This is a genomic window from Neorhizobium sp. USDA 3394, from assembly GCF_056280385.1.
This window is the reverse complement of sequence record NZ_JBWCDU010000001.1, coordinates 1,689,023-1,745,112: the sequence shown is the minus strand read 5'-3', so window position 1 is coordinate 1,745,112 and position 56,090 is coordinate 1,689,023. Positions and strand designations below refer to the sequence as shown.

52 protein-coding genes, 1 tRNA gene and 1 pseudogene (2 of these 54 running past the window's edge) are annotated in these 56,090 nt (G+C 62.0%); 36 read left to right on the top strand and 18 right to left on the bottom strand.

The genetic code is table 11. From position 1 onward, the window contains the following. Window positions 1-405, top strand: the 3' portion of a protein-coding gene (locus ACZ9EJ_RS08260) for a cytochrome c biogenesis CcdA family protein (protein ID WP_046640382.1). Its footprint begins 354 nt before the window's first position; the window shows 405 of its 759 coding nt (coding positions 355-759); its start codon lies off the left edge, out of view; it ends in the stop codon at window positions 403-405. A 46-nt stretch (window positions 406-451) separates the two neighbouring features. After that, complete coding sequence (locus tag ACZ9EJ_RS08255; protein WP_046640326.1) at window positions 452-1,414, top strand: AEC family transporter; 963 nt, start codon at window positions 452-454, stop codon at window positions 1,412-1,414. Here ACZ9EJ_RS08255 and ACZ9EJ_RS08250 read toward each other — a convergent pair. After that, complete coding sequence (locus ACZ9EJ_RS08250; RefSeq protein ID WP_046640325.1) at window positions 1,391-2,593, bottom strand: UbiH/UbiF family hydroxylase; 1,203 nt, start codon at window positions 2,591-2,593, stop codon at window positions 1,391-1,393. The two genes, ACZ9EJ_RS08255 and ACZ9EJ_RS08250, sit on opposite strands and share 24 nt — an antisense overlap. Before the next feature lie 187 nt (window positions 2,594-2,780). Here ACZ9EJ_RS08250 and pcsA point away from each other — a divergent pair, with 187 nt between their 5' ends. From pcsA to ACZ9EJ_RS08225, 5 genes are all read left to right on the top strand, one after another. Further along, complete coding sequence (pcsA, locus tag ACZ9EJ_RS08245) at window positions 2,781-3,509, top strand: phosphatidylcholine synthase (RefSeq protein ID WP_046626519.1); 729 nt, start codon at window positions 2,781-2,783, stop codon at window positions 3,507-3,509. Between the two features lie 167 nt (window positions 3,510-3,676). After that, the gene (locus ACZ9EJ_RS08240; protein ID WP_046640324.1) at window positions 3,677-5,251 is read left to right on the top strand and encodes an ABC transporter ATP-binding protein; all 1,575 of its coding nucleotides are present in this window, start codon (window positions 3,677-3,679) and stop codon (window positions 5,249-5,251) included. Next, window positions 5,241-6,329, top strand: coding sequence for an ABC transporter permease (locus ACZ9EJ_RS08235; protein ID WP_046640323.1), 1,089 nt, complete (start codon window positions 5,241-5,243; stop codon window positions 6,327-6,329). The genes ACZ9EJ_RS08240 and ACZ9EJ_RS08235 overlap by 11 nt, the downstream gene beginning before the upstream one ends. Beyond that, window positions 6,329-7,255 carry an ABC transporter permease gene (locus ACZ9EJ_RS08230; protein WP_046626513.1) on the top strand — a complete coding sequence of 309 codons (927 nt, stop codon included), beginning with the start codon at window positions 6,329-6,331 and terminating at the stop codon, window positions 7,253-7,255. Before ACZ9EJ_RS08235 ends, ACZ9EJ_RS08230 begins: the two co-directional genes overlap by 1 nt. Before the next feature lie 46 nt (window positions 7,256-7,301). Further along, window positions 7,302-8,375: a BMP family ABC transporter substrate-binding protein gene (locus ACZ9EJ_RS08225; protein ID WP_046640322.1), complete on the top strand. Its 1,074-nt coding sequence runs from the start codon at window positions 7,302-7,304 to the stop codon at window positions 8,373-8,375. Window positions 8,376-8,503: 128 nt separating this feature from the next. Here the strand turns inward: ACZ9EJ_RS08225 and ACZ9EJ_RS08220 are convergent, their stop codons facing one another. Further along, window positions 8,504-9,550, bottom strand: a complete 1,047-nt coding sequence (locus tag ACZ9EJ_RS08220) for an NAD(P)-dependent alcohol dehydrogenase (RefSeq protein WP_046640321.1) — start codon at window positions 9,548-9,550, stop codon at window positions 8,504-8,506. A 186-nt stretch (window positions 9,551-9,736) separates the two neighbouring features. On the opposite strand from ACZ9EJ_RS08220, the gene ACZ9EJ_RS08215 reads away from it, so the two are divergent. After that, window positions 9,737-10,639 (top strand): AraC family transcriptional regulator, encoded by a 903-nt coding sequence (locus tag ACZ9EJ_RS08215; RefSeq protein WP_046640320.1) that lies wholly within the window; start codon window positions 9,737-9,739, stop codon window positions 10,637-10,639. Window positions 10,640-10,657: 18 nt separating this feature from the next. Here the strand turns inward: ACZ9EJ_RS08215 and ACZ9EJ_RS08210 are convergent, their stop codons facing one another. Then, window positions 10,658-11,020, bottom strand: a complete 363-nt coding sequence (locus tag ACZ9EJ_RS08210) for a DUF4087 domain-containing protein (RefSeq protein WP_046640319.1) — start codon at window positions 11,018-11,020, stop codon at window positions 10,658-10,660. Between the two features lie 186 nt (window positions 11,021-11,206). Between ACZ9EJ_RS08210 and ACZ9EJ_RS08205 the strand changes: the two genes are divergently transcribed. Beyond that, window positions 11,207-11,845 (top strand): TetR/AcrR family transcriptional regulator, encoded by a 639-nt coding sequence (locus tag ACZ9EJ_RS08205; protein ID WP_046640318.1) that lies wholly within the window; start codon window positions 11,207-11,209, stop codon window positions 11,843-11,845. A 41-nt stretch (window positions 11,846-11,886) separates the two neighbouring features. Beyond that, the gene (ilvC, locus tag ACZ9EJ_RS08200) at window positions 11,887-12,906 is read left to right on the top strand and encodes a ketol-acid reductoisomerase (RefSeq protein WP_046626501.1); all 1,020 of its coding nucleotides are present in this window, start codon (window positions 11,887-11,889) and stop codon (window positions 12,904-12,906) included. 23 nt (window positions 12,907-12,929) lie between these two features. On the opposite strand, the gene ACZ9EJ_RS08195 is transcribed toward ilvC, so the two are convergent. Further along, window positions 12,930-13,319 carry a type II toxin-antitoxin system VapC family toxin gene (locus ACZ9EJ_RS08195; RefSeq protein WP_007761852.1) on the bottom strand — a complete coding sequence of 130 codons (390 nt, stop codon included), beginning with the start codon at window positions 13,317-13,319 and terminating at the stop codon, window positions 12,930-12,932. Continuing rightward, window positions 13,319-13,528: an AbrB/MazE/SpoVT family DNA-binding domain-containing protein gene (locus ACZ9EJ_RS08190; RefSeq protein WP_046640381.1), complete on the bottom strand. Its 210-nt coding sequence runs from the start codon at window positions 13,526-13,528 to the stop codon at window positions 13,319-13,321. The genes ACZ9EJ_RS08195 and ACZ9EJ_RS08190 overlap by 1 nt, the downstream gene beginning before the upstream one ends. A 163-nt stretch (window positions 13,529-13,691) precedes the next feature. Here ACZ9EJ_RS08190 and ACZ9EJ_RS08185 point away from each other — a divergent pair, with 163 nt between their 5' ends. After that, window positions 13,692-14,918 (top strand): aminotransferase-like domain-containing protein, encoded by a 1,227-nt coding sequence (locus ACZ9EJ_RS08185; protein WP_046626497.1) that lies wholly within the window; start codon window positions 13,692-13,694, stop codon window positions 14,916-14,918. 76 nt (window positions 14,919-14,994) lie between these two features. Here ACZ9EJ_RS08185 and ACZ9EJ_RS08180 read toward each other — a convergent pair whose 3' ends face one another. Further along, window positions 14,995-16,896 (bottom strand): CASTOR/POLLUX-related putative ion channel, encoded by a 1,902-nt coding sequence (locus ACZ9EJ_RS08180; protein WP_046640317.1) that lies wholly within the window; start codon window positions 16,894-16,896, stop codon window positions 14,995-14,997. A gap of 243 nt (window positions 16,897-17,139) precedes the next feature. Between ACZ9EJ_RS08180 and ACZ9EJ_RS08175 the strand changes: the two genes are divergently transcribed. From ACZ9EJ_RS08175 to ACZ9EJ_RS08140, 8 genes are all read left to right on the top strand, one after another. Beyond that, complete coding sequence (locus tag ACZ9EJ_RS08175) at window positions 17,140-18,123, top strand: ABC transporter substrate-binding protein (protein ID WP_046640316.1); 984 nt, start codon at window positions 17,140-17,142, stop codon at window positions 18,121-18,123. 12 nt (window positions 18,124-18,135) lie between these two features. Beyond that, complete coding sequence (locus ACZ9EJ_RS08170) at window positions 18,136-19,830, top strand: ABC transporter permease (RefSeq protein ID WP_046626490.1); 1,695 nt, start codon at window positions 18,136-18,138, stop codon at window positions 19,828-19,830. Further along, on the top strand, window positions 19,818-20,846 hold the full coding sequence (locus ACZ9EJ_RS08165; protein WP_046640315.1) for an ABC transporter ATP-binding protein: 1,029 nt from the start codon (window positions 19,818-19,820) through the stop codon (window positions 20,844-20,846). The genes ACZ9EJ_RS08170 and ACZ9EJ_RS08165 overlap by 13 nt, the downstream gene beginning before the upstream one ends. Before the next feature lie 49 nt (window positions 20,847-20,895). Then, a complete protein-coding gene (locus ACZ9EJ_RS08160) occupies window positions 20,896-22,005 on the top strand; it encodes an endonuclease/exonuclease/phosphatase family protein (protein ID WP_046640314.1) in 1,110 nt (369 codons plus the stop codon). Further along, the gene (locus tag ACZ9EJ_RS08155) at window positions 22,002-22,736 is read left to right on the top strand and encodes a DNA mismatch repair protein MutT (protein ID WP_046640313.1); all 735 of its coding nucleotides are present in this window, start codon (window positions 22,002-22,004) and stop codon (window positions 22,734-22,736) included. The genes ACZ9EJ_RS08160 and ACZ9EJ_RS08155 overlap by 4 nt, the downstream gene beginning before the upstream one ends. A gap of 64 nt (window positions 22,737-22,800) precedes the next feature. Then, the gene (locus ACZ9EJ_RS08150; protein WP_046640312.1) at window positions 22,801-23,718 is read left to right on the top strand and encodes a PhzF family phenazine biosynthesis protein; all 918 of its coding nucleotides are present in this window, start codon (window positions 22,801-22,803) and stop codon (window positions 23,716-23,718) included. Between the two features lie 233 nt (window positions 23,719-23,951). Then, window positions 23,952-24,027, top strand: a tRNA-Lys gene (locus ACZ9EJ_RS08145). Window positions 24,028-24,173: 146 nt separating this feature from the next. Beyond that, complete coding sequence (locus ACZ9EJ_RS08140; RefSeq protein ID WP_251089722.1) at window positions 24,174-24,929, top strand: BA14K family protein; 756 nt, start codon at window positions 24,174-24,176, stop codon at window positions 24,927-24,929. Window positions 24,930-24,937: 8 nt separating this feature from the next. On the opposite strand, the gene ACZ9EJ_RS08135 is transcribed toward ACZ9EJ_RS08140, so the two are convergent. From ACZ9EJ_RS08135 to ACZ9EJ_RS08125, 3 genes are all read right to left on the bottom strand, one after another. Next, window positions 24,938-25,879 (bottom strand): acetamidase/formamidase family protein, encoded by a 942-nt coding sequence (locus ACZ9EJ_RS08135; protein ID WP_046640310.1) that lies wholly within the window; start codon window positions 25,877-25,879, stop codon window positions 24,938-24,940. 124 nt (window positions 25,880-26,003) lie between these two features. Then, complete coding sequence (locus ACZ9EJ_RS08130; protein ID WP_251089723.1) at window positions 26,004-27,209, bottom strand: MFS transporter; 1,206 nt, start codon at window positions 27,207-27,209, stop codon at window positions 26,004-26,006. A gap of 215 nt (window positions 27,210-27,424) precedes the next feature. Continuing rightward, window positions 27,425-28,360 carry a LysR family transcriptional regulator gene (locus ACZ9EJ_RS08125; RefSeq protein ID WP_046640309.1) on the bottom strand — a complete coding sequence of 312 codons (936 nt, stop codon included), beginning with the start codon at window positions 28,358-28,360 and terminating at the stop codon, window positions 27,425-27,427. A 157-nt stretch (window positions 28,361-28,517) separates the two neighbouring features. Between ACZ9EJ_RS08125 and ACZ9EJ_RS08120 the strand changes: the two genes are divergently transcribed. From ACZ9EJ_RS08120 to ACZ9EJ_RS08110, 3 genes and pseudogenes are all read left to right on the top strand, one after another. After that, complete coding sequence (locus ACZ9EJ_RS08120; protein ID WP_046626475.1) at window positions 28,518-29,339, top strand: alpha/beta hydrolase fold domain-containing protein; 822 nt, start codon at window positions 28,518-28,520, stop codon at window positions 29,337-29,339. Between the two features lie 33 nt (window positions 29,340-29,372). Next, window positions 29,373-30,558: pseudogene (locus ACZ9EJ_RS08115) on the top strand (efflux RND transporter periplasmic adaptor subunit). A 130-nt stretch (window positions 30,559-30,688) separates the two neighbouring features. Next, window positions 30,689-33,874: an efflux RND transporter permease subunit gene (locus ACZ9EJ_RS08110; protein ID WP_046626471.1), complete on the top strand. Its 3,186-nt coding sequence runs from the start codon at window positions 30,689-30,691 to the stop codon at window positions 33,872-33,874. Window positions 33,875-33,934: 60 nt separating this feature from the next. Here the strand turns inward: ACZ9EJ_RS08110 and ACZ9EJ_RS08105 are convergent, their stop codons facing one another. Beyond that, the gene (locus ACZ9EJ_RS08105) at window positions 33,935-34,705 is read right to left on the bottom strand and encodes an SDR family NAD(P)-dependent oxidoreductase (protein WP_046640307.1); all 771 of its coding nucleotides are present in this window, start codon (window positions 34,703-34,705) and stop codon (window positions 33,935-33,937) included. 104 nt (window positions 34,706-34,809) lie between these two features. On the opposite strand from ACZ9EJ_RS08105, the gene ACZ9EJ_RS08100 reads away from it, so the two are divergent. Together ACZ9EJ_RS08100 and ACZ9EJ_RS08095 are read left to right on the top strand one after the other, a co-directional pair. Next, a complete protein-coding gene (locus ACZ9EJ_RS08100; protein WP_251089724.1) occupies window positions 34,810-34,956 on the top strand; it encodes a glycine zipper domain-containing protein in 147 nt (48 codons plus the stop codon). Between the two features lie 118 nt (window positions 34,957-35,074). Next, window positions 35,075-35,755 carry an HAD-IA family hydrolase gene (locus tag ACZ9EJ_RS08095; RefSeq protein WP_046640379.1) on the top strand — a complete coding sequence of 227 codons (681 nt, stop codon included), beginning with the start codon at window positions 35,075-35,077 and terminating at the stop codon, window positions 35,753-35,755. Window positions 35,756-35,758: 3 nt separating this feature from the next. Here ACZ9EJ_RS08095 and ACZ9EJ_RS08090 read toward each other — a convergent pair whose 3' ends face one another. Then, window positions 35,759-37,120 carry an APC family permease gene (locus tag ACZ9EJ_RS08090; RefSeq protein WP_046640306.1) on the bottom strand — a complete coding sequence of 454 codons (1,362 nt, stop codon included), beginning with the start codon at window positions 37,118-37,120 and terminating at the stop codon, window positions 35,759-35,761. A 310-nt stretch (window positions 37,121-37,430) separates the two neighbouring features. On the opposite strand from ACZ9EJ_RS08090, the gene ACZ9EJ_RS08085 reads away from it, so the two are divergent. Continuing rightward, entirely contained in the window at window positions 37,431-38,096 is a 666-nt protein-coding gene (locus tag ACZ9EJ_RS08085) for a class I SAM-dependent methyltransferase (RefSeq protein WP_046626831.1), read from the top strand. A 15-nt stretch (window positions 38,097-38,111) separates the two neighbouring features. Beyond that, complete coding sequence (locus ACZ9EJ_RS08080; RefSeq protein WP_046640305.1) at window positions 38,112-38,738, top strand: TetR family transcriptional regulator; 627 nt, start codon at window positions 38,112-38,114, stop codon at window positions 38,736-38,738. Here ACZ9EJ_RS08080 and ACZ9EJ_RS08075 read toward each other — a convergent pair whose 3' ends face one another. The 5 genes from ACZ9EJ_RS08075 to ACZ9EJ_RS08055 form a co-directional block, all read right to left on the bottom strand. Continuing rightward, window positions 38,739-39,176: a YqaA family protein gene (locus ACZ9EJ_RS08075; protein ID WP_046640304.1), complete on the bottom strand. Its 438-nt coding sequence runs from the start codon at window positions 39,174-39,176 to the stop codon at window positions 38,739-38,741. 75 nt (window positions 39,177-39,251) lie between these two features. Continuing rightward, entirely contained in the window at window positions 39,252-41,789 is a 2,538-nt protein-coding gene (gene secD / locus ACZ9EJ_RS08070) for a protein translocase subunit SecD (protein ID WP_046640303.1), read from the bottom strand. An 88-nt stretch (window positions 41,790-41,877) separates the two neighbouring features. Continuing rightward, window positions 41,878-42,285, bottom strand: coding sequence for a hypothetical protein (locus ACZ9EJ_RS08065; protein ID WP_251089725.1), 408 nt, complete (start codon window positions 42,283-42,285; stop codon window positions 41,878-41,880). A 207-nt stretch (window positions 42,286-42,492) separates the two neighbouring features. Further along, complete coding sequence (locus ACZ9EJ_RS08060; RefSeq protein WP_046626459.1) at window positions 42,493-43,002, bottom strand: cupin domain-containing protein; 510 nt, start codon at window positions 43,000-43,002, stop codon at window positions 42,493-42,495. Window positions 43,003-43,308: 306 nt separating this feature from the next. After that, on the bottom strand, window positions 43,309-43,929 hold the full coding sequence (locus ACZ9EJ_RS08055) for a YjbE family putative metal transport protein (RefSeq protein ID WP_046640378.1): 621 nt from the start codon (window positions 43,927-43,929) through the stop codon (window positions 43,309-43,311). A 347-nt stretch (window positions 43,930-44,276) separates the two neighbouring features. Between ACZ9EJ_RS08055 and ACZ9EJ_RS08050 the strand changes: the two genes are divergently transcribed. From ACZ9EJ_RS08050 to ACZ9EJ_RS08025, 6 genes are all read left to right on the top strand, one after another. Beyond that, complete coding sequence (locus tag ACZ9EJ_RS08050) at window positions 44,277-44,642, top strand: response regulator (RefSeq protein ID WP_046640301.1); 366 nt, start codon at window positions 44,277-44,279, stop codon at window positions 44,640-44,642. Window positions 44,643-44,726: 84 nt separating this feature from the next. Beyond that, window positions 44,727-45,020 (top strand): hypothetical protein, encoded by a 294-nt coding sequence (locus ACZ9EJ_RS08045; RefSeq protein ID WP_046640300.1) that lies wholly within the window; start codon window positions 44,727-44,729, stop codon window positions 45,018-45,020. 148 nt (window positions 45,021-45,168) lie between these two features. Then, the gene (locus tag ACZ9EJ_RS08040) at window positions 45,169-46,554 is read left to right on the top strand and encodes an FAD/NAD(P)-binding protein (RefSeq protein WP_046640299.1); all 1,386 of its coding nucleotides are present in this window, start codon (window positions 45,169-45,171) and stop codon (window positions 46,552-46,554) included. A 117-nt stretch (window positions 46,555-46,671) separates the two neighbouring features. Beyond that, complete coding sequence (gene msuE, locus ACZ9EJ_RS08035; RefSeq protein WP_046640298.1) at window positions 46,672-47,223, top strand: FMN reductase; 552 nt, start codon at window positions 46,672-46,674, stop codon at window positions 47,221-47,223. A gap of 60 nt (window positions 47,224-47,283) precedes the next feature. After that, window positions 47,284-47,775, top strand: a complete 492-nt coding sequence (locus ACZ9EJ_RS08030) for a heme-degrading domain-containing protein (RefSeq protein ID WP_046640297.1) — start codon at window positions 47,284-47,286, stop codon at window positions 47,773-47,775. A gap of 11 nt (window positions 47,776-47,786) precedes the next feature. Then, entirely contained in the window at window positions 47,787-48,344 is a 558-nt protein-coding gene (locus ACZ9EJ_RS08025; protein WP_046640296.1) for a DUF924 family protein, read from the top strand. Between the two features lie 12 nt (window positions 48,345-48,356). Here ACZ9EJ_RS08025 and ACZ9EJ_RS08020 read toward each other — a convergent pair whose 3' ends face one another. Next, on the bottom strand, window positions 48,357-48,608 hold the full coding sequence (locus ACZ9EJ_RS08020; protein WP_037082159.1) for a GlsB/YeaQ/YmgE family stress response membrane protein: 252 nt from the start codon (window positions 48,606-48,608) through the stop codon (window positions 48,357-48,359). A 163-nt stretch (window positions 48,609-48,771) separates the two neighbouring features. On the opposite strand from ACZ9EJ_RS08020, the gene ACZ9EJ_RS08015 reads away from it, so the two are divergent. From ACZ9EJ_RS08015 to ACZ9EJ_RS08000, 4 genes are all read left to right on the top strand, one after another. Beyond that, window positions 48,772-51,252, top strand: coding sequence for a mechanosensitive ion channel domain-containing protein (locus ACZ9EJ_RS08015; protein ID WP_251089726.1), 2,481 nt, complete (start codon window positions 48,772-48,774; stop codon window positions 51,250-51,252). 152 nt (window positions 51,253-51,404) lie between these two features. Beyond that, entirely contained in the window at window positions 51,405-53,918 is a 2,514-nt protein-coding gene (locus tag ACZ9EJ_RS08010; protein WP_046640295.1) for a GcvT family protein, read from the top strand. Between the two features lie 159 nt (window positions 53,919-54,077). Continuing rightward, window positions 54,078-54,926, top strand: a complete 849-nt coding sequence (locus tag ACZ9EJ_RS08005; RefSeq protein WP_046626443.1) for a response regulator — start codon at window positions 54,078-54,080, stop codon at window positions 54,924-54,926. A 17-nt stretch (window positions 54,927-54,943) separates the two neighbouring features. Further along, window positions 54,944-55,552, top strand: a complete 609-nt coding sequence (locus ACZ9EJ_RS08000; RefSeq protein ID WP_052764582.1) for a GGDEF domain-containing protein — start codon at window positions 54,944-54,946, stop codon at window positions 55,550-55,552. A 19-nt stretch (window positions 55,553-55,571) separates the two neighbouring features. On the opposite strand, the gene ACZ9EJ_RS07995 is transcribed toward ACZ9EJ_RS08000, so the two are convergent. Next, a protein-coding gene (locus ACZ9EJ_RS07995) for a GlxA family transcriptional regulator (RefSeq protein WP_046640375.1) crosses the window boundary here: on the bottom strand, window positions 55,572-56,090 show its 3' portion. 501 nt of this gene lie beyond the right edge of the window; the window shows 519 of its 1,020 coding nt (coding positions 502-1,020); its start codon lies off the right edge, out of view; its stop codon occupies window positions 55,572-55,574.

Sequence of the window (56,090 nt, the reverse complement as noted above, 5' to 3'; positions counted from 1 at the left end):
ATAGGCCTTCTCGCCCGCGAGGCACGCTTCCAGGGCGGCGGCCAGCCGGCGACGCTCTCCGGCGCCTATGTCATGGGACTTGCCTTCGCTTTCGGCTGGACACCCTGCATCGGCCCGGTGCTGGGCGCCATCCTCGGCGTCGCCGCATCCCGTGATACGGTCGGCGAGGGAGCGGCGCTGCTCGCCATCTATTCGCTGGGCCTGGCCGTGCCGTTCTGGATCGCCGCAGGCTTTTCCGGTGCCTTCATGAAGTTCCTCACCCGCTTCCGCCGCCATCTCGGCATGGTCGAGAAGGTCATGGGGGTCTTCCTGATCCTGACCGGGCTCGCTTTCATCTTCGGTTTCGTCACTTCGGCCGCAATCTGGTTCCAGCAGACCTTTCCAATCCTGATGCAAATCGGCTAACGGAAAAGCGTCTTCCAATACGGCCCGGTCAGCGGGCAGGGTACCGATGGCCGATATCATTGCATTGCTGCTGCCCTTCTTCGGGCTGATCCTCATCGGTTATCTGGCCGCGAAGGTGACGAGACAGCCGGCTGAAGCGCTCGGCTGGATGAATACGTTCATCATCTACGCGGCCCTGCCGGCGCTGTTCTTCAAGCTCGTTTCCCGCACCCCCGTCGAGCAGCTGACCCGGGCGGACTTCATCTTCGGCGAGATCGGCGCGACCTACCTGGTCTTCTTCGTTCTCTTCCTGATCGGCTTCTTCTTGCGTCGTAATTCGTTTGCCGATTGCACCATCCAGTCGTTTGCCGGCGCTTACGGCAATATCGGCTATATGGGGCCGGGCCTGGCGCTGCTGGCTTTCGGTGAGGCGGCAGCGGTGCCGGTGGCGCTGATCGTCTGCTTCGAGAACGCCGCGCATTTTATCGTCGCGCCTGCGATGATGGCGGTGGCCGGCGGCGACAGACGTCCGGCCAGCCAAGTGGTCGCCGATATCGTCCGGAAAGTCGTGCTGCACCCGTTCATCATCTCGACGGCGCTCGGATTCTGCTTCGCGGCATTTGCCGTGCAGCCGCCCGCTGCCTTCCAGCGGCTCATCGACTACCTCGCCCAGGCGGCGGCTCCTTGCGCGCTGTTTGCCATGGGGGTGACGCTGGCGCTCCGGCCGATCAAGCGCGTGCCTGTGGAGATCAGCTATATCGCGGCCTTCAAGCTGATCGTGCTGCCGATGACCACCTATGCGGTCCTGTCGCTGATCGGCAATTTCGATCCCGTGTGGATCTATTCCGCGACTTTGCTTTCGGCGCTGCCGACGGCGACCAACGTTTTTGTCATCAGCCAGCAATACGGCGTCTGGCAGGAGAGGGCTTCGGCGAGCATCCTGATCATTACGGCCGCATCGGTGGCAACACTGCCGGTGCTGCTTTACCTCATCAACTCCGGTACCTTACCGCCGGATCTCTTTCCGTAAGGCGTCGACGACGGCGCGCAGCCCACGGCCGGGCTCGATGCCTTCCCGCATCAGCAGGTTTCGCAGCGGCGGCGCGTTGGTGAGGATGTGCAGGCCCGCCGCGCGCAGCATCTGGACGGGCAGGAAATCCGACAGCAGCGAACGGTTGAGGAGATCGACGCCGACTGTGCGGCTGACGATGTCCGGGCCGCGGCGCCGGTTGAAGCGATCGCCGGCATCGGCTGCAATCGGGCGGTCGCTGGTGGCGACAAGCAATTCCGAAAGTGCGATGATGTCGCGCAGCGACAGGTTGAGGCCCTGCGCTCCGATCGGCGGAAAGGCATGTGCGGCCTCGCCGATCAGCGCCAGCCGACCCTTGCCGAACCGTTCCGCCATCAGGCTGGAAAGCGGCCATGCCTGTGCCGTGCCTTCAACGGTCACCTTGCCGAGCATCGATTGCATGCGGTCTTCGACCAGCCGCGACAGCTCCTCGACGGGAAGCTCGACGAGACGGCCGGCTTCATCCGGCTTCACGACCCAGACGAGGCTGGAGCGAAGGCCGGGCAGGGGAACCTGGGTGAACGGTCCGTTTTCCGTATGGACTTCGGTCGAGACATTGCCGTGCGGCAGGGTATGGGCGAAGTTCAATACCACCGCCGACTGGGGATAGGACCAGCGCCGCACGCCGATGCCGGCCGTTTCCCGCGCTTTCGACTGACGCCCGTCCGCACCCACGACGAAATCGACGCTGGCGATCGTGCCGTCCGACAGTGTCAGCATCACTCTCTCGGCCGAGAAATCGAAGGTTTCGACGGTTTGAGCGACGTTGGTAACGTTGGGTTCTGCTGCCACCGCCGCATCCAGCGTTTCCGACAGCGCCCGGTTCGGTATGTTGTAGCCGAAGGCGTAGAGGCCGACATCCTGCGCCCGGAACTGCGCCGTCGGCGCGCGGAGCAGTCGCTTGGTGCCATCGATGATCTGCATGACCGAGAGCGGCGCGGCGGAAGGCGCTATGGCCTCCCAGACGCCAAGCCGTTCGAGAAAGCGAATGGAGTGGTCCATCAGTGCGGTCGTACGCTCGTCGGTTTTCGCGGCGGAGGGCGCGATCATAGCCACCTTGCGGCCGGCGCGCGCGAGCGCCAATGCGGCAACCGATCCGGCCAGTCCCCCGCCCACCACGGCGATCTCGAAATGCTGCATGTCCGTCGTCCTGCTCTGCAAAAATCTGCTCTCGATTATCTAGAGCTTCGGGGCGGGCATATCCATGGGGCACGGCAGCGCAGCATGGAAAAAGCAATGCTCTATCTCTTGCGGCGGGGCCAAGCCGGTTGCAATGCGCGGTGATTGGCCGCATACCTCGCCGGATGAGGGAAGGCGGGACTGACGCGTGATTAGACGAATCTTCAATTACAGAAAAGTTCCGTATGCCGAAATCCGTGCCTTCTCGGTTCACCTCCTGACGGCATCAGGTTCGTTCCTCGCTTTCCTCGGGGTCGTCGCGGCAGCCGAGCATCGCTTTGTCGACATGTTCTGGTGGCTGGGGCTGGCGCTCCTGGTCGACGGCATCGATGGACCGATCGCCCGCAAGGTGCGGGTCAAGGAAGTCCTGCCCAACTGGTCGGGCGACACGCTCGACAACATCATCGACTATGTGACCTACGTGCTGTTGCCGGCGTTTGCGCTTTACCAGAGCGGCATGATCGGGGAGCCATGGTCCTTCGTCGCCGCAGGCGCCATCGTCGTCTCCAGCGCGGTCTATTATGCCGACATGGGCATGAAGACGGACGAGTACTTTTTTTCCGGCTTTCCGGTTGTCTGGAACATGGTCGTGTTCACGTTATTCGTCATCGATGCAAGCGCCACGGCGGCCCTGGTCCTGGTCTCCGTATCGGTTTTTCTCACCTTCCTGCCGATCAATTTCCTGCATCCGGTGCGCGTCAAGCGGCTCCGCCCGCTCAATCTGGCCGTCTGCCTCATATGGTGCGCGCTCGGCGGCTATTCGTTGCTCCTGCATTTCGAAACACCCGACTGGGTCGTCTATGGTGTCGTACTGAGCGGCATCTACCTCTATTGCATCGGCGGCGTGCTACAGCTTTTCCCCAGCCTCGGAAAATAGTTGGACCTTGCTTCAACCCCCTTTCTTTAGTGTTGTGCGAAGCAACAAATACGGTATCAATATCAGTCGAATGTCCGGAATGATCGCCGGATGTCGTCAAAGTCAATACGCCGCGTCGCCCTGAAAAACCTCGAAGAAGGTAGGCCCGTGGTGAACGAGGGGGTTCAGTGACGTTATCCGAGGGTCCGGCGACCGTTCCGCTTCTGTCGGTTCGAGGTTTGACCAAGCTTTTCGGCAGCTTCGCGGCTTGCAACGCGATCGATTTGGATATCGCGCCCGGTGAAATTCATGCATTGCTCGGAGAAAACGGCGCCGGCAAGTCGACGCTCGTGAAAATGCTCTTCGGCGTCCTGCAGCCGAGCGCCGGCCAGATCCTCTGGCAAGACGCGCCTGTGACGATCGCTTCGCCGGGCGAGGCCCGCCGGCTCGGCGTCGGCATGGTCTTCCAGCATTTCTCGCTGTTCGAGGCGCTGACGGTCGCGGAAAACATTGCGCTGTCGCTCGACCCCAAGATTTCGCTTGCCAGGATCTCGGAGGAAGCGGCCTCGCTTTCCAAGGCATATGGCCTGCCGCTCGATCCGCAGGCGCATGTGGCGGACCTTTCCGTCGGCGAGCGCCAGCGCATCGAGATCGTCCGGGCGCTGCTTCAAAATCCCAAGCTGATCATCCTCGACGAGCCGACTTCGGTCTTGACCCCGCAGGAGGCCGACCGGCTGTTCGAGACGCTGTTCAAGCTGAAGGCCGAGGGCCGATCGGTTCTCTATATCAGCCACAGGCTGGAGGAAGTACGCCGCATCTGCGATCGCGCCACGGTCCTGCGCCATGGCAAGGTCACCGGCGCCTGCGATCCGAGCCAGGAAACACCGGCGTCGCTCGCCCGGATGATGGTCGGCTCCGATGTCGCCGAAGTCCATCGAGACAATACGGCAGCACTCGGCGATATCCGCATCGAGGTCAGCAATCTTTCGGTTCCGGCGCGCACGCCCTTTGCCGTGTCGCTCAAGAACATCGCCATGAAGGTCCGGGCCGGAGAGGTGCTGGCGATCGCCGGCGTTGCGGGCAACGGCCAGGGTGAACTCTTCGACGCGCTTTCGGGCGAATATCCGGTTGCCGAAGACGAGGCGATCCGCATCCGGGGCAAGGCGGTCGGCCGCACCGGCATCAACGGCCGCCGCCTGCTTGGCGCCGGGTTCGTGCCGGAAGAGCGCCACGGCCATGCCGCGGTCTCCGCCATGGCCCTTTCGGACAATCTCCTGCTCGCCCGCAGCCAGTCGGACAAGAAGGCCTTTCTGTCCGGCGGCGCCTTTTCCGTCATTCGCTTCGACGCGATCCGCTCCGCCACCCGCCGCATCTGCGAGGCGATGGATGTCCGCAAGAGCGGCGAGGATCCGCAGGCAGGCTCGCTCTCCGGCGGCAACCTCCAGAAATTCATCGTCGGGCGCGAGCTCGACCGGCAACCTTCCGTGCTCGTCGTCAACCAGCCGACCTGGGGTGTCGATGCCGGTGCCGCAAGCCGCATCCGCCAGGCGCTGATCGATCTCGCCAGGTCCGGCTCGGCGGTCGTGGTGATCAGCCAGGATCTCGACGAGATTTTCGAGGTGGCGACCAATATCGCTGTCATCTCCGAAGGCCGTCTCTCCGAGGCCTATCCGGCCGGCATGCTGACGCTCGAACGCATCGGTCTGCTGATGGGCGGTATCCACGAAAGCCATTCCATTCCGGAGACGGCGCATGCGCATTGAGCTCCAGAAGCGCGCCCGCGTCTCGACGCTGTTCTCGATCCTCTCGCCGCTGCTGGCGCTCGCGCTGACGCTGCTTTTCGGCGCCATCATGTTTTGGCTGCTCGGCAAGAACCCGGTCAGTGCGCTCTACAGCTTCTTCATCGAGCCGCTGCTGGAAGTCTGGTCGCTGCACGAGCTGGCGATCAAGGCAGCGCCGCTGATCCTGATCGCGGTCGGCCTGTCGGTTTGCTACCGGTCCAACAACTGGAATATCGGGGCCGAAGGCCAGTTCACCATCGGCGCCATCACCGGCTCGATCCTGCCGGTCATGTATCCGGCCTGGCACTCGCCGCTGATCCTCCCTCTGATGCTGATCCTCGGCATGATCGGCGGCGCGCTTTATGCCGGCATACCGGCGTTGCTGAAAACCCGCTTCAACACCAACGAAATCCTGACCAGCCTGATGCTGGTCTATATCGCCCAGCTCTATCTCGACTGGCTGGTGCGCGGACCATGGCGCGATCCGCAAGGCTACAATTTCCCGCAGACCAAGGGCTTTCAGATCGAAGCGGTACTGCCGGAGATCCTGTCGTCCGGCCGCGCCCACTGGGCCTTCATCTTCGCGATCGTCGCGGCCGTGGCGCTGTGGTTCATGATGCGCTTCATGCTGAAGGGCTTTGAGGTCTCGGTGCTCGGTCAGTCGGAACGGGCAGGGCGCTTTGCCGGCTTCTCCGCCCGCCGCATGGTGTGGTTCTCGATGCTGCTGTCGGGCGCGCTTGCCGGGCTTGCCGGCATTTCGGAGGTGTCCGGCTCGATCGGTCACGTTCAGCCGGTCATCTCACCGGGTTACGGTTTCACCGCGATCATCGTCGCCTTCCTCGGGCGGCTCAACCCGCTCGGGATCATCGCTTCAGGCCTCGTGCTGGCGCTGACCTATCTCGGCGGCGAGGCGGCGCAGCTGTCGATCGGCATTTCGGACAAGGTCAGCCGCGTCTTTCAAGGGTTGCTGCTCTTCTTCGTGCTCTCCTGCGATACCCTGATCCACTACAGGGTCCGGCTGATCTTTGCGGGCACAAAAACGGCGGAGGTGAAGGGCTGATGTTCGAGGCGATCCTTCTCACCGTCATCACCGCATCCACCCCGCTGGTTCTCGCAGCCCTCGGCGAACTGGTGACCGAGCGCTCCGGCGTGCTGAACCTCGGCGTCGAAGGCATGATGATCATGGGGGCTGCCTGCGCCTTCGTGGCCGCGCAACTGACGGGCTCTCCTTATATCGGCATCCTCGCCGGCATTCTGGGCGGCGGCATCTTCTCGCTGCTCTTCGGTTTCCTGACGCTGACGCTGGTGGCCAACCAGGTGGCGACCGGCCTTGCGCTCACCATCCTCGGTCTCGGGCTTTCCGGGCAGATCGGCGAGGCCTTCGTCGGCCAGCCGGGCATAAAACTGCAGCCGATCGTCTTTCCGTTGCTTTCGGACATCCCCTTTTTCGGTCGCGTCCTCTTTCGCCAGGACCTGATCTTCTACGTATCGATCGCGCTTGTCGTCGGCATCAACTGGTTCCTGTTCAGGAGCCGGACCGGATTGAAGCTGCGGGCGATCGGCGACAGCCATGCCTCGGCCCATGCGCTCGGCATCAACGTCATCCGTACCCGCTACCTGGCGGTCATGTTCGGGGGCGCCTGTGCCGGACTTGCCGGCGCTCAGCTTTCGCTCGTCTACACGCCGCAATGGGTGGAGAACATGTCGGCCGGCCGTGGCTGGATTGCGCTCGCGCTCGTCGTTTTCGCCTCCTGGCGGCCATGGCGGATTCTGGCGGGCGGATACCTTTTCGGCGCTGTCGGGATCGGCCAGCTGCACGCGCAGATCGTGGCGCAGAACCTCGGCATCGTCATCCCGTCGCAGTTCCTGTCCGCACTTCCTTATGCGGCGACTATTGTCGTGCTGATCATCATTTCGCATAATCGTCGCACGACGCTCATCAATACGCCGGCCTCGCTCGGGAAACCCTTTGTCCCCGACCGGTGACCGCGGAACCAAAACAAAACGTCTTCAAGCCAATAGAGGTTAGGAAATGAAGAAACTGATTATCGCCCTTGCCGCATCGGCCGCCCTGATGGGCGGTTTTTCGACCGGCGCCGTGGCTCAGGAAAAGAAGAAGGTCTGCTTCATCTACGTCGGTTCGAAGACCGATGGCGGCTGGACCCAGGCCCATGACCTCGGTCGCCAGCAGCTCGACAAGGCACTCGGCGCCAAGGTCGAAACGCCCTTCCTCGAAAACGTGCCGGAAGGCCCGGATGCAGAACGTGCCATCGAGCGCATGGCCCGTTCCGGCTGCGCGCTAGTCTTCACGACGTCCTTCGGCTTCATGGATGCCACCGTCAAGGTCGCCGCGAAATTCCCGGAGATCAAGTTCGAGCATGCGACCGGCTTCAAGGCCGGCCCGAACCTCGCGACCTACAATTCGCGCTTCTACGAAGGCCGCTATATCCAGGGCCAGATCGCCGCGAAAATGTCGAAGAAGGGCGTCGCCGGCTACATCGCCTCCTTCCCGATCCCGGAAGTGGTGATGGGCATCAACGCCTTCGAACTGGGCGCAAAGTCGATCAACCCGAACTTCAAGCTGAAGGTCGTCTGGGCCAATACCTGGTTCGACCCGGGCAAGGAAGCCGACGCCGCCAAGGCGCTGATCGACCAGGGTGTCGACATCCTGACCCAGCACACCGATACGACCGCTCCGATGCAGGTCGCCGCCGAGCGCGGCATCCTCGCCTTCGGCCAGGCTTCCGACATGATCGCCGCCGGCCCGAAGACGCAGCTGACCGCGATCGTCGACACCTGGGGCAGCTATTACATCAAGCGCACCCAGGCGCTGCTTGACGGCACCTGGAAGTCCGAGCAGATCTGGGACGGCCTGAAGGACGGCATCCTGACCATGGCGCCCTATACAAACATGCCGGACGACGTGAAGGCGATGGCCGAAGAGACCGAAGCCAAGATCAAGTCGGGCGAACTGCATCCGTTCACCGGCCCGATCAACAAGCAGGACGGCAGCGCGTGGCTCGCTGCCGGCGAAAAGGCGCAGGACGGCGTCCTGCTCGGCATGAATTTCTACGTCGAAGGCGTGGACGACAAGCTGCCGAAGTGAGGAAAAGCGGCCGGAACCGATCGCAATATCGTTTCGAACGGCGTGCTCATCTCGGCAACCGGCAATGGTCGGCGTAATTAAAAAGGGCGGTCCGTGGACCGCCCTTTCTGTTTCGACTTTTTGGGCTGTCAGGCTGCGAGCGAGGCGATGTCGATGACGAAGCGGTAGCGTACGTCGCTCTTGATGACGCGCTCGTAGGCTTCGTTGATATCCTGGATATTGATCTTCTCGATCTCGGACGTGATGCCGTGCTCGCCGCAGAAATCCAGCATTTCCTGGGTTTCCTTGATGGAGCCGATCATCGAGCCCGAAAGGCTCTTGCGGCCGGCGATGACCGAGAAGGCATGGACCGGGACCGCATGTTCCGGGACGCCGACCACGACCATGGAGCCGTCGAACTTCAGGAGGCCGAGATAGGCGTTCCAGTCGATCGTCGTGCCGACCGTGCAGATGATCAGGTCGAATGTGCCGGCGAGCTTGGTGAAGGTCTCTGCGTCGCTGGTCGCATAATAGTCCTTGGCGCCGAACTTCAGGCCGTCTTCCTTCTTCGAGAGCGTCTGGCTGAGCACGGTGATATCGGCGCCCATGGCCGCACCGAGCTTGACGCCCATATGGCCAAGCCCGCCCATGCCGACGATCGCGACCTTCTTGCCGGGGCCGGCCTTCCAGTGGCGCAGCGGCGAGTAGAGCGTGATACCGGCGCAAAGCAGCGGAGCGCCGGCGTCGAGCGGGATATTGTCCGGGAAGGAGAGGACATAACCTTCCTTGACGACGATCGAATCCGAATACCCGCCATAGGTCGGCGTCGTGCCATCGGCCTCGACGTCGTTATAGGTCTGGATGAGGCCCGGCAGGAAATGTTCGTAGTCGACATCGCGGGTGGCGCATTGGGTGCAGGAATTCACGAAGCAGCCGACACCGACGCGGTCGCCGACCTTGAACTTGGTGACCTTGGAGCCAACGGCCGAAACGACGCCGGCCACTTCATGGCCCGGCACCATCGGAAAGCGCGAATTGCCCCATTCGTTGCGGGCCTGGTGGATGTCCGAATGGCAGACGCCGCAATACTGTACCGAGATGACGACATCGTCGTCATTGGGTTCGCGGCGCTCGAAGGTGAAAGGCGTCAATGGTTTCGACGCGTCGGTCGCGGCATAGCCTTTTGCAATAGCCATGTGAGCTCCATTCATCTGTGGGTTAGGAGGGAATTGGACGGGCGGACTATGCCCTCGGGTGGCGCAATAGCGTTAGAGCGATCCTGCGAGCTTTTTGCACGATCCTGCAAAAGTGATCGCCCGCCTGTTGGTTTCAGGGACAAGCCGGCGTAGGAAAAGCAGTCACCAGCTCATTGCGGAGGCTCCATGACACTGCCCTTCAATCCCTATCACGAGGCGGCCTCGATTGCCGCGCGGCATGTTCAAGAGGATGGGGAAGTGTTCACGGCTATCGGAAACCTCGTGCTCGGCCGGCGGTCGGTCCCGACCGCGCCACTTTATATGGATTACCGGCCCTGCATCTGTCTGGTTCTGCAAGGCACCAAGAGCGTGAAGCTCGGGGACGAGACAATCGCATATGGCGTGGGTGATTGTCTTCTCACCTCGATCGAATTGCCGGTGACATCGCGCGTCACGGTCGCAAGTCCGGAGGTGCCGCACTTATGTTTTGCCCTCGCAATCGATCCGGATGGGCTTTCCGCCCTCCTGGAGCGGGTCGACGTTCCGCGACCGAGTTCCGGCACCGACGCCATGCGCGGCATCGTCGCCAATGTCGCAACACCCGAACTGCTTGATGCAGCGACGCGGCTACTCCGCCTGCTCGACCGGCCTGCGGATATCGCGGCTATGGCGCCGCTCATCGAGCAGGAGATCATCTATCGCGTGCTCTCCGGGCCGGACGGGCCTCGGCTCCTGCATATCGCGACGTCCGAAAGCCGCAGCAACCGGATCGCCCGCGCCGTCGGCTGGCTGCGCGCCAACTTCCACCGCACACTGCGGATCGAGGACCTGGCCGACCATGTGGGCATGAGCCCGTCTTCGCTGCACCACCATTTCAAGTCGGTGACGGCGATGACGCCGGTGCAGTTCCAGAAGAAGCTGCGCCTGCACGAGGCGCGGCGGCTGATGCTGCTGGAAGGGCTCGATGTCGGCAGCGCCGGCCACCGGGTCGGCTACCAGAGCCCGTCGCAGTTCAGCCGCGAATACAGCCGGCTCTACGGCGAGTCACCGCTGCGTGACGTGGGTGCGATCCTGGCCGCCGCGGAATAGGCTCAAAACCCTCGTGGATCAGCCGGGGAATTTCAGCGCCTTGTCGTTGCGGCACCGGGCGAGCTTAAGCTGCTTGAACGAATGGATTCTGGTGATCCGTCCGTCGCTGTCCGTATCGACCTTCATGCAGGCGCAGGCGTAACCGTAGCTGCCGTTGGTACGGACGTAGTCGCGTTCCGAAATGTCCGGGATGAGATCCATGCCTTCGGGCTCGTCTTCGCTTCCCTGGCTGCGGATGGTCCAGGTATCCTCGGCGTCGTCCAGCCACCAGTTGCCGGGTGTCGGATTCTGGATCCAGCCGCAACGGTTTTCGGCGGCATGGGCAACGCCCGCAACGGCAAGAAAAGCGAAGGCGGCAATGGCGCTGCATACCCGGCTCATGAATGGTCCCCCTCATCGTTCGGGCGATTGTATCGGCTCCGGGAAGGCTTAGCGTAAAAACCTTGATCGTTGATGATCGCTTCTCGAAGAACGGGCTTGACGGCGGCGGCGGATGCTTTATACGGGCAGAACCGTACCGTACGGTACGCAAAAGGATTGAGAACCGTGAGAGCCGACGCCACCGACATGCCCGAATTTTCGCCGCGCCAGAACGCCGTTCTGGAGCAGGCGCTTCGGCTGCTCGTGGAAGGCGGCGAGAAGGCGTTGACGACCTCGGGGCTCGCCCGCGCCGCCAATTGCTCCAAGGAAAGCCTCTACAAGTGGTTCGGCGATCGCGAAGGTCTTCTGGCCGCGATGATTGCCCATCAGGCGAGCAAGGTGCGCACCTTCGAGCGTTCGGGCGAGCGGCTGACCGCCGATCTTCTGCGTGACCATCTCGAACTTTTCGCCCGCGATCTGCTGGAGGTTCTGGCCGGCGACGTCTCGCTGGCGCTGAACCGGCTGGCGATCGGCCAGGCGACCCGGGAAGGATCGAAGCTCGGGAAACTTCTGCTCGAACACGGCCGCCGGCAGATCGATCGCCGAGCCATGGCGCTGATCGACCAGGGAAAAAGGGCAGGGCTGCTGCGCTTCGACAATGCGGATGCCGCCTATCACACGCTTTACGGCCTGATCGTTTCCGACCTGCATGTGCGCATGCTGCTCGGCGAGCCAGGCCTCAAGGACAATGCGCGCCAGGCGGAGAGGGCGGTCGCAGCTTTTCTCACGCTGCACGGCACGCAGAAACAATCGGCGGACGCGCTCGGCGTCTCCGCTGGACGATGACAATCATCAACAGACCTCACGCATAGGGAAGGAAAAAATCGATGCGCGTTTATTATGATCGGGATGCCGATATCAACCTCATCAAGTCCAAGAACGTTGCCATCATCGGTTACGGTAGCCAGGGTCGCGCGCATGCGCTGAACCTCAAGGACTCCGGCGCCAAGAACGTCGTGATCGCACTCAAGGCCGGTTCCGGGACCATCAAGAAGGCCGAAGCCGACGGCTTCAAGGTGATGACCGTCGCCGAAGCCGCCAAGTGGGCCGACCTGATGATGATGGCGACCCCGGACGAACTCCAGGCCGACATCTACAAGGCCGAAATCGCCGGCAACATCCGCGACGGCGCCGCAATCGCCTTTGCGCACGGCCTCAACATCCATTTCGGCCTGATCGAGCCGAAGAACTCGGTCGACGTCGTGATGATCGCGCCGAAGGGCCCGGGCCATACGGTTCGCGGCGAATACCAGAAGGGCGGCGGCGTTCCCTGCCTCGTTGCCGTTCACCAGAACGCTTCCGGCAACGCGCTTGAACTCGCTCTCTCCTACGCCTGCGGCGTCGGCGGCGGCCGTTCGGGCATCATCGAAACCAACTTCCGCGAAGAATGCGAAACCGATCTCTTCGGCGAACAGGTCGTTCTCTGCGGCGGTCTCGTCGAGCTGATCCGCGCCGGTTTCGAAACCCTGACCGAAGCCGGCTACGCACCGGAAATGGCCTATTTCGAATGCCTGCACGAAGTGAAGCTGATCGTCGACCTGATCTATGAAGGCGGCATCGCCAACATGAACTATTCGATCTCCAACACGGCCGAGTGGGGCGAGTACGTCACCGGTCCGCGCATCATCACCGAAGAAACCAAGGCCGAGATGAAGCGTGTTCTGAAGGACATTCAGACCGGCAAGTTCACTTCGGACTGGATGCAGGAATACCGTGCAGGCGGTTCGCGCTTCAAGGGCATCCGCCGCATGAACGACAGCCACCAGATCGAGGAAGTCGGCGCCAAGCTGCGCGGCATGATGCCCTGGATCGGCAAGAACAAGCTGGTCGACAAGAGCGTCAACTAAGCTTTTCAGGTCCGGGGGTGGGGCTAACGTTCCGCCCCCGGCTTCTGCACGTAGATGACATGCGGCAGGTCTTCAAAATGCTTGTCGCAGGTCAGAAGGTCTGAATCGCTAAGACGGGCGGTCGCATAAATGATCGCATCGGCCGTCGACAGCTTGAATTCGACTGACAACCTTGCCGCTTCCTTGGCTATATTCGTATCCAGGACGAAGACTTGCCCGAACGTCGTATAGGCCAGGAAGCCTTGGGCCTCGCTCGTGTTGCGCTCCCGCTCCAGCCATTTGAAGACCTCCAACTGCACGATTGTCGGCACTATGCAGTCGGAAATCTGAGGAATCTGGGCATTCATTTGAATGCCGGTAGCGGTCTTGGAAAGCCACTCGATCCACGCCGAACTGTCGATGACGCGAGCCATCAGTATCGATCGTTCCTGTCACGGTAATTCGAGGTGTCGGCGCCTTTGGCCATGCCGTAAAGTTCCTCGCGGGTCGGCACCGGCACGAGAATGACCCCTTTGCCTTGCGGAATGAAAGCAAATTGTTGCCCAGCTTGCCAATTATGCTTTTCGCGGATTTCCTTGGGTATGGAAATCTGGAATTTCGAGGATAATGTTGCTGTCGCCATGATCTTACCTTCTAGAGATCGATAGACTATGCGTAAGATAGTATCGTTACCGGCAAAATCAAAGGCCAAAAAATCTGACGCAACCCGATAGGTCAGTCTTGCTGACCTATCGGTCTTTGTGTAAAGATTGGACATAGAAAATTGAAATAAGAGGAAACATCCCGTGCTTGATTGGGAACAAATCTTTGCGACGCGCTCCAGCCGCATGCGCGCCTCTGAAATCCGCGAACTGCTGAAGCTGCTCGACCAGCCCGACATCATCTCGTTTGCAGGCGGCATTCCGGATCCGGCGCTGTTTCCGGACGTGGCGTTCAAGGAAGCCTATTCGGACATTTTTTCCAGTGCCCAGGTCGGGTCGGCGCTGCAGTATTCGGTAAGCGAAGGCTACAAGCCGCTGCGCGAATGGATCGCCCGCGACGTCGCCAAGATCGGTATCGACTGCACGCCCGACAACGTCTTCATCACCTCCGGATCGCAGCAGGCGCTCGATTACCTCGGCAAGCTGTTCCTGTCGCCGAACGATACGGCGCTGGTCACCTGGCCGACCTATCTCGGCGCGCTGTCGGCCTTCAATGCCTATGAGCCGAATTACGACCAGCTGTCGCTGAACGGCAATCGCACCCCGGAGGCCTATCGCGACACCGCGGCGAAGAACGGCGGCGCCGTCAAATTTGCCTATCTGTCCGCCGATTTCTCCAATCCGACCGGCGAGACGATCGATCTGGCCGCTCGCGAAAAGCTGCTGGCACTTGCCGACGAGCTCGATATCGCAATCCTCGAGGACGCCGCCTATCAGCATCTGCGCTATGATGGTGAGGCCATTCCTCCGATCATGGCCCTCGACATTGCCCGCCGGGGCGGTATCGAGAACACCCGCACGATCTACAGCGGCAGTTTCTCCAAGACCTTGGCGCCGGGCCTGCGCGTCGGATTCGTGGTCGCGGCGATGCCCGTCATCCGCAAGCTGGTGCTGATGAAGCAGGCGGCCGACCTGCATTCTTCGACCATCAACCAGATCGCCATCGAGCATGTCGCCTCGCGCGGTTTCGACGCCCAGGTCGCCAAGATCAAGGCCGTCTACAGCAAGCGCCGCGATGCGATGCTGGCGGCACTCGACAAATACATGCCGAAGACCGCCACCTGGACACGCCCCGAAGGCGGCATGTTCGTGTGGGTGACCTTGCCGGAAGGCATGGACGGCGCCGAACTGCTGGCGAAATCGATCGCCACGGAAAAGGTCGCCTTCGTTCCGGGCAAGGCGTTCTATGCGGATGGCAGCAATGCCAATACGCTGCGCATGAGCTTCTCCTGCGCTGACGAAGCGATGATTGACGAGGGCATCAAGCGGCTCGGCCGCCTGATCTCCAGCGCAATCCGCGCTGCTGCCTGATCATCAAAACATTCGAGCGTAAAAAAGCCTGCCGCAGAACGGCAGGCTTTTTTGTTTCTCAGACCTGCTTGTCCGGTCAGTCGGCCGCAAGCACGATGAGCATGTCGGTGTCCGTATAGGTGGTCATTTCGGTGCGGAGCGGATTGACGACCACGCCGCCGAGGTTTCTGGCGTCGGCATCGCCCGGCCGCTGGCGGCGGTGGCCGATCGCGATTTCGCCGCGGCGAAGGGCAGCGAGCGCCACGGTGAAGAAGTTCACCGGCTTCGAGATATCCACATAGTCGCCCATCGGTCGCATGTAGATTTCGGAACCGGCCTCATCCAGAAGTTCGTCGAAGATCGCCGCCATGGATTCGTTTTCGGAGGCCTGGGCGAGCATCAGGCTGACCAGCTTGTTGCTGACGACGAAATCCTCGGCGCGGGTGACTTCCGCAAGCTCGCGGTTACGCACGTCGATCATCTCGCTGACCACGCTGATATGCTTGCCGGCCGTCTCGCCGATCTTGCGAAGCTGCAGCAGGGTGATCAGCGTGCGTGTGTCGGCCGATTGCGCCATCATGCTGTCGCTGTAGCCGAGAACCAGGACATGGTCGTAGGACGGGATATCGAGTGCGTCGAGCGCCGAACGGCTGCTGGTGTCGATCACGCGATGATCGACGGCGAGCCGTGCCTTGTCGAGTTTAAGTGCTGCGATTTCGTCTTCGAATTCCGGCGTGTCGGCCGCGATCGTCAGCCGCGAGCCGGGCGCCACATAGCGCACAAGTTCGGACGCAATGATCGGGCCGCGGCGGTTCCAGCCGAGGATCAGCGTGCGCTCCGCGGTCTTGGTTCGCTTGACGATCGGCTTGATGGCATTCTTGTCGATGCCCATGTCGCCGGACCAGGTTTTGATCGCACCATCGTCCTCGGCGATGATGACCGCGCGATCACCGGCGACGATCACCTGGTTGGGGTTGGGGTTGAGATGGATGGCGCCGTCCTTGTCGCAGAGGCCGATCAGCGTGCTGTTCTCGTAGGCGAGAACGGCATTGCCGAAGGATTTTCCGACGAGGCCGGGCTGTTCGAGCGTGTAGATCTCGCAGCCGTCGAAATCGAGCAGTTCGGAATAGACCGCGCTCAGGCCCGCCTGTCGGCTGGTATGGACGACGATGCGGGCGATCAGGTCGTCGGCGAGCACGAGCTGCATTTCGCCGCCGCCGACGATCCTGGCCACTTCGGCATTGTCGGCATTGCGGATTTCCGCGGCGATCATGTATTTCTCCGGCCGCCGGCTGGGATCGTTGACCAGCGCAAGCACCGTCTTGATCACCTGCGGATCCGCATCCTCACCTTCCGGTGACAGGACGATGATCGACCGCGACGTCTGCGGGTTGACGATGCCGAGATCGTAGAGATCGGTCGGGTCGCCGCTGCGGCAGATGATCTTGGTATTCTTGCGATCGGCCACCTTGGTGGCGATCTCGTCTTCCATCTCCACCTTGTCCTTGTGCGCCATGATGACGATACGCGGATTGCGGCGGCTCTGGTTGGCGATGATGAGTTCCGAGATGACATCGAAGATCGAAGGCGACCAGTTGAGGATGATCGTGTGTTCGGTTTCGAGCACCCGCGAGCGGCCCTTGCGCAGCTCGTCGAGCTTTTCCTCGAGGCCGGACGAGATGACGCCGATCAACGCGGAGAAGACGAAAATGCCGGCGAGCGTCACAAGCAGCATGATGATGCGGAAGCTCCAGCCCTGGTCGGCGCCCATGGTGCCGGCGTCGAAGGTGCGCATCAGCGATTCCCACGTGCCCTCGACGAAGCCGAGCGACTCTGCTCCCTCGGGCGCGATCCCGGTGACCGCGAGGATCGCGCCGGCGATCATGATGACGATCAGCGATATCAGCGCCAGCCAGCCGATCAGCGCAATCGCGCCGCCCGCCATGCTCTTGTCGAACCCATAGCGCAGTCGCGCACCCAAGTTTTCCCGGCTTTTCATCTTCCATCCCCGAACTATACCCTGGTGCAGGGGATGGCAGGATTTGGTTGCGAAACAATTGAGGGGGCGGGTTTTGCGCGGTGGTTGTGCCGGAATGATCGGAGCACAGTAAATTTAGTCTTCGAATTCTGTTTGGCGCCGGTAAAACTGGCCGCGAGATTGGCCTTGCCCGCCTGCCTGTCACATGGCTGTCAAGCAGGAATGCTTATCGTCCGCAGCTTATGTTCGAACAGGGATGCTCCGATGAAGAACCTTCTTTCCGCTTTCACTGCCCTCGTGGCCTTCGGCATGATTGCCGGCGCCGCCGAGGCCGCCGATCTCGTGCTCTATACCAGCCAGCCGAACGAGGACGCCCAGGCGACCGTCGATGGGTTCAAGGCTGCCAATCCGGGCCTCGACGTGCAGTGGGTGCGTGACGGGACGCCGCAGATCATGGCCAAGCTCAATGCCGAGATCCAGGCCGGCAATCCGGCGGCCGACGTTCTCCTGATCGCCGACACGGTGACGCTCGAGCGGATGAAGCAGGCCGGCCAGCTGATGGCCTACAAGTCGCCGGAAGCCGCCAATTACGACAAGGCGCTCTATGACGCCGACGGCTTCTACCATTCGACCAAGCTGATCACCACCGGCATCATCTACAACACCCAGGCCGCCATGAAGCCCACCAGCTGGGCAGACCTTGCCAAGCCGGAAGCCAAAGGCCTCGTCACCATGCCGAGCCCGCTCGCCTCGGGTGCAGCCCTCATCCACGCCCAGACGCTCGCTGGCGTCCCCGGCCTCGGCTGGGATTATTACAAGAGCCTCAAGGCGAACGGCGCGATTGCCGCCGGCGGCAACGGCGCGATCCTGAAGTCCGTCGCTTCCGGCGAGAAAGCCTACGGCTTCGTCGTCGATTACCTGCCGATCCGCGAAAAGGCGAAGGGCGCTCCCGTCGAGTTCGTCTTCCCGAAGGAAGGCGTGTCTGCCGTGACCGAGCCGGCTGCGATCCTTGCCTCCACCAAGCACGCGGACAATGCCAAGAAGTTCATCGACTACGTGCTCTCGCAGAAGGGCCAGGAAGGTTTCCTGAAGCTCGGCTATATTCCGGCCCGCAACGGCATGGCCGTACCGGCCGGCTTCCCGGCGCGCGAGACAATCAAGGTCCTGCCGATCAATGCTCCCGAGGCGCTCAAGAACTCCGAGAAGGACGTCAAGGGCTTCGCGGATATCTTCGGCATCAAAGGCTGATATAAGCGCCATATGACGCGACCTCAGAATCAGGGAAACAGCCAGCCACGCTGGCTGTTTCCTTTTGTCGTAACAGTGATCTTCTGCCTGAGCGTGCTGCCGCTCGGCCGGCTAGCAGCGACCGGAATCATGTCCGCCTTCCGGGGCGGGGCAAGCGAACTTCTGTCCGATCCGGGCCTGTGGCGCTCGGTCTATGATACGTTGTCCACCTCCTTCTTCGGCATGATCGCGGCCGTCGTTCTGGGAGGCGGCTTTGCGCTGCTGCTGACGTTGTTCGACATCCGCGGCAAGGCTCTCCTCGGTTTCCTGTTCATGCTTCCGACGATGATCCCGCCGCAGGTGACGGCGCTTGCCTGGATCGGCATGACCGGGCCTTCGAGCGCGCTCTTGAAGGCGATCGGGCTGGCGCCGCCGCTCGGCTCGCCGCAGCCGCTCTATTCGATCGGCGGTATCGCGCTGCTCTATGGGGTTCAGAATGCCGCGCTCGTCTACCTGTCGCTCCGGGCCGGGCTTCTGGCGCTGCCGCGGGACGCGGTGGAGGCGGCAAGGCTTTCCGGCGCATCGTCCTTTCAGGTGCTGAAAGATGTCATCCTGCCTTTGTCTCTGCCGGGTTTTGCAGCGGGAGCGGCAATCGCCTTTGTCTCCTGCGTCGGCAATTTCGGCATTCCGGCAATCCTCGGTATTCCAGCCGGAATCTATACACTGCCGACCCTGATCTATTCGAAATTCGCGGCTTTCGGTCCCCGTACGTTCGCGGACATTTCCGTCCTGTCCGGCCTGATTGCGATCCTGTCGGTCATCGGGCTGATGGTCGAGGCACGGGTGCTGCGCGGTCGCGACTATCGCGTCATCGGCCTGTCGGGGCAGGTCGCCGTATTTCGGCTCGGCGCCTGGCGCTGGCTTGCCGAACTGCTTTTGTGGTTGACGATCTTCCTCATCCTCGCCATGCCGCTGATCGCGCTGGTCGCAAGTTCATTGGCGCCGGCCTATGGCGTGCCGCTCAGCCCCGCGACCGTCACCTTCAAGGCCTATGAGGAAATCCTCCTGCGCCAGGCGGCGACCCGCATCGCTTTCACCAATTCCCTCTCGCTGTCGCTTGCCACCGCCTTCGGTCTCCTGGTGGTGACGGTGCTGACCGGCTATTTCCTGGTGCGCAGCAAGAGCCGATTCGTGGGCCTCATTTCGGCGCTGGCGGAAATCCCCTATGCGCTGCCGGGCATCGTGCTGGCGGTCGCCTTCATCCTGCTGTTCGCAGCACCCATTCCGGTGATCGGCATCTCGATCTACGGGACGATCTGGATCATCCTGATCGCCTATTTCTCGAGTTTCTTCGCCGTCAGCCTGAAGCCCGTGGTCAGCGCCTTCCGCCAGCTCGATCCTTCTCTCGAGGAGGCGGCGCGGCTTTCCGGGGCGGGTTTCGCGCGCCGGCTCGCCGATATTATCGTGCCCCTGGTGGCGCCGGCGGCAGGCGCCTCGGTGATCCTCGTGTTCCTGATCGCCTGCAACGAACTGACGGTCTCGGCGCTCCTCTGGTCGGCGGGCACGCAGACGCTCGGCGTGCTGATCTACAATCTCGATGACAGCGGCAGTTTCAATATCGCCGCGGCATTGTCCGTCCTCGTGGTCATCATGGTGATCGCGATGATGGTGGTGCTGGAGTTGATGGCGAAACGTCTGCCGAAAGGTGTGGTCCCGTGGCGAAGCTGATTCTCAACCGTCTTTCCAAGACGTTCGACCTGGGCGGGCGGGCGGCCGTCAACGACGTGTCGCTGACGGTACGCGAAGGCGGTTTCCTGGCGCTGCTCGGACCTTCCGGCTGCGGCAAGACGACGGTGCTCCGGATGATCGCCGGTTTCGAACAGCCGAGCGACGGCTCGATCCTGCTCGGCGAGCGGGTGCTTGCGGATGCGAGCGAGATGGTGGCCCCGGAACACCGCAACATGGCGATGGTCTTCCAGTCCTATGCGCTCTGGCCGCATATGAGCGTGGCGGAAAATGTCGGCTATCCGCTGAAAGTGCGCGGCATTTCGGGCGAGAAACGCGACCGCAAGGTCAGGGAGGCGCTCGCCGCCGTGCATCTCGAAACCTATGCGGACCGCCGCCCGGCCGATCTTTCCGGCGGCCAGCGGCAGCGCGTCGCGCTCGCCCGCTGCCTCGTCACCGAGCCGGATGTCGTGCTGCTCGACGAGCCGCTCGCCAATCTCGACCGGCACCTGCGCCAGGAGATGGAAGAGACGTTTCGCGAGTTCCATGCCCGGTCCGGCGCGACGATGATCTATGTCACCCATGACCAGGCGGAAGCGATGGCGCTTGCGACCGACGTTGCCGTGATGTCCGAGGGCAAGCTGTTGCAGGTGGCGACGCCGGAGGAAATCTATGCGCGCCCTGAAGGCCGGTTGGTCGGTGGCCTCGTCGGGCAGGGGGCGATCCTGTCGCTGCCATCACCGTTCGGTGACAGGCGGCTTTTCGACTGGCCCGCGATGCAGGAGATTCTTGCCGGACCGGCACGAGAGCCGCGAGCCGATATCCTCGTCCGCCCGCAGGACGTAGAAATTGCGGCGGAAGGACAGGCGGCCACCGTCCTCTCGGTGCTGTTCGAAGGCGAGCGTTATGCGCTGCGTCTCGCTCTGCCGGACGGGCAGGCACTGCGCGCTTTCAGCCGCCATCCGGTCAAGGTGGGCGATCATCTGTCGATCGTGATCCGCGCGGCCTGGAGATTGTAGCCGGGCGTCGCCATGGTTATGGTGTTCGCCAAGAAAAGGAATTCCTCTCATGTCGCTGCGTCTCGGCACGTTCAACATTGAAAACCTGATGACGCGCTTCGATTTCTCCGGCTGGCGCAATCAGCTCCGGCAGGACCGCGTGCTGCGGCTCTACGACGTGCAGGACAAGGCGGTCTATCAGCAGCTCGAACAGGCCCGGATGATCGCCGAGACCGACGACACGCGGCAGCTTTCGGCGCTGGCGATCGCGGAAGCGGACGCCGACATCCTCTGCCTCCAGGAGGTCGACAGCATGCCGGCGCTGCAGGCCTTCGAATACGGCTATCTCTACCGCATGGTCGGCAACGGCTACCGCCAGAAATTCCTGGTCGAGGGCAATGATTCGCGCGGCATCGACGTCGCCGTGCTGATGCGCGAGGAAACCCGCAGCGGCGAGAAGATCGAGGTACAGGACGTGCGCAGCCACGCCATGCTGACCTATCAGGACCTCGGCCTCTTCAACGACGAACTGGCGCTCGGCAACCAGGCGCATGACAAGATCTTCAAGCGCGACTGCCTCGAACTGGAGCTGACGATCGGGGGCAAGCAGTTCTCGCTGTTCGTCGTGCATTTCAAATCCATGGGCAATGCCCGCGACGGCCAGGATGGCCGCACCGGCACGATGGCGATCCGCATGGCGGAGGCGAGGGCGGTGCGCCAGATCGTCGAACGCCGCTTCGGTAAAGGCCAGACAGCGGACAAGAATTTCGCCATCTGCGGCGACATGAACGACTATCAGGAAAAGGTGCAGGTGATCGGCACCCGCCGCGAAGGATACCGGTTCGAGCCGCGGCGCGAAGAGGTGAGTGCACTGAACGTCTTCACCGACGACGGCTTCGTGGTGAACCCGACGACGCGTCGGGATGTGATGGATCGCTGGACGCTTTACCATGCGCGCGGGCCGGAGGAGCAGCACCTCTGCCAGCTCGATTATATCTGGCTGTCGCCGGCGCTTGCTGAGCACAACCCCGATAGCGTGCCGGAAATCATCCGCGGCGGCCAACCCTATCGCACCGTCTTTCCGCCGGGACAGGAAGTGGAACGGTTTCCGCGCATCGGCTGGGACCGGCCGAAGGCATCGGACCATTGCCCCGTCGTGATGTCGCTGGAGCTTCTATGACCATCCAGGCGATCAGCGGCTGGCCTGCCGAAAATACGGTCTTCGAGGTCGATGCTTTCGATCTTTCGGTCCTGCCCGGAGCGCATCCCATCTATGTCGCGCACCGGGACGAGATCGAGGAGAACTGGGCGCGCGAAGTGGCGGCCAATCCGCATCTCTTCAACGGCCAGATGGTGCTGCAGAACAGGCTTTCGTTTCGGGACGGCGTGATCATCGGCGAGGCGCATGTCATCCCCTATTCGACGCTTCTATGGTGGCGGAGACAGCCCGATCCGACCGGCGCCTTTCACCTCTTCGGCTTCGCCGTGCCCGTTTCGTCCGATGGGGCGATCATCGCCGTCCGGATGAGCGAGAGGACCGCCAATCCCGGCCAGGTCTATTGCGCCGCCGGCTCCCTCGATCTCCTGGATATCATCGACGGCAAGCTGGATCTCGAGGCCAATATGCACCGTGAAGTGCGGGAAGAAACCGGCCTTGATCTCGCCGAAGCAAAGGCGGACCGGCAGCTCTTCGCCAGCCACGGCGGACACCGGGTTGTCGGCTTCCGCTTCTATCGATTCGACCTTACGGCGCAGGAGATGCTGGAGCGCATTGCCGACCATATGGTGCACGACGAGGAAAAGGAGATTGCCGGAGCCGTGGCGATCCGCTCGGCCGATCGAGGCGCGCATCCCTACAGCCCGTTGATGTTCCCGATTCTCGACCTGTTTTTCGGCCGGTCGATGCGCTGAACAGGGTTGCTTTGAGCCGACCGGTCGGGCAGTTTGGCGCCATCGAAAACACGGGGAGGTGTGGTTGGCCCGTCGCTACAGCATCTATGACGTCTTCACCGACAGACGACTTGCCGGCAATCCGCTGGCGGTCATTCTCGACGGAGACGACCTTGCCGACGACGAAATGCAGGCGATCTCCAGGGAGATGAATCTCTCCGAGACGGTGTTCGTTCAGCCTTCCGCGAATGCAGCCTATGCAGCTCGTCTGCGCATCTTCACGCCGGGCAAGGAGTTGCCTTTCGCCGGGCATCCGACCGTGGGAACGGCGGTTGCGCTCGCCGAACTCAATCATGGGGCCGGGCAGCCCGACATGGATCTTGTCTGCGTGCTGGAGGAAAATGTCGGCCCTGTGCGCTGCGCCGTACGGCTTCGTGCCGGCGAGGCCGGATTTGCCGAATTCGACCTGCCGAGAAGACCGGTACAGATCGAGCTTCCGCTCGACCGGCAGGGGCTGGCCGATGCGTTGAGCGTAAAATCCACGGATATCGGTTTCGAGAACCATGTCGCCTCCATCTGGAGCGCCGGCGTGCCCTTCCTGATGATTCCGCTGCACAATCTGGCGACGGTACAGAATCTCGAATTCGACACGGCACTGTGGGAAAAGGCAGCGCCGTTTGTCGAGGGATCGCTTGCCTCGGCATACGTCTATTGCCGCAGCGGCGTGAACCATCAGGCAAAGTTCCATGCCCGGATGTTCTCTCCGGACATGGGGATTTCCGAGGATCCGGCCACGGGCGCCGCCGCTGCCGCACTGTCCGGCGCGATCCGGCATTTCGATGCCCTCCCGGACGGCCATCACCCGGTGCTGGTGGAGCAGGGGGTGGAGATGGGGCGTCCGTCCTTGATCCACCTGCATATCGACGTGAAGGAGGGAGAGATCGCCAGGGCTCGCATCGGCGGCCAGGCAATCAAGGTTGCGGAAGGCACGCTCTATCTTTGAATTTCGCCGTCTTGTCGAAGATTGCGATATTGTGACGCACTAAGACTTTGAAAGTTTTCGTTTTTGCAACGCTTGTTGAGCTGCGGAGAGGTTTCCGTCGGGCGCGAGATCGGACCCGATGGATTTTTTGCCGGTCTGACGAATAATTTTCGCCGAGCCGCTGGACAAGCCGTACGATCCCCTTTATACGCCCCTCACACCGCTGGCGAGCACGCCTCGCACAGCCGGTTCTTGGGTGATTAGCTCAGTTGGTAGAGCAGCTGACTCTTAATCAGCGGGTCGTAGGTTCGAGCCCTACATCACCCACCATCTCCTCTTTTGAAGAGTTGGACGAAGACGGGCGCATGTCGCCCTGTCATCATCCGTGATCTCCAATCATGTTTCTTTTGCTCCTGCGACGGGAACTCCGGCGCCTGATTCGGCATTGGCCGCAAAACGGAAATGGGAGCGCGGTCGTGAAGCCAATTCTTTTGTTTTTGGGGAGCCTTGTTCTGCTCGTTCTGGTGTTCCTGAGCGGCGTGATCATCACCGCCAATGTGATCGCCGAACCTGAACCCCATAAGTTCGCCAATATCAACACGCCTGACCTATGGACCTCAAAGCCCAAGGCCGTTGACGCCGTCAACCAGGATTACCAGCGCCTGCCCAGTGCGACGCCTCCGGCTTCACTTGCGGCCGAAACCCGGGAAACGCCCGCTGTTCAACAGACCGCCGCGGGCGAGGCAGTTGATAATACGGTGACCGCGTCCGTCAATCCGCAGCAGCCGGCCTCAGTGCCGCAGCCGCAGGGAGAGCGGAAAGCCATGGTCGATCCCGCGCAGGCGGATTGGTGCTTCGCGCGATACAGATCCTACCGCATCGAAGACAACAGCTACCAGCCCTTGAGCGGCGGCCCCCGTCGGCAGTGCCAGGCACCAGGCGCTGCCGCGACTGAGACCGTTGCCGCCGCACCGATGCGTGATGAGCCGCAAGCCCCGCAGATACAGGACGAATTGCAGCCGCTTCCGGAGAGCCCCGCCGCGCGTGTCGATCAGCGGGCCGACGAGGGAACGGCGGGTTATGCGCAGTCGCAGGCGGTCAACACCGGCGCCCCGGCCGGATCGCACGAGGAGTGGTGTTTTGCCCGTTATCGGTCCTACCAGGCCGAGGACAACAGCTATCAACCCTTCGCCGGTGGTCCCCGCCGCCAATGCCAGTCGCCTTTCGGCTGATCTCCAATTCAGGCGGCGCGGTCGACCAGGGTCTTCGCCATCATCATATGCACGCCCTTGCAGCCGTTGACGGTTTGGGTGATTCGAAGATCGCCGGCGAGGCTGCAGAGCGTGTAGGCATCTTCCCGCGCCAGTCCGCCTTTCTCGCCGAGCAGCACGATCATGTCGCGTAGCGCCATGACGGCGCATTGGTCGAGATCCGGATCCATGCCCATGGTGATGTAATGCGTCGGCGTTTCGGCGCGGGGATAGGTGAAATCGAGATCCTCTCGAACGGTGAGCCGGAAGGTGCCGCGCAGTGCAGTTTCGATGGCGGTGATGCAGACCTCGCCGTCACCCTGGGCGCCATGGCCATCGCCGCAGGAGAACAGCGCGCCTTCGTTGAAGATCGGCAGATAGAGCGTGGTGCCGGCCACCAGTTCCTTGTTGTCGATATTGCCGGCGTGCGAACGTGGCATGATCGAGGTAATGCGGCCCCAGTTCGGCGGCGGAGCGACGCCCATGACCCCGAAGAAGGGCGCCAGCGGCAGGTCGAGACCCCAGGGCAGGCGGCCGACATTCCTCTGCTTGTCGAGCGGGATGGTGATCATCCGCGGCGTTTCGAAATCGTAGGGGAGCGTGCCGGCAAGCGGACGGATAACGTTGTAGCCCCAGTCCTGGCGCAGCTCGACATCGAGAATCTTCACCTCCAGAACCTGGCCGGGCTTGGCGCCTCGCACGGCGACCGGCCCGGTCAGGATATGGCCCTGCATGATCGGCCGGCAGTTTTCGTGAATTTCGAGATGTTCGGGAAGGATGGTGAACCCTTCCTTGGGCAGAACTTCCGCAGGGCCGGATACAGAATCGATCACCACCGTGTCGCCGCTGTCGATGGTCAGCACCGGCTCCCGGGCCGCATCGAAATAACCCCAGGCGCAGGTTTTGGAAGAGGCGGCGACGTGATGTTTCATGAGCTGGCTCGCTTGTCTGATCAGGGGGGAGACTAGCCGATTTTACGTTGCATGCCAGTGCGCAAATCGAGGCCGGCTTGTTGGCCGCGCTTTGCCGGATGAGCCGTTCTCACATTCTTCTGGCTCACAGCGTTCCCGCCGTCTCCGGCCTCGTCGCGGCTATGCGGCGTTCGGTCTGGCGCAGGCAGAGCGATAGGATTAGGCCGAGGCCCGTTGCTGCGGCGATGTAGAACGGCGCGCCCTGCCAGCCGGACGCCGCAACGATCGAGGCGAGCAGCATCGGTCCGAAGACCTGGCCGATATTGGACCCCTGCATGACGAAGCCGCTGAACGTTCCGACGAGGTCGCGGCGCGGCGCATAGACGGGCAGCGACCCCATGATGGTGGCCGGCAGCACGCCGCCGGACACCGCGTAGAGCACCGAGGCCCCATAGCGTATCCAAAGCGGGAAGCTGTGGCCGAAGACGACGAAGGCGGTGAGTGTCAGCATGACGCAAGGGGCGGCGATCAGCACCCAGCGCGGCGCGCCCCAACGGGCGAAGATGCCGCCGACTACGTTGCCGACGCCGTTCGCGAGCACTGCGAGCGCGGTCATGATGGATGCAGCCGTCAGACCCGTTCCCATTTCCTCGATCAGCAGCGTCGGCAGGAAGCCGAAGACGGACATGAAGCTTGCGCTGTAAGCGGCAAAAATTCCCGACAGTATCCAGGACATCGGTCTGGAGGCTGTGAGGCTGACGGCCGTCAGCAGCGAGGTTGTCGGATGTCCCGTAGGCTGCGGCTTCGGCACCCTCATCGCCAGCAGCGCAACCATCGGGATGACGCTGAGCATGGCGGCGAAAACCCATGAGCCCTGCCAGCCGAAGCTCGGCAGCAGGAAGGGTGAGATCATCATCATCACCGCCACGCCGACCGGCATCCAGATCCCCCAGAGCGCAAAGGCAAGGCCGGTGTCGCGCAGCTCGACGGAAGCAGCAATCAGGCCGGGGGCGGCGACCGAGACCATGATGAGGCCGACGCTTTCGAGCACGCGGCTGGCGAAGATCACGGTTTCAGAATGGGTGAGGGCGCCGATCACGCTGCCGGCGATCAGCAGGGCAAGGCCGAGAACCATGGCGCGGCGATGGGTCAGGTAGTCGGTGAAACGGCCGATCAGGATGCCGCAGGCGGCGCCGAGAGCGCTTGAAAGCCCCATCAGCCAGCCGGCGGCCACGAGGTCGATGCCGAGCTCGGAGCGCAGCAGGGGGATGGCGGGCGGCACCTTGCCCACATGTAGGGCAGCGGCGATACCGCCCAGAACAGCGATTGTGACGTGTCCCCAACGAGTCATGCTGTCGGTATTCCATTCATCGAACAAACGTCCGAGCGCTTTATCATCCTCGCACGTGCCGAGGCATAAATTCCTTCGCGGAGGGCATGATTTCTCGGCTTGCGCAGCAAACGATGAAAGGACTTGCCTTCTCGGGCGACGCCTCGCTGGGACGGTGATACTCAGTCGCAAGACGCCGGCCGCCAGTCAGTCCGTCGCCGTACAGTAAGCCAAAGCTAACTCGCCTTGCGCATCTGCTCGCGGCTTTCCTCGACCTTGAGGTTCTGAACAAGCTTGGCGAGCCAATCGACGAAGACCCGCACCTTGTTGGAGAGGTGGCGGGTCTGCGGATAGACGATGTAGAGGGGCAGGGATCCGCACTGCCAGTCGGAGAGCACTTCGACAAGTTCGCCCTTCTCCACCGCCTCCCTGACCATGAAGCGCGGCGCCTGCACGATGCCCATGCCGGATATGGCAGCGTTCACATAAGTGCGAGAGTCGTTGACTGAGACTACGTAACGGGGGGTGATTTCCACGTTTTCGTCGTCGCGATGGAATTCCAGCGGCCTCACCCGGCCGGACTGGGCATTCAGGTAACCGACGGCCAGATGGTCTTCCTGCAGGTCCTGCGGGCGTTCGGGCGCGCCGAAATTGCGGATGTAGAGCGGTGCCGCATAGGCGGACATGCTGATCTCGCCGACCTTGCGGGCAATCAGCGACTGGTCGGTCGGGGTGCCGGCGCGCAGCGCGCAATCGACGTTTTCGGCGATATAATCGACCAGCCGGTCGCCGACCCCGATATCGAGCCTGATCTGGGGAAAACGCTTATGGAAGTCGCATAAATTCGGAATGACCAGCAAATCGGCAAAGGCGCCGGCCATTTCGACCCGTAGCCTCCCGGACGGCTGCCTCTGCGAATTCGACATGCTGCCGTCGAGTTCGTCGAGCTCGGAGAGTATCTGCATCGCCCGTTCATAATAGAGCGCGCCATCGGTCGTCACCATCACCTTGCGGGTCGTCCGGTTGAGCAGCGTCGTGCGCAGATGGCTCTCGAGGCTCTGGACGAGATTGGTGACCGTCGTCTTGGGCATGTTGAGGGTCGCTGCAGCCCGGGTGAAATTGCCGGTTTCCACGACGCGGACGAACACGCGCATTGCCGAAAGCTGATCCATTGTCCTGATTCCTGCTGCGCCGCAACATTGTTCCGAAATATGGAATAGTGTTGTCGAATGCCGTGAGCTTGTGTGTTTTAAGCCGAATAATAATATCAGGTTCAAGATTGACGGCAAGTACCCCGCTTTTACTAGGGGTTTGTCCGAGGATTTTTCAATGACCGCGCAGTGGGAAAACATCGCATTTGACAAGTCGGCAATGCCGGCTGTGCCGATGCGTGTCTATGAAGGAGCAGCTAAGGCTAAGGCTCCGCCGCTGGTTCTTTATCTGCGAGGCGGGGCGTTTCTCAATGAGGAGCGCGGCGAAAACGAACGTCCAGTTGCAAAAGCACTGGCCGAGTCCGGGGCCGTGGTACTCGAAGCTGACTATAGCAGCGTCTCGCAGAACATGTTTCCGCAAGCGATGGAATGCGCTTTTGCGGCGCTTCAGTGCCTGGCCGGCCGGCGCAAGCAGTTCGGCAGCGCGAAGTCCCTGCTTTTTGTCGCGGGTGACGAGGCGGGCGGCAATGTCGCGGCAGGCGTGGCGCTGAAGGCGCGCGACCTGATGCCGGGCGAACTGAGCGGCCAGATCCTGCTGTCGCCGATGATCGACCCGATGATGACGACGCAATCCTTCCGCAAGGCCGACGAAATCGGCATGGGCGAACGTTGGGCGGAGGGCTGGAGCCATTATCTCGGCTCCCATTGCGGGTTCCAGCATCCTTATGCGGCGCCCTGCCTCTGTTCGCGGCTTTCGGGTGTCGCGCCGGCTCTCATCGTGACATCGGAAGACGATCCGTTGCGCGATGAAACGCTCGGTTATGCGGCGCGTCTGAGCGAGGCCGGCGTTTCGGTCAGGCGGAAGATTTTCCCGGCCAGCTGTGGCTGGACGGGCATTTACAGAGAAGGCGACGGCGAGTGGATGACAGCACTTTGTGCCGAGTTCACTGATTTCGTCAAAGAATTAAGTTCGAAACATAGCATATTTGAAGGTAAATAACGGCCAGCTCCCAAGGCCGTAAGGAGACTACAGATGACATCGAAGATCAAAAGCTGGGCCCTTTGGGGCACTGGACTGAGCACGGCTGCACTGATCGCCGGCGCTTCGGTCTATCTCGATCTGCCGCAGGGCGCCCACGCCGCGTCTGCGACGGCAGCTGCTGCGGCGCCGGCCGTCCCCGTGACGGTCGCCACCATCCAGCCGCGCAATGTTTCCACCTGGCAGGAATTCTCCGGGCGGTTGGAAGCCGTCGACCGCGTCCAGATCCGGCCGCGGGTCGCCGGCACCATCCAGTCGGTGCATTTCCGCGAAGGCGGGTTGGTGAAGCAGGGCGACCTGCTCGTCAGCATCGATCCGGAGCCCTATCAGGCTGCGGTCGCTCAGGCCGAAGGCCAGGTGGCCTCGGCGCAGGCGAGGGTCGAACTTGCCAATACCGAACTCGATCGCGGCAAGAACCTCGTTTCCAAGAATACCATTTCGCAGAGCGATCTTGCCCAGCGCCAGAGCGCCCAGAGCGAGGCCCTCGCCAACCTCCAGTCGGCGAAGGCGACCTTGAAGACGGCCCAGCTCAATCTCGACTATACCGAGATCCGGGACACCGATCGCCGGCCGGGCCGGCAGGCTGGAAATCACCGTCGGCAATCTGGTGGCGGCAGGTTCCGCGTCCGCCCCGCTGACGACGCTGGTTTCCGCCGATCCGATCTATGCGAGCTTCGACGCCGGCGAGGAACTGGTGTCACGCACGCTCGCCGACCTTCCGCTCGTCGACGGCGCGCCTGATATTGCACAGGTACCGGTCGAGGTGAGCACGCTCGCCGGCAAGGACACTCCGATCCGCGGCAAGCTGCAGCTCATCGACAATGAAGTGAATGCCTCGAGCGGCACGATCCGCGTGCGCGCCGTCTTCGACAATCCCGGTGGCAAGCTGATCCCCGGCCAGTTCGTGCGGGTCCGCATGGGCCAGCCGAAGGCACAGGATCACCTGATGGTCAGCGAAAAGGCCGTCGGCACCGATCAGGACAAGAAGTTCGTCTTCGTGGTCGATGCGGCCAATACCGTTGCGTACCGGCAGGTGGAGCTGGGCACGGCGGTGGACGGCATGCGGATCGTCGAAAAGGGCCTTAATCCGGGCGACCGGATCGTCGTAAACGGGTTGCAGCGGATTCGTCCGGGCGCCGTTGTCCAGCCCGAGGAAGAGGCGAAGGTCGCCAACAAGTAATGCTCTGAGCGGCGGCTAGTCCGCCGCTTTCCAACACTCATCCAGTTCCGGTTCGTGGAGCTTGCGGCCTTGTCGGCCGCGAGCCGGGGCCGTTTCGCCTCTTGTTCAACCCCGGAGAGAGGGCTTTGACATGAATATTTCCAGGTTTTTCATCGACAGACCGGTCTTTGCGGCCGTGCTGTCGATCCTTATCGTGGTCGCAGGCCTGATCGGCATGCGGTCGCTGCCGATTTCCGAATATCCCAATGTGGTCCCGCCGTCGATCGTCGTGCGCGCCACTTATCCAGGCGCCAACCCTACCGTCATCGCCGAAACCGTGGCGACACCGCTCGAGGAGCAGGTCAACGGCGTCGAGGACATGCTCTACATGTCGAGCCAGGCGACGTCCGACGGCGTGCTGACGCTGACTGTGACGTTCAAGCTGGGCACCGACCCCGACAAGGCGCAGCAGCTGGTGCAGAACCGCGTCAGCCAGGCGGAACCGCGCCTGCCGGCGGAAGTGCGTGCGCTCGGGGTTACGACTGTCAAGAGCTCGCCCGACTTCATCATGGTCGTCAATCTCGTCTCCGACACCGATCGCTACGACATCACCTATCTGCGCAATTACGCGACGCTGAACGTCAAGGACCGGCTCACCCGCATCCAGGGCGTCGGGCAGGTTCAAGTCTTCGGCGCCGGCGACTATTCGATGCGCGTGTGGATCGATCCGCAGAAGGCGGCCGAACATTCGCTCGCTGCAAGCGACATCTCGAATGCGATCCGTAGCCAGAACGTCCAGGCCGCCGCCGGCATCATCGGCGCATCGCCGAGCCGGCCGGGTGTCGAGCTGCAGCTCAACGTGAATGCCCAGGGCCGCCTGCGCACTCCGGAGGAGTTCGGCAACATCATCGTCAAGAGCGGCGAAAACGGCGAGATCACGCGGTTGCGCGACGTTGCCCGTATCGAGCTCGGCGCGGCCGACTACACCCTGCGCTCGCTGCTTGACGGCCAGCCGGCGGTCGCCGTTGCCGTACTTCAAGCGCCCGGTTCCAACGCGATTGAAATCGCTGATAACGTCCGTGCGACGATGGACGAACTTCAGAAGGCGATGCCGGAAGGTGTCAAATACGAGATCGTCTACGATACGACCAAGTTCGTGCGCGCCTCGATCGAGAAGGTCATCGAGACCCTGCTTGAAGCGATCGCGCTCGTCGTTCTCGTCGTCATCCTCTTCCTCCAGACATGGCGGGCATCGATCATCCCGCTGATCGCCGTTCCCGTCTCGATCATCGGCACGTTTGCGGTCATGTACGCATTCGGCTTCTCGATCAACGCGCTGACGCTGTTCGGGTTGGTGCTGGCGATCGGTATCGTCGTCGACGACGCGATCGTCGTGGTCGAAAACGTCGAGCGCAATATCGAGAACGGCTTAAGTCCGCGTGATGCGACCTACAAGGCCATGAAGGAAGTCTCCGGCCCGATCATTGCGATCGCGCTGGTGCTGGTCGCGGTCTTCGTGCCGCTCGCCTTCATCAGCGGCCTGTCCGGCCAGTTCTACCGGCAGTTCGCGCTGACGATCGCCATTTCGACCGTCATCTCGGCGATCAACTCGCTCACCCTGTCGCCGGCGCTGGCAGCCCTTCTGCTGAAGGACCACCACGCCAAGAAGGACTTGCTGACGCGGTTCATGGACGCGATCCTGGGCTGGTTCTTCCGCGGCTTCAACCGCGCCTTCGGAGCCGCCTCGAACGGCTACGGACGCACGGTCGGTGGTCTGCTTTCCCGCAAGAGCCTGGTGATGATCATCTACTTCGCGCTTGTGGCGATGACCTACAGCATGTTCAACGCGGTGCCGAGCGGTTTCGTGCCTGCGCAGGACAAGCAGTACCTGATCGGTTTCGCTCAGCTTCCTGACGGTGCAACCCTCGACCGCACGGAAGAGGTGATCAAGCGGATGAGCGACATCGCCCTGGAACAGCCTGGCGTCGAGCACGCCATCGCGTTCCCAGGCTTGTCGATCAACGGCTTCACGATCGGCTCGAACGCCGGCATCGTCTTCGCGGTGCTCGACGATTTCGAGAAGCGCGAGACGCCGGAGCTTTCGGGTGGTGCCATCGCCATGGCGCTGAACCAGAAATATGCCGGCATCCAGGATGCGTTCATCGCCATGTTCCCGCCGCCGCCGGTCAACGGCCTCGGAACGACGGGCGGGTTCAAGCTGCAGATCGAGGATCGTGCCGGCCTGGGCAACCAGACGCTCGACGAGGCCACCAAGGCGGTTATCGCCAAGGCCTACCAGACGCCGGAACTCGCGGGCATCTTCTCGAGCTTCCAGATCAACGTGCCGCAGCTCTATGCCGATCTCGACCGCGCCAAGGCCGAGCAGCTCGGAGTGTCGGTAACCGACGTCTTCGAAACGCTGCAGGTCTATCTGGGTTCGCTCTATGTCAACGACTTCAACGCCTTCGGCCGCACCTACAGCGTCCGGGTGCAGGCGGATGCGCAATTCCGCTCAAAGCCGGAAGATATCGGCCAGTTGAAGGTCCGTTCGCAGTCCGGCCAGATGATCCCGCTTTCGGCCCTGCTGAAGGTGGACGCGCAGACAGGTCCAGAACGCACGACCCGCTACAACGGCTTCCTCTCCGCCGATGTCAACGGTGGCCCGGCACCGGGCTTCTCGTCAGGCCAGGCTCAGGCTGCGATCGAAAAGATCATGGCAGAGACCCTGCCTTCCGGGATCGACTACGAATGGACGGACCTGACCTACCAGCAGATCCTCGCCGGCAATTCCAGCATCGTGGTCTTTCCGCTGGCGCTGCTGCTCGTCTATCTCGTGCTCGCTGCCCAATATGAAAGCCTGACGCTGCCGATCGCGATCATCATGATCGTGCCGATGGGTGTGCTTGCTGCCTTGGCCGGGGTGTGGCTCACCGGTGGAGACAACAACATCTTCACCCAGATCGGGCTCGTGGTCCTTGTGGGTCTCTCGGCGAAGAACGCGATCCTGATCGTGGAATTCGCCCGGGAACTGGAGTTTGAGGGCAGGACGCCGTTCCAGGCCGCGGTCGAGGCAAGCCGTCTGCGCCTGCGTCCGATCCTGATGACGTCGATGGCCTTCATCATGGGTGTCGTGCCGCTGGTCGTCTCGACCGGTGCGGGTGCGGAAATGCGCGCCGCCATGGGTATCGCCGTGTTCTCCGGCATGATCGGAGTGACATTCTTCGGCATCTTCATGACACCGGTCTTCTACATGCTGGCACGTTTGCTTACCGGCAGCCGCCCCCTGCGGCAGCACGGTACGGAGGAGGCGGCTCCCGCTCTCTCTCCAGCGGAGTAAGGTCTACCTCCGGCGCCGCGCGGGTTCTTTCCACCGGGAACCCGCGCGGTATTTTTGTGTCTAGAGGGCACCGCCGTCGATAATGATTGTCTGGGCCGTCATGGCCGCGGAGGCATTCGAGGCAAGGAACAGGCAGGGGCCGATAAGGTCTTCAGCCACCAGCACCCGCTTCAGGGACTGGCGCGCGACCATTGCCGTAATGCTGTCGTCATTCAGCCAGAGCTTTTTCTGCCGTTCGGTGACGATCATGCCGGGCAGGATGGCGTTGACGCGGATATTCTCCGGCCCGAGCTTCCCGGCGAGGCTTTTGGTCAGGCCGATGATCCCGGCCTTGGCGGTCGCATAGGCGGGCAGCCCGCCCATGTTGAGCAGATAGGCGATCGAGGAGAAATTGACGATCGCGCCGCTGCCGGCCTTGCGCAGGTGCGGGACCGCCGCCTGCGAGACGAAGAACATCTGCTTGATATTGATCGCCTGGGCATTGTCCCAATATTCCTCGGTGACCGTCTCGAATTCGTGGCGGTCGTCCCAGCCGGCATTGTTGACCAGCACCGACAGCGACGCGAGTTCCTGCGCAGCCCTGTCGACGGCGGCTTTCGTCTCCGCGACGTTGCGCAGATCAGCTTTCAGGTAGAGGACCGGATGCCTGGCGGTCTTGGAAAGGCGTTCTGCCAATTCGCGGCTGGGTTCGTCCGCGATATCGAGGAACGCGACCCTTGCTCCCTGTGCCGCAAAACCTTCCACCAATGCGGCGCCGATGCCGGACCCGCCGCCGGTGATCAGCACGCCGCGATCGGCAAGATCCGCATGCCTTACGGAAATTTCGGCCAAAACATCCTCCCTGTCCGGCGTGGTCGCCAAGTTCTATCGCTTCGATGCGGGAAGACAAGGATGCACGACAAACTCTCGCCATGTGGGTACGCAATGGTCTCGCGATGACCATTGCGACAGGAATAGCCGCCGGCGTCGGGCTGGGCACGGTGCTCGGGACAGCCGTCTTCGACAATATCGGCATCGGTGTTGCCGTGGGGATCGCGATCGGCGTTGCCCTGTCTCAATTCCTGCGTTCCCGATCGAAATAGCCCGAACGAGATCACCGGTTCCTTGCCGGCAATTGCCTTTCGGCATCGTTGCATTTACTCGGAATGCGGCAGTTCCGGCCATCTTCCGAGTCGGAATCCGACGCTAAAGGAACTTTCCGTGCCTCTTCCCGCCGCCGATCTCTCCCTTCCCGAAAAAACCTATGCTGCTTTCCTGTTCGACATGGACGGCACGATCCTGAATTCGATCGCATCCGCCGAACGCGTCTGGGGACGCTGGGCGGCGAAGATGGGTTTCGACGTGGAGGCATTCCTGCCGACCATGCATGGCAAGCGCGGGATCGACACGATCAGCGCATTGAACCTGCCGGGCATCGATCCGGCCGTCGAAGCCGAGGGCATCCTGCGCGGCGAGATCGAGGATGTCGAAGGGGTGGTGCCGATCCCGGGCGCGGTGGAATTCCTCTCCGCGCTGCCTCCGGAGCGCTGGGCGATCGTCACGTCATCGCCGATCGAACTCGCCAAAGTGCGGCTTGCCGCGGCCGGCATTCCGCTGCCGCGCTATATGGTGACTGCTGAGGACGTCACCGTCGGCAAGCCCAATCCGCAAGGTTATATCCTGGGCGCGGAACGTCTCGGCGTCAGCCCGTCGGACGTGCTGGTATTCGAGGACGTGCCGGCCGGCATCCAGGCGGGCGAGGCGGCGGGGGCCGACGTCATGGTCATCACCGCCACCCATGCCCATCCGATCGAAACCGGGCATTCGAAAATACCCGGCTATCTCGATGTGGTGCCGCATATCGGCGAGGACGGACGGCTTTCGGTTCGCCGCAAGGATTGAGTGTCAGGCAGGCCGGGCCGACGCCCGCATGATGCTGATTGTTGCGAGCCAAAGCACGACGCCGAGGCCGAGCAGGCAGGCAGCGATCAGATACTGAACCGGATCGCGGCCCGTCCAGGGGCCGGCGAGGAAGGTACAGGAGATCGCACCGAGTACCGGCAGGATGGTCGGCGTGCGAAAATGCTTGTGATCGACAGTGTCCTTGCGCAGCACCAGCACTGCGATATTGACGATCGCAAAGACGCACAGAAGAAGCAGTGCCGTCGTACCGCCGAGCGCCGGAACACCGCCGGCAAACAGGATCAGCGCGACCGCCAGCAGCGATGTGAAACCGATCGCGATATAGGGCGTGCGACGGCCCGAATGGACCTTGCCGAGCACCTGCGGCAGAACCCCCTCGCGGCTCATGCCGTAGATCAGTCGGCTCGCCATCATCATGTTGATCAGCGCGGAATTGGCCACTGCGAACATGGTGATGACCGCGAAGATGCCGATCGGGAAACCCGGTGCGCCGGCCTGCACGACCTTCAGCAGCGGCGTTTCGCCCTGGCCGAGTTCACTGGCCGGTACCAGCGTGATCGCCGAGATCGCCACCAGGACATAGATCAGGCCCGTTATCGCCAGGCCGGTCAGCAGCACCCTGGGGAACATCCGGCTTGGCTCCTTGCATTCCTCGGCCATGTTGACCGAGTCCTCGAAGCCGACCATGGCGAAAAAGGCGAGGGTGGTGGCCGCAATGACGGGCCAGAAGACACCGCCGTTGTTGGGCGCCGCAAAGGTCCAGGCGCGGGAAACGTCGCCCTGACCGCCGGCGATGGCCCATAAGCCGATGCCGATGATGATCAGCAGGCCGGTCAGTTCGACCACGGTCAGCAGCACGTTCATCTTGACGCTTTCCCCGACACCCCTGAAGTTGATGGCGGCAACCAGAGCGATGAAACCGACCGCGATCAGCGGTACGCCCCAGGCACCGAGATCGAGGCTGAGCGAGGTCGCGAAGTTGGCGGCGAAGGCACGCGATGCGGTCGCCGCCGAGGTAATGCCCGACGACATCACCGCAAAGGCCACCAGGAAGGTCACGAAATGGATGCCGAAAGCCTTGTGGGTGTAGAGCGCGGCGCCGGCAGCTCGGGGATATTTCGTGACCAGTTCGAGATAGCTGAAGGCGGTGAGGAGGGCGACGACGAAGGCGATCAGAAACGGCAGCCAGACCACTCCTCCGACCTGCTTGGCCACCTGGCCGGTCAGGGCATAGATGCCCGTGCCGAGAATATCCCCTACGATGAACAGCAGCAGCAATCCGGGCCCCATGACCCGGTGGAGTTCCGTCTTCTGTTCGCCCAATTCCGCGACCGGCTCTTTCATAAGCTCCTCCTGATATTGTCGATTCCCTCCGGCAGATCGTTCAATGGGAACAAGCGCCGGTTGTTCCCGAAAAAATAGGGGTTTCAAATCGTTCCGTCCCAAGCCAAGGGCGCAACGCAAAATCCTCATTAAAACTTGCACTCGGTGCAAATATATCCTAAGTGTAAGGGTGTGGGCGCTGCACTGCACAATTCTGCAGCGGATATACGCGTTTTTCTCGAACCGGGTTCCCATGCCTTGGAATTGCCATGCGGGCTGTGAAGGTCGGCGGAATACTCGATTGCATTTTCAAACCGGTGAGTCTCTGACCATGACAGCAGATGCCGCATTCTCCGATTTCCTGCATTTCTTCCGTTCCTGGATCAGCAATCCATTGCGGGTTGCGGCGGTGGCGCCTTCGGGGGATTCGCTCGCGCGGCTGATGACCCAGGAGATCGCTCCCCTCGATGGGCCGGTCATCGAACTCGGTCCGGGCACCGGCGTGTTCACCCGCGCGCTGCTGGCGCGCGGCGTTGCCCAATCCGACCTTACCCTGATCGAATACGGTCCGGAATTCGTTCCCGGCCTGCAGCGGCGGTTTCCGGAAGCGCGGGTTCTGCAGATGGACGCGGCAAAGCTCGCCCATGAAGATATTTTCGAGGGGGAACCGGTCGGCGCGGTCATCAGCGGCTTGCCGCTGCTCTCCATGTCACCGCGAAAGATTACCGCGATCCTCGGCGGCGCCTTTACCTATATCCGTCCGGGCGGTTCGTTCTATCAGTTCACCTATGGGCCGCGCTGCCCGGTGCCACGGCCGATCCTCGACCGGCTGGGTCTGAAGGCCGTCCATATCGGCCACACCGTGCGCAACCTGCCACCGGCTGCCGTATACCGGATTTCCCGCCGCAAGCCACTGGACCTGACGCGAGAGCGTTCCAGGTATCGTGCCGAGGCAGACGCCGGTCCGGTCCACAATGCCGACGAAGCGGGCGGCTGAACAAAATCGGATGCAATGACCAGCACGACTGATGGCGCCAAGGAAGGCCGGCGGGAGCTCAAGCGCCGGCAAACCCGGCAACGCATCGAGGAAGCGGCGATGAGCCTGTTCCTCGAGCAAGGTTTCGATGCCACGACCATCGAGGAAATTGCCGAACGGGCCGAGGTTTCGAAACGCAGTTTCTTCGACTATTTCCCGTCCAAGGAAGAGGTCGTGTTCGCCTGGCAGGACGGTTTTGCCGACCATCTGATGGCGGCGATCGCGTCCCGGCCAGCGGACGAGCCGGCGGTCAAGGCCGTGCAACACGGCCTCGTCAGCGCCATCGTCTCGGCAGCCGACGAAAGAGCGATGGCTCTCGGAGAACTGATCCGCCGCACGCCGGCGTTGAAAGCCCGCGACCAGCTCAAATATGCCAAGCTCGAGCTGAAGCTCACGGAAGCGCTGAAGGCTCGAAGCCGGAGCGACGAGGAGCGGCTGCGCGTGCGACTGCTCGCCGCTGTGGTCATAGGCGCCTTGCGGACGGCCGGAGAACTCTGGAACGAACAGCAGCCGGGCACTTCGCTCGAAACCTTCGCGCATCAGTTCTTCGGCGATTTCTGGAAGACGCTTGCCGATTTCGGCAACGAGGGGCAGGGGCGCTGATCAGATTAGGCTGAGCGTCGCCGCGGCGAGCACGACGTAGCGTAGCGCCTTGCCGATGAACACCAGGATCAGGAAGGTCGGCAGCGGTTCCTTGAGCACGCCGGCCGCGACCGTGATGGCGTCACCGCCAATCGGCAGCCAGCTCAGCAAGAGCGACCATTTTCCGTATTTTCGATACCAGGCCTGCGCCTTGTCCAGTTTTTCCTCGCTGACCGGAAACCAGCGGCTGTCGCGAAATCGCTCGACGCCCCGACCGAGCAGCCAGTTGACCGCAGCGCCCGCCGTATTGCCGACCGAGGCAACCAACAGCAGGCCGACGAGCGAATACCGGTCGGCCAGGATAAGCCCGACCAGGATCGCTTCCGACTGCATCGGAAAGATCGTGGCGGCGATGAAGGCGGCGGAGAACAGCCCTGCATAGGCGGCGAAATCGAACATGATGGAGAGCTATAGCGGAGCCAATGAAAAAGGGCGGATGAAAAATCCGCCCTTTTGATTTCGTGACAAGGAGCCTCAGGCCTGGCTTGGGCGCTCGCCGTCGCCGACGGTCTTTTCGCCGGTGGCTTCGGCCTGCGCCTTGTGGCGGGTGCGCCAGTCGCCAAGGAAGAGCAGGATCGGCGCTGCGATGAAGACCGACGAGAGCGCTGCGACCGCGATACCGAAGACCATCGGCACTGCGAAGCTTTCCACCGCGCTGCCACCCCAGATCGCCATCGGCAACAGGGCCAGGAAGGCAGTTGCCGAGGTATAGAGGCTTCGGGCGAGCGTTTCGTTGATCGACAGGTCGATGACGTCGCGCAACGACATCTTCTTGTAGAGCCGCATGTTTTCACGCATGCGGTCGTAGACGACGACCTTGTCGTTGACGGAATAACCGACCAGCGTCAGCAATGCCGCGATAGCCGTCAGGTTGAAGTCGAGACCGGTCAGAGCGAAGAAGCCGACCGTCTTCGTCACGTCGAGGACGAGCGTCGCGATCGCGCCGACGGCGAACGGCCATTCGAAGCGTGCCCAGATGTAGATCATCATGGCGATCGAGGCGAGGCCGACCGACAGGAAGCCGGCGGTGGCAAGCTCGCCGCTGACCTTCGGGCCGACGACTTCGGTGCGTTCCACCTTGGCGGTCTGGTCGATCTTGGTGATCTCCGCCTTCAGTTTTTCGACGGCTTCCGTCTGGGCCTGTTCGCCGCCGGGCTGGCGCTCGACGCGGACAAGCACGCGGTTTTTGCCGCCGAATTCCTGCAGGGCCACTTCGCCGAGGCCAAGTTCTCCAAGGCCCGAGCGGAAGGCTGCAAGGTCGGTCTGTTGCGTGGTGGTGACTTCCATCTGGATGCCGCCGCGGAAGTCGACGCCATAGTTGAGGCCCGGCGTGAAGAACAGCACGACCGAGGCGATCGACAGGATGACCGAGACGCCGATGCCGAGGAAACGGCCCTTCATGAAGTGGATATGGGTGCCGTCCGGAACGAGCTTGATCGGCAGCAGCGGCCTGATGTCGATCTTCTTCAGCTTCTTGCGGGCGGTGATGAACACCATCGCGACGCGAACGACCGACACGGCCGTGAACATCGAGATCATGATGCCGAGGCCCATGGTGACGGCGAAACCGCGCACCGGACCGGAGCCGAACCAGAAGAGCAGGACCGTGGCAATCAGGCTGGTGACGTTACTGTCGACGATTGTCGAATAGGCGCGCTTGAAGCCCGCGTCGATCGCCGCAAAGGCGCTGCGGCCCTTGCGCGTCTCTTCCTTGATGCGTTCGTTGATGAGGACGTTGGCGTCCACCGCAAGGCCGATGCCGAGTACGACGCCGGCGATGCCGGGCAAGGTCAGCGTCGAGCCGATCAGCGTCAGGCCGGCGAAGGTCAGGATGACGTTGATGAACAGCGCGACGTTGGCGAGGATGCCCCAGGTGCCGTAGAGAAACAGCATGAAGGCGACCACCAGGCCGAAACCGATGATGCCGGTGAAAATGCCCATCTCGATGGCATCGGCGCCGAGGTCGGCACCGACTGTGCGTTCCTCGATGACGGTCAGCTTGGCGGGCAGGGCGCCGGCGCGCAGCAGCGCAGACAGCGTGTTGGCTTCCGAAACCGAGAAGCCGCCGGAGATCTGGCCCGAACCGCCGGTGATCGGCGTGCGGATAACCGGAGCGCTGAGAACCTTGTTGTCGAGCACGATCGCGAAGGGACGGCCGACATTCTGCTGTGTGATCTGCGCGAAGCGGTTGGCGCCGGCGCTGTCGAAGCGGAAGTTGACGACCGGTTCGGTGGTCTGCTGGTCGAAGGCGGCGCGGGCATCCGTCAGGCGGTCGCCGGACAGTTCCACGCGGTCGAGGACCGGATACTGGTTGCCGCTCTCGTCGGCGAGCATGGTGACGCCGGCCTCGCCCTGCTGGCCGAGCAGATGGAAGCTCATCTTGGCGGTTGAGCCGAGGAGCTGGCGAAGCCGGGACGGATCCTGCTCGCCCGGAAGCTGCACGAGGACGCGGTCCGAACCGACCCGCTGGATGGTCGGCTCGGCGACGCCGACCTGGTCGACGCGCTGGCGGATGATTTCAAGGCTCTGCTCGACAGCCGCGGTGATGTGCGAGTTGATGCCGGCTTCCGTCTGGGCGATCGAGATCGTGTTGTCGGTCGGCGTGGTGATCGCGAGATCGCTGCCGCCGACGCTCGTGCCGAGGCCGATCGGGTTGGCGAGCGTCTGGAGTTCCGTCACGGCTGCATCGCGCTGGGCCGCGTCACGCACCGCAACGGTGATCGTATCGCCGGACCGGCGGATCGCCGAAGTGTTGATGTTCTTGTCGCGCAGCACGCGGCGGGCGTCCTGCAGCAGGCTCTGGATGCGTTCGTTGATCAGGTCGGGACGGTCCACCTCGAGCACGAGATGCGAGCCGCCGCGCAGGTCGAGGCCGAGTGCCACGCGGCTATGCGGCAGCCACGACGGCATGCGGTCGAGCGCCGACTGGGGAATCACGTTCGGTAGGGCGACCAGAATGCCGAGAATGATGATGACGGCATAGCTCGCCACCAACCATGGGGAATTTCTCATATGTTTAATCCTGCTGGGCCCGAGCCTCGCTCTGTCGAGCGGCTGGGGCAGAATGCTGATGTCGTTCAAGCGCTTGGCGCGCGATATCTCAGACGCGGGCCGGCGGCGCGCGCGGCAGCGAACCATGCCAGAACGGGGAGGCTGCCGGATGGGAAGACGGTTTCGGGGTGAAGGCCGGGGCGAAGACCGGGAAAGTGATCTCGATGGCGCGGGCTTCCAGCGCACCGCCGCCGGTGTGCCAATGGGCGCCTGTCGCGTCCTTGCGGTCCATGGCCGCCAGTGCGCGCAAAGGCTCGCGCTTGGTCAGGTGTGGAGTGTCGCTGGTCCTGTCGGCCGAAAGAATGCCGCGGGGGAATTGGACGTCCTTGACGACGCTCGAGAGCAGGCCGAACAGGGCGGCGATCAGCAGAGCGGCGGCAAAGACCGGCCAGCGCGACAGGTGGCTTTCCTGTTCGCGTCGGTCTCTCGTCCGCTTGTCCTGCGGAAACAGCGCCATCCGCATCAGCTCCGGAGCGTTAAAAATCCCGAAGTCTTTGCTTCGGAACGGAATGCCGCCTTCTAAAGGAGAGGTTCGAGGCGGTCAATCTCCAGTAGGCCGGCAGCGTAACGGCAGATTGCGGCGGCATTTGCGCCGATCAAAGCATTGCGGTCTGAAATCTGCGCTTTTACGGATCTGCCCGCGTGAGGCCAACAAGAGGCAGCTCTATTTGTGGATCGGGTCCTTCCACAGGACTTCCTCCGGCTTCTCGATCGGTTCGATGTCGAGATTGACGACCACCGGGTCCTGGCCTGAGCGACAGAGGACGCATTCCAAAGTCTCGTCCGGGCTGGCATTGATCTCCTGGTGCGGCACATAGGGTGGCACGTAGATGAAATCGCCGGGGCCGGCTTCCGCCACGAATTCCAGGTTGTCGCCCCAGCGCATCCGCGCTTTTCCCTTCAGCACATAGATGATGCTTTCGAGATCGCCGTGGTGATGGGCGCCGGTCTTGGCGTTGGCATGGATCGTCACCGTGCCGGCCCAGATCTTCTCGGCGCCGGCACGGGCATTGTTGATCGCGGTCGCGCGGTTCATGCCGGGGGTTTGGGCGGTATTGGGATCGAGCGAATTGCCGGGAATGACTTTCACGCCGTGCTCGCGCCAATCGACGTTGGAATGACCGTCATGGTCATCGTCATGAGGGTGGTGATGATCGTCGTGGCTATCGCTCAAGATCGTTACTCATTGACTAGGACGGGGCTCACCAACTCTTGCGAGTAGGGGGTCCGCGAGCCCCTGACCGGCGTCATGCCGGCTGGAGGCCACGTAGCTTTGCTCGACGAACATGATCAATGGGAACATCCCGAATGTCAAAGACTTGGTAAGGAAAGAATGACTTTCCTGTTTCAGATCGACGCACCGTTACGCGCCGATGGCCCCTGTAGCCTCTCCTGCGCGAGCGGCGGATCGAGCCGCCGCTTGCCGGTTGCACCGCGGATCGAGTCGCGAACACCGTCAAGGTTCGTGGGTGAAGGAGCCTTAAACGCCCTGGATGAGCGGCAGGACTTCAACGGAGCCCTGGTAGATCATGTCGAGGGACACATAAACGATGACGGCAAGGCCGACATAGGCGATCCAGCGGAAGCGGGACAGGAGTTTGGCGACGAAGTTGGCCGCCACGCCCATCAGCGCGATCGAGATGATCAGGCCGAGGATCAGCACTATGGAATGCTCCTTGGCGGCGCCGGCGACGGCGAGCACATTGTCGAGCGACATGGAGACATCGGCGACGACGATCTGGGTGGCGGCCCGGAAAAAGGTCTTGTTGGCGGCCTTTTGCTTCGCTTCGGCGGCCGCATGTGCGTCGTCGCTGTGGCCTTCGCGCAGTTCGCTCCACATCTTCCAGCAGACCCAGCCGAGCAGCAGGCCGCCCGCAAGCTGGAGCCCCTTGATCGCCAGAAGATAGGTGGCGACCACCGCAAACACGAGGCGGAGCACGGTGGCGGCGGAAATGCCGAAGATGATCGCTTTTCTGCGGAGTGCGGCTGGAAGACCGGCGGCAGCCAGGCCGATGACGATGGCGTTATCGCCGGAAAGAACGAGGTTAATGGCAACGACCTCAAGAAGAGCCGCAAAGCCACCTGCGGTGAAGAGTTCCATCATGAAGCGTCAACCTGAACCGGGAGTAGATCGAAGGGATGAGACTATGCTGATCTTCCAGCGACGTTTAATGCGGATTGGTACAGAATATTTCCAGGCGCTTGGCAAGCGCATTTTGCGTTCCGTCAAATGGCATAGTCCGTTATCGAAGCCTGATTTCGCCCCGGGGAGAAGGCAGGTTGTTCGGGTAGTAGCTTTCATCCGCTCTACCTCCACTTGCCGCGACTCACCTGCCTCCTATATGGCCTCACGGCGGAGCGGGTCCCCAACCTGCCACTCACGGCGCGGAGATTTTTTCGCCTGGGGATGCTGTGGGGGCAGGCGTCCAAAGGATGAAGGAGACGTTGATGGCGCAGAAGGCCGTTGTGCTTGTCGTCGAGGATGAACCGCTGATCCGCTTCACCACGCTCGATGCGCTGGAGGAAGTCGGGCATCTCGTACTGGAAGCCGGCAATGCCGACGAGGCGATGGTGCTGTTCCGCAACCGTGAGGACATCGACATTGTCTTCACAGACGTCAACATGGCCGGCTCCATGGACGGCATTCAGCTTGCTCAGCGTATCCGCGCCATCCGCCCGAGCATCGGCATCATCATCACGTCGGGCGTTGTCAGCCTCGATCCGATGCTTCTGCCGACCAACACGGTGTTCCTGCCGAAACCCTATCAGCACGACCTGCTGTTGTCCTCTATCCACGAGATGATGCCGGGCTGAACATTGGTGGGCCGAAGACGGCTCGCAGGAACCAAGTGGCATGGCTTCCGGTTATCTCCTCCGATCAACCGGAGGAATTTTCAGATGCTGAAGAGGGCCATCGCGCTTTCCGCCCTCTTGCTGTCGCTCGCAGTACCCGTCTTGGCCCAGACATCCGGCCTTGGCGCAACTCCCACCTTGCCTGGCACGACGACGACCACACCCGCTGCCAATTCCGCCGCCACGACGCTTCCCGGGGTTGCCGATCCGACGACGACCAACAGCACGACCGGCACCGTCGATCAGGAAGATCACTGCCAGCCGCCGGGGACGCCGAGCAATACCAATCCAAGCGCCGAAGCCCCGACGCTGCCGCGGCCCGAACAGGCATGCAACTGATAGAGACGCGAAAACGCCTTTACTCCTCGTCAATCTCTATTAAGTTGGTAGACATTGAAGCGGTCACGGAAGCGGATCCAAAACCGTGTTTCCGTGGCTCCCAAGACAGCCTTTCGCCCAAAGCAACCAAGGACGAGGAGTGTGCTTGATGACTTATGATGTCGCCGTCGTCGGTTCCGGTTTTTCCGCAATCGCCCTTACCATCAATCTCCTTCGCTTCCTGCCGGGCTCCGCCTCGATCGCTGTGGTCGGCGATGATCCCGGCTTCGGGCGGGGCACCGCCTACCGCACCGAATTTTACCTGCACCGTCTCAATGTGCCTGCGGCGCGGATGAGCGTGTTTCCGGACCGGCCGGACGATTTCGTCGAATGGCTGCGCCGCCAGGGCAGGGCGGCTTTCCCCGAGGACTTCGCTTCTCGCGGCGACTACGGCCTCTACCTGCGCGACACGCTGGCCTCGCTGCTGAGGCCCCGCGAGCGGCGGGCGCATGTGGATTTCATCCGGGCGAAGGCCACTGCCTGTGTTCACTGCGAACAGGACGGGCTCGTCTTCCATCTCGACAATGGCGGCGAATTGCGTGCTCGCGCCGTGATCCTTGCGCTCGGCGTTGGCAATGCCGATCTGCCCTTGCCGAAGGATCGCATCGATCCGGAGGTCGGCGCCCGAACCATCGACAATCCCTGGCGCCTCGGCTGGCTTTCGCGTGTGGGTCGCACCGACGAACTCTGTATCTTCGGCTCCGGCCTGACGATGATCGATCAGGTCCTGTCGCTGCGGGCCCAGGGCCATCGCGGCCGCATCCATGTCCTGTCGCGGCGCGGACTGGTGCCGCATCCGCATCCGACAAGGCGCGCCGCCCCGGTCACGCCGGACCTGCCGGGTACCCGGGAGATCAGCGCGCTGCTTCACGCTTTGCGCCGGCAGGTGGAGAACGGCGCCGACTGGCGGGGTGTCGTCGACGGCCTGCGGCCGCAGACCCAGGCTTTGTGGCAGAGCCTCAGTGCCGATCAGCGCTCCCGGTTCCTTCGGCACGCGCTGGCTTGGTGGAATGTCCATCGTCATCGTATCGCGCCGGAGGTATTTGCGCGCCTCGACGCGCTTCTGAAGGATGGCACGGTGACGGTCCATGCGGGCTTCCTTCGCTCGATCGACAGCGATGGCGAGGGTGCGCGTGTCCGATTCAGGCAGCGCGGGACGCCTGACATCGTCTCCCTCCATGCCGACTGGATCGTCAACTGCACGGGCATGGAGCGCGCGGGCATCGGCCATTCGCCGCTGCTGACCGAGATGCGCAATCGACAGATGATCTCCATGGACGAACTCGGACTTGGCATTTCCGTCGATCGGCACTCTCGGGTTCTCGATCCGGAGGGCCGGCCGCAGCCGGGCCTGTTTGCAGCCGGAGCGCTCACCGCCGGCCAGTTCTGGGAGATCACGGCGGTGCCGGATATCCGTGTGCAGGCCAAGGCGCTTGCCGAGGAGATCACGACCCAGATCGCCCGCGCTGCGCCGCGGACGGCCCGCATCGCGTAAACGGGCATTCCAGGAGCATGATTTTCTCCTGGCGGGATATCTGCGGCAGGTTCCTTGCTTTCATGCTGCGGTACCGACGCTAATCTGCAGAAAGTCGTTGCGCAGAGAGGAATTTCCATGGCCCTGAAACTCGTCGGTCTTGCGGGTAGCTATAACCGCCCATCCAAGACCTTTGCGCTGGTGGAACATATCGCCGCCGTTGCTGCCGAACGTTATGGATTCGACGTCCGGCTTCACGACCTCGCCGATGTCGGGCCGTCTCTCGGTCAGGCACAACGCCAGGGCGATCTCGACGAAGCGGCCGCCAAGGTGCTCGCCGATGTCGTGGATGCCGATTTCCTGATCGTCGGTTCGCCGACCTACAAGGGAAGCTATCCCGGCCTGTTCAAACATTTCATCGACCTGATCGATCCGGAACAATTGCGCGCCAAGCCGATCCTGATCACCGCAACGGGCGGCGGCGACCGGCACGCATTGATGGTCGAACATCAGCTTCGGCCGCTCTTCGGCTTCTTCATGGCTCATACATTGCCGACGGCCGTCTACGCGTCCGATCGCGATTTCGTCGACTATCGGATCGTCTCGGAGTCCCTGCAGCAACGGATCGGTTTTGCCATCGACGAGCTTGCCGCCTTCTTCCCCGTCCGGGAACTCGCCGCCGCCGAGTAACTTTACTTTCGCCGGATTTGTCGTCATCAATCCCCGCCATCGCAATCCGGAGGGGAACGCATGACGATCGAAGAAGACATGGCGAAGATCGCGGAACAGGAGAAGGCACTCGTCTTCGACCGGTTCGACCTGACCACTGCCTGGGACCTCGGATCGCTGCTTCGCCACATGGCCGTCGAGCGGGGCCTGAGCGTCGTCATCGACGTGCGGCTGCATTCGATGCCGGCCTTCTACACGGCATTGCCGGGCACGACGGCAGACAACGAAAACTGGGTACGCCGCAAGCGCAATCTGGTACTCCGTTTTTTCCAGTCGAGTTATGCAATCGGGCGGAAGCTCGAACTCCAGGGAGACACGGTGGAAAGCCGATATGGTATTTCCGCGGCGGACCACGCGCCGCATGGCGGCAGCTTTCCGATCAAGGTCGCCGGTGTCGGCTGCATCGGGGCCGTGACGGTGTCGGGCCTGCCGCAGCGCGAGGATCATAACATGGTCGTCGAAGCCCTTGCCCGGATGACCGGCAAGGATATCTCCACACTCCGTCTCGACTAGGGAGATATGCCATGGCGCAGGCCGACGTAAAAACCCCCGAGGAAGTTTTCACCTTCTGGTTCAGGGAACTCACCCGCAAGGACTGGTTCGAGAAGAACGAGGCGCTCGACGAGGCAATGCGCCGGCATTTCGCGGCAACTCATCTTTCGCTTGCCCGCGGCGAGCTAGACGCTTGGCGGACATCTTCAGAAAATCGGCTCGCAGCGGTGATCGTGCTGGACCAGCTTTCCCGCAACCTCTATCGCGGCACTCCGCTTGCCTTTGCAACGGATTGGCTGGCTTTGCGTGAGGCCAGACTGGCGATCGAAGCTGGCGCGGATATGGCTGTCCTGCCCGAGCAGCGCGGCTTCTTCTATCTACCTTTCGAACATTCGGAGACGCTCGCCGATCAGGATCGGTCGGTCGAACTCTTCGCCCTGCTGGGTGATCCGGAATATCTGGATTATGCGGAACGGCACCGTGTGGTGATCCGCGAATTTGGCCGTTTCCCACACCGAAATGCGCTGCTCGGCCGGGAATCAACCGCCGCCGAGCTGGAATATCTGGCCAGGCCCGGCGCCGGTTTCTGATCTTAAAGGCAGTTATCGGCGGAACATGCGTGCGACGGCAATCAGGATGCATGCGCCGATGAAGCCGGCAATCAGATAGCCGATCCAGCCGCCGAGCGCGACGCCGAAGACTCCGAGAATAGCATTGGCGATGATGGCGCCGACAATGCCCAGAATGATGTTCATGATCAAGCCCATGTCGCTTTTCATGAACTTCTCTGCGAGCCAGCCGGCAATGCCGCCGATGATTATGGCTGCGATCCAGCCGATACCTGCCTGTTCCATGACTTACCCTCAGTGGTTGTTGGGACGGGGAAACGCGGAGAATTGGTCCAGGTTCCGGGAATTGGAACAATTCCCGGAACCTGATTGCAGCATTCCTTTTCTTCGCCCAGAAGTCACTCTATTTTCGCGGACGAATCCGATCGAAAGACAAAAGAGCAGACATTTGACAGAACTTTTCACGACCGGCCCTTCAACCATCCAGCGGATAACCCGCGTGCTTCTCACGGCACTCATGATCGCCGTCGCCCAACTGGGCTCGTCGTCGCCTGTCCTGGCCCAGACGCCACAGCAGACGCAGGGACAGCGCCAGGAGCAGGTGCCACCCGACGTCACCCTCGATTCGATCAATTCGGACATGAAGGGAAAGATCGATGCGATCCGCCAGCAACTCGATAGCTTCCGCAACCGCATCCAAAGCGACGCCGACGACGATGCACGTCTGGCGGAACTGAGGGTCCAGGCAGAAACGATCGTCGGCGAAATGCGCTCGGCCTCGGATGCCATGCGCACCCGCGTCGAACAGATCCAGGCCCGGCTCAAGAGCCTCGGCGAGGCGCCGGCAGCCGGCCAGCCTCCGGAAGCGCCCGCGGTCGTCGAAGAGCGCAACCGGCTGCTGAACGAGCGCTCCGAGCTCAATCTTATCGTCGATGACGCCGGCCAGCTTTCCAACAGCGCGAACCAGGTCGCCAACACGATCACCAATCTGCGACGCACGCTGTTTACCCAGACGCTGTTCCGCCATACCGAACTGTCGGGCGAATTGTTCGCCGATGCCGGCCACGCGTTCGTGGCCGAGGTCAGGAATTTCGGTTCCACCTTCAGCGGCTGGATCAGTTTCGTCTGGAAATTCAAGAAGCTCCAGCTGCTGGGTGCTCTGGCGCTGTCGCTTGGGGCGGCCATGCTCTTCCTGTCCGGAGGATACCGGCTGTTCGGGCGCTTCATCCGGCGAAACGACCATGAGCATCCTTCCTACATAAGGCGTCTGTCGGTAGCGTTCTGGTCGACGGTCATCCAGACCGTGTCGCTGGCGGCTTTCCTGGTCGCTTCCTTCCTGTTCCTCGACGGGTTCAACGTGCTGCGGACGGATATCACGCCGATCGTGGTGACCTTCTTCGGCTTCGTTTGGTTCGTCAATTTTGTCTGGAAGCTCACCTATGGCGTATTGGCGCCGGGCGAACCGGAGTGGCGGCTCGTCCGCATCACCAATCGCGGTGCCCGCCTGCTGACGCTCGCCGTACTCGCCATGGCGATCGTCAACGGGCTCGACTATCTGCTCGGGGCGATCAGCGAGGCGCTGAATTCGCCGCTGGTTCTGACCATCGTCAAAAGCCTGCTCGCCTCGGTGATCATCGGCCTGATCCTGATTGCCATCTCCTTCGTCCAGCCGCGGCTTGTCGAGGGTGAGGATCCCGATGGGCCCGGACACCGGTGGCCGCGCTTCTTTCCGCTGTTCCTTCGTATCATGGGCCTGCTCCTGATTCTGTCGGTGCTGACGGGGTATGTGGGGCTTGCCCGGTTCGCTTCGACCCAGATCGTGCTGACCGGTGCGGTGATCGTGCTGATCTATATCGGGCTCCTGTCGGGCAGGGCGGTTTCGAAACAGGGGTCGTTCACGGATACGGCGGTCGGCCGGCGGCTCGCCGAGCGCTTCAATTTCGGCGAGGTGTCCCTCGACCAGGCAGGCCTCGTCGCGGGACTCGGCATCTATGCCTTTGCGCTGATCCTCGGCATCCCCCTGATCCTGCTGACCTGGGGCTTCCAGATTGCTGATATCGAAGCCTGGATCTACAGCTTCTTCACGCAAATCCGGATCGGCAACATCTCGATCTCGATCGTCGGCATTCTCGGCGGCATTCTGCTTTTCGGCCTCGGTTTCGTCGTCACCCGCTGGGTGCAGAAGTGGATCGACGGCAATGTGCTGGCGCGCAGCCAGGTGGATCTCGGCGTCCGCAACTCGGTCAAGACCGGTATCGGTTACCTCGGCATCGGGCTTGCGGTCATTGTCGGCGTCTCGGCCGCGGGCATCGATCTCTCGAGCTTCGCGCTGGTGGCGTCCGCCCTCTCGGTCGGTATCGGTTTCGGTCTCCAGAATATCGTCTCGAATTTCGTGTCCGGCCTGATCCTGCTCGTCGAGCGGCCCTTCAAGGTGGGCGACCATGTGGTGACCGGGGCGACGGAAGGTATCGTCAAGCGCATTTCGGTACGCGCCACGGAGATCGAGACGTTCCGCAAGCAGTCGATCATCGTCCCGAATTCCGACCTCATCAATTCGCCGGTCGGCAACTGGACGCATCGCAACAAGATCGGCCGTTCCGAAGTGCCGGTCGCGGTAAGCCACCATGCCGATCCGCAGAAGGTGATGGATATCCTTCTGGAACTGGTCGATCAGGTGCCGGAAGTGCTGCGCAATCCGGAACCGCACGTGGAGTTCCTGAGCTTCGGTCCTTCCTCGCTCAATTTCGAACTGAGGTTCCATCTGGCCGACATGGGCGAGGGCTTGAGAATCCGCAACAATCTGAGGATCGCCATCCTCAGGCGGTTCAAGGAGGAGGGGATCGAGATCCCGTTCCCGCAGCAGGAAATCATCTTTCACCGGGGCCGACCGATCCCGCAGGAGGAGCACGATGCAAGAGGGGGCGCATGACCGTCCCTCCGGTCCGAGCCCGCGACCATTCTGATGATCGTCGCGGGCTGGCTCTTGGCATGTCGTAATCAGGCGTTTGGCCCGCCTGTCGGAATTGCATAGTCCCTGCAGTTTGCGAAAAGGCCGCACGAGGCCGAAGAGGGGTTCTTTCCATGAAGACACATGCACGGGCGGTGGTGATCGGCGGCGGCGTGGTCGGTGTTTCGACGCTTTATCATCTGGCGAAAAAGGGCTGGAGCGACGCCGTCCTGATCGAACGCAAGGAATTGACCTCCGGTTCGACCTGGCATGCGGCAGGCCTTCTGCCGCTGTTCAACCTCTCCTATTCGGTCGGCCAGCTGCACAAATATTCGGTGCGTTTCTATCAGGAACTGCAGGAAGAAACCGGCATGAATGTCGGTTTCTCGAAAGTCTCGAACATCCGCCTCGCCCGCACCAAGGACCGCTGGGAAGAGTACATGTATTATGCCGGGATCGCCGAGACGATCGGCGTCAAGGTCAATATCCTGACGGCGGAACAGGTGAAGGAGATCTGGCCGCTCTGCGAGACGGACGGCATCCTCGGCGCCATCCAGCATCCGGACGACGGCTATATCCAGCCGGCCGACCTTACCCAGGCGCTTGCCAAGGGCGCGCGCGACCTCGGCGCCACGATCTATCGCAACACGACCGTGACCGCCATCGAACAACAGCCGGACGGGCTCTGGAAGGTGACGACCGACAAGGGCGAAATCACCGCCGAGCACATCATTTCCTGCACCGGCAACTTCGCCCGCAAGACCGGCGAGATGGTCGGCATCAACATTCCGGTCATTCCGGTCGAGCACCAGTATATCGTCACCGAGCCGCATCCGGCGATCCAGGAGCGTAAGGCCAAGGGCCTGCCGGAAATGGGGGTCCTGCGCGAATCGGACTCCTCCTGGTACATGCGCGAGGAGAACGGCGGCCTGCTGCTCGGGCCTTACGAAGTCGGAGCACCCGTCTGTTACGTCGACGGTCCGTCCGACGAGAGCGAATACGAGCTCTTCAACGAGGAACTCGACCGGCTGATGCCCTATATCGAGACCGCCATCGTGCGCGTGCCGGCCTTCGGCGACGTCGGCATCAAGAAGGTCTACAATGGTGCGATCGCCTACACGCCGGACGGCTCGCCGATCGTCGGTCCGGCGCCTGGCCTCAAGAATTTCTGGCTGAACGAAGGCCATTCCTTCGGCATCACCGCCGCCGGCGGCGCCGGCTGGCAGCTGGCGGAATGGATCGTCGATGGCGAGCCGACCGTCGACATGATGGGCGTCGATCCGCGCCGTTTCGGGCCTTACGCAACGGAAGGTTACCTCATCGAGAAGAACGAAGAGGCCTATGCCAATGTTTTCACGATGCATTATCCGGATGAGGAGCGTTCCGCCGCTCGTCCCTTGAAGACGACGCCGGTCTACGATCGCTTGAAGAAGATGGGTGCCGTGTTCGGCTCCGTCTACGGCTGGGAACGCGCCAACTGGTTCGCGCCTGAAGGTTATGAAGTGCCTGCGGAAGACCTCGGCGTCGGCGTCGAGGTGTTGACGGCCCACAATCACGCGCCGGCGCTGGAAGATGGCCGGATCGTCGAAAAATGGTCCTTCCGCCGCTCGAACTATTTCGACCACGTGGGCAACGAGGTCAAGAATGTCCACGAGAATGTCGGCGTGCTCGACATGTCGGCCTTCGCCAAGATGGAAGTGTCCGGTCCGGGCGCGCGCGCTTTCCTCGACTCGATCTTTGCCAATGCGATCCCGAAGAAGCGCGGCCGCATCGCGCTCTGCCACCTGCTTACAAAGCAGGGTGGGGTGCGTTCCGAATTCACCGTCTACGAATGGGCACCGGATCGTTTCTATCTCGTGTCCGCGGGTGCCTATGAGGCGCATGACCAGGATTACCTGCGTAAGCTCGCGCCGACGGATGGCTCGGTCAAACTGACCCAGATCACCCAGAAGCTCGGCGTGCTGGTCCTGGCCGGCCCGAAGTCACGCCAGGTCCTGAAGAAACTCACCCGCACCAGTCTCGACAACAAGGATTTCCCCTGGCTTTCCGGCAAGGAGATTTCCGTCGGCATTGCGTCCGCCCATGCGCTTCGCGTCAATTTTGTCGGCGAACTCGGCTGGGAGCTGCATCACCCGATCGAGATGCAGAACTACATCTTCGACAAGCTGATGGAAGCCGGTGCCGAATTCGGCATCAAGCCTTTCGGCATCCGCGCCATGCTCTCGATGTCGGTCGAGAAATCCTACCGGCTGATCCCGCGCGAAATGTCGATCGAGTACAATGCCTATGAATCCGGCCTCGACCGGTTCATCAAGACCGACAAGGAATTTCTCGGCAAGGAAGGCCTGCTTTCCTACAAGGAAAAGGGGCTGAAGTGGAATTTCTGCACGCTGGTCATCGAAGGCGCCAATGATGTCGATGCTCGCGGTTCGGAGGCGATCTACAACGAAGATGGCGAGCTGATCGGCCGCGCCACCAATGGCGCCTACGGCTGGCGTATCGGCAAGTCGCTGGCGCTTGCGATGGTCAAGCCGGGCTACGCAGAGACCGGCACCAGGCTCAAGATCAAGATTCTCGGCAGCCTCTACAATGCCAGCGTCGTGGCGGAAAGCCCGTTCGACACCGACAACATTGCGCTGCGGGCCTGAAAACCGCTTAAAAGTAAGAAGTCATTGACGTTAGCGGGCGGTCTTCGGGCCGCCTGTTCCGTTTTGATATCGTAATGTGGCTCCGATTAACGGTTCTGCAAACCGTTTCCATTAGGGATGTTTATCAGAGGGGATAATATCTTATTCGATAGGGGCACCATGACATTCCTCGGCATCTCCGGGATGCAGTATTCCGGCCAATCACTGGCAAACTCCCGCATCGTGCTTGCGGAGGATTCCAACGTCTTCACATCGATGATCGGGACCCGGCTCAAGGAGCTGTTCGGCATCGAGGTCGAGATTTGCCGCAACTTCGAGGAATTGCAGCTCGCCTATGACCGTTCCGCCGAACCGGTAATGCTGGCGATCTCCAATATCAATCTGCCAGGCGCGGAAAACGGGGAGGCGCTGGAGTATCTCGTCGATCTGTCGATCCCGACCATCGTCTTTACCGGGACCTTCCATGAAGAAACCCGCGACAAGCTGCTGACCAAGGACATCGTCGACTATATCCTCAAGGACAATGTCTTCGCGGTTGAAATGCTCGCCGAATCGGTCTGCCGGTTCCTTACCAATCATCGCCACCACGTCCTGATCGTCGACGACAGCCCGACCGCACGAGCGCTGCTCTCAAGCCGCCTGAAGCGCTACAATTTCCGGGTCAGCGTTGCCGAGAACGGGGCCAAGGCCTTGGATATCCTCAAGAAGAACCCGGATATCGGCCTTGTCGTCACCGACTACAACATGCCCGATATCGACGGTTTCGAACTTACTCGCCGCATTCGTTCGGTGCGGGGCTCGCATGAACTCAGAATCATCGGCGTTTCGTCCTCTTCGAACCGGCTGCTTTCGGCCCGCTTCCTGAAGGCCGGCGGCAATGACTTCATGCTGCGCCCCTTCATCGACGAGGAGTTTTACTGCCGCGTCAACCAGAACCTGGATACGCTCGTCCAGATCCGGTCGATGCAGGCCAGACGTCAGGAAACGGCGGTGAAGAACGTCGCCTGATCCCCGAAGGATTCCGCATGCCGTACCTTCTAAGCCAGCATTTCCGGGAGAAGGAGCACCCGACCTACGGTTTGGTGGCGTCGTCGCGCGTCCAGATGGAGGCGGCCGGTCTGGCCGCCGATCCGTTGACCGGTTTTGCCAACCTGAAGGAGTTTTACCGGCTTGGCGAACCGTTGGTGAGGACATGTCTTTCCAAGGGGATGTCCTGTGCCGTCGCGATCGTGGACATCGACCATTTCCAGCGATTGAAGGATGTCCATTGCAAGGAAACCATCGTCCAGGTCGTCAATGCCACCGCCGCGAGGCTCAGGGCTGCGTGCGGCGGCAACCGGCATCTTTTTGCCCGGCTGGGTGATGAAGAGTTCGGCATGCTCCTGGTCGATCTCGATGGAGCAGCCGCGACGGAGTTGTGCGAAAAGCTGAGGCTGGAGATCGCCGGCATCAGGATCATTTTCGGCGATATCGATTTTCCGATCACCGTTTCGATCGGACTGGCGGAGGTCGGCGGCCCGGAAACGTTCGACAACTACCTGAATGCCGCAGAACAATTCCTGTTCATGGCGAGAAGCCATGGCCGGAATAGAGTGTTTTCTGACTATACGATGGTGCTGCAGGCGGCAGGCTGACCCGCCGCAAGCCCACGGCTCAGGCCACGACCCCAGTGCGCGACGTATTCATATTCAGCTTGCGCTCGGCCCGTTCCTGTTGCGGCGAACGGTTATAGACCTCGCGATAACATTTCGAGAAATGCGACGCGGACACGAACCCGCAGGCAACCGCCACCTCGACCACGGGCATCGAGGACTGCACGAGCAGGTGCCGCGCCCGGTCGAGCCGGATCTCCAGATAATAGCGCGCCGGCGAACGGCCCATTTCCTGGCGGAACAGACGTTCGATCTGGCGCCTCGAGAGGCCGGCGTCGTCGGCGATCTCGACCAGCGACAGCGGCTCGGAGAGGTTGTTTTCCATGACCTCGATGATCGACAGGACCTTGGCGTTCTGGACGCCGAGGCGGGCCCGCAGCGGCAGGCGCTGGCGATCGTGCGGGTTGCGGACGCGGTCGGTCAATTGCTGCTCGCAGACGCGGTTGACGAGGTTCTCGCCGAAATCCTGGCTGATCAGGTTCAGCATCATGTCGAGAGAGGCGGTGCCGCCGGCGCAGGT

Excerpts from the sequence above, each read along its gene's own strand:
- ACZ9EJ_RS08255 (WP_046640326.1), top strand. The coding sequence starts at position 452 with ATGGCCGATATCATTGCATTGCTGCTGCCCTTCTTCGGGCTGATCCTC.
- ACZ9EJ_RS08250 (WP_046640325.1), bottom strand. The coding sequence starts at position 2,593 with ATGCAGCATTTCGAGATCGCCGTGGTGGGCGGGGGACTGGCCGGATCG.
- ACZ9EJ_RS08235 (WP_046640323.1), top strand. The coding sequence starts at position 5,241 with ATGCGCATTGAGCTCCAGAAGCGCGCCCGCGTCTCGACGCTGTTCTCG.
- ACZ9EJ_RS08230 (WP_046626513.1), top strand. The coding sequence starts at position 6,329 with ATGTTCGAGGCGATCCTTCTCACCGTCATCACCGCATCCACCCCGCTG.
- ACZ9EJ_RS08225 (WP_046640322.1), top strand. The coding sequence starts at position 7,302 with ATGAAGAAACTGATTATCGCCCTTGCCGCATCGGCCGCCCTGATGGGC.
- ACZ9EJ_RS08220 (WP_046640321.1), bottom strand. The coding sequence starts at position 9,550 with ATGGCTATTGCAAAAGGCTATGCCGCGACCGACGCGTCGAAACCATTG.
- ACZ9EJ_RS08215 (WP_046640320.1), top strand. The coding sequence starts at position 9,737 with ATGACACTGCCCTTCAATCCCTATCACGAGGCGGCCTCGATTGCCGCG.
- ACZ9EJ_RS08210 (WP_046640319.1), bottom strand. The coding sequence starts at position 11,020 with ATGAGCCGGGTATGCAGCGCCATTGCCGCCTTCGCTTTTCTTGCCGTT.
- ACZ9EJ_RS08205 (WP_046640318.1), top strand. The coding sequence starts at position 11,207 with ATGCCCGAATTTTCGCCGCGCCAGAACGCCGTTCTGGAGCAGGCGCTT.
- ilvC (WP_046626501.1), top strand. The coding sequence starts at position 11,887 with ATGCGCGTTTATTATGATCGGGATGCCGATATCAACCTCATCAAGTCC.
- ACZ9EJ_RS08195 (WP_007761852.1), bottom strand. The coding sequence starts at position 13,319 with ATGGCTCGCGTCATCGACAGTTCGGCGTGGATCGAGTGGCTTTCCAAG.
- ACZ9EJ_RS08190 (WP_046640381.1), bottom strand. The coding sequence starts at position 13,528 with ATGGCGACAGCAACATTATCCTCGAAATTCCAGATTTCCATACCCAAG.
- ACZ9EJ_RS08180 (WP_046640317.1), bottom strand. The coding sequence starts at position 16,896 with ATGAAAAGCCGGGAAAACTTGGGTGCGCGACTGCGCTATGGGTTCGAC.
- ACZ9EJ_RS08175 (WP_046640316.1), top strand. The coding sequence starts at position 17,140 with ATGAAGAACCTTCTTTCCGCTTTCACTGCCCTCGTGGCCTTCGGCATG.
- ACZ9EJ_RS08170 (WP_046626490.1), top strand. The coding sequence starts at position 18,136 with ATGACGCGACCTCAGAATCAGGGAAACAGCCAGCCACGCTGGCTGTTT.
- ACZ9EJ_RS08160 (WP_046640314.1), top strand. The coding sequence starts at position 20,896 with ATGTCGCTGCGTCTCGGCACGTTCAACATTGAAAACCTGATGACGCGC.
- ACZ9EJ_RS08155 (WP_046640313.1), top strand. The coding sequence starts at position 22,002 with ATGACCATCCAGGCGATCAGCGGCTGGCCTGCCGAAAATACGGTCTTC.
- ACZ9EJ_RS08135 (WP_046640310.1), bottom strand. The coding sequence starts at position 25,879 with ATGAAACATCACGTCGCCGCCTCTTCCAAAACCTGCGCCTGGGGTTAT.
- ACZ9EJ_RS08130 (WP_251089723.1), bottom strand. The coding sequence starts at position 27,209 with ATGACTCGTTGGGGACACGTCACAATCGCTGTTCTGGGCGGTATCGCC.
- ACZ9EJ_RS08125 (WP_046640309.1), bottom strand. The coding sequence starts at position 28,360 with ATGGATCAGCTTTCGGCAATGCGCGTGTTCGTCCGCGTCGTGGAAACC.
- ACZ9EJ_RS08120 (WP_046626475.1), top strand. The coding sequence starts at position 28,518 with ATGACCGCGCAGTGGGAAAACATCGCATTTGACAAGTCGGCAATGCCG.
- ACZ9EJ_RS08110 (WP_046626471.1), top strand. The coding sequence starts at position 30,689 with ATGAATATTTCCAGGTTTTTCATCGACAGACCGGTCTTTGCGGCCGTG.
- ACZ9EJ_RS08100 (WP_251089724.1), top strand. The coding sequence starts at position 34,810 with ATGACCATTGCGACAGGAATAGCCGCCGGCGTCGGGCTGGGCACGGTG.
- ACZ9EJ_RS08090 (WP_046640306.1), bottom strand. The coding sequence starts at position 37,120 with ATGAAAGAGCCGGTCGCGGAATTGGGCGAACAGAAGACGGAACTCCAC.
- ACZ9EJ_RS08085 (WP_046626831.1), top strand. The coding sequence starts at position 37,431 with ATGACAGCAGATGCCGCATTCTCCGATTTCCTGCATTTCTTCCGTTCC.
- ACZ9EJ_RS08080 (WP_046640305.1), top strand. The coding sequence starts at position 38,112 with ATGACCAGCACGACTGATGGCGCCAAGGAAGGCCGGCGGGAGCTCAAG.
- ACZ9EJ_RS08075 (WP_046640304.1), bottom strand. The coding sequence starts at position 39,176 with ATGTTCGATTTCGCCGCCTATGCAGGGCTGTTCTCCGCCGCCTTCATC.
- secD (WP_046640303.1), bottom strand. The coding sequence starts at position 41,789 with ATGAGAAATTCCCCATGGTTGGTGGCGAGCTATGCCGTCATCATCATT.
- ACZ9EJ_RS08065 (WP_251089725.1), bottom strand. The coding sequence starts at position 42,285 with ATGGCGCTGTTTCCGCAGGACAAGCGGACGAGAGACCGACGCGAACAG.
- ACZ9EJ_RS08055 (WP_046640378.1), bottom strand. The coding sequence starts at position 43,929 with ATGGAACTCTTCACCGCAGGTGGCTTTGCGGCTCTTCTTGAGGTCGTT.
- ACZ9EJ_RS08050 (WP_046640301.1), top strand. The coding sequence starts at position 44,277 with ATGGCGCAGAAGGCCGTTGTGCTTGTCGTCGAGGATGAACCGCTGATC.
- ACZ9EJ_RS08045 (WP_046640300.1), top strand. The coding sequence starts at position 44,727 with ATGCTGAAGAGGGCCATCGCGCTTTCCGCCCTCTTGCTGTCGCTCGCA.
- ACZ9EJ_RS08040 (WP_046640299.1), top strand. The coding sequence starts at position 45,169 with ATGACTTATGATGTCGCCGTCGTCGGTTCCGGTTTTTCCGCAATCGCC.
- msuE (WP_046640298.1), top strand. The coding sequence starts at position 46,672 with ATGGCCCTGAAACTCGTCGGTCTTGCGGGTAGCTATAACCGCCCATCC.
- ACZ9EJ_RS08030 (WP_046640297.1), top strand. The coding sequence starts at position 47,284 with ATGACGATCGAAGAAGACATGGCGAAGATCGCGGAACAGGAGAAGGCA.
- ACZ9EJ_RS08025 (WP_046640296.1), top strand. The coding sequence starts at position 47,787 with ATGGCGCAGGCCGACGTAAAAACCCCCGAGGAAGTTTTCACCTTCTGG.
- ACZ9EJ_RS08020 (WP_037082159.1), bottom strand. The coding sequence starts at position 48,608 with ATGGAACAGGCAGGTATCGGCTGGATCGCAGCCATAATCATCGGCGGC.
- ACZ9EJ_RS08010 (WP_046640295.1), top strand. The coding sequence starts at position 51,405 with ATGAAGACACATGCACGGGCGGTGGTGATCGGCGGCGGCGTGGTCGGT.
- ACZ9EJ_RS08005 (WP_046626443.1), top strand. The coding sequence starts at position 54,078 with ATGACATTCCTCGGCATCTCCGGGATGCAGTATTCCGGCCAATCACTG.
- ACZ9EJ_RS08000 (WP_052764582.1), top strand. The coding sequence starts at position 54,944 with ATGCCGTACCTTCTAAGCCAGCATTTCCGGGAGAAGGAGCACCCGACC.